Source organism: Pedobacter gandavensis, from assembly GCF_032678465.1.
Classification (GTDB): Bacteria; Bacteroidota; Bacteroidia; order Sphingobacteriales; family Sphingobacteriaceae; genus Pedobacter; species Pedobacter gandavensis_B.
Genome location: NZ_JAVTSK010000014.1, coordinates 1 through 57,671 on the forward strand (window position 1 = coordinate 1; position 57,671 = coordinate 57,671).

The window sequence follows — 57,671 nt, forward strand, 5'->3', positions numbered from 1 at the left end:
TTTTTTAATGGTCGCCCTCTTTCTGTTTTAGCCCCTTGTTAAACCTGTTTGTTTTTTGAAACGCGCTTTTTGGCAAGCCAATTGCAGTCTTCTCCCGCATCAAATTATGAAAAAATGAACAAGCATATTTTATTCCTGGCAGGATTAGCGATCATGATGGCCTCCTGTACCAGTAACCAGTCAGAGAAGAAAGTGTCAGACTCTTCTGCTATGGTCGCATTAGATACCACTTTCAGCGCAACAAACAAAGCAGCGGAACACTCCATCACTTGCTATGAATACCTAAAGAATAAAGATACTGCCACCATGCAATTGCGAATCGATGGAGAAGAACTAACCGGATTTCTAGACTATAAATTTGCAGAAAAAGACGCCAATAAAGGAACACTTGCCGGAGAGATGAAAGGCGACACGATTATCGCAGACTACACTTTTGATTCTGAAGGCCTAAGGTCTGTCAGAGAACTGGTGCTGCTTAAAAAAGATGGCAAATTATATGAAGGTTATGGACCTGTCAAAGAAGACAAAGGAAAAATGGTGTTTATTGATCGAAGCAAGCTGAAATTCGATAATCACGTGGTGTTCAGCTCCAAACCTTGTCAATAGCCTAAGTTAAATACTAAAAAACCCAATAAGTTAAACCCTGTTTTAGGATCCATCTTATTGGGTTTTATTTAAATCAGCAAATGAATCTTATGGCATTTGTGCTGAATATTAATTTACATATTTTCAAACTTTTCCCAGAAGCCATCCACAGGAAGCTTGGCGAAAATATTGACAGGTTCCTTTTTTACCGGATGGATAAACTGTAGTCGGCGGGCATGAAGGCAAATGCTGCCCTTTCTGCTTCCCCTTGGATAACCATATTTGTTATCCCCAACAATCGGACAGCCCATAGTAGAAAGCTGCACCCTGATCTGGTGCGATCTTCCTGTCAATGGATCTACCTCTATCAGGTAATAACCATTCAGTTCTCCGATCAGACGATAGCTCAATTCTGCACGCTGACTGCCTGGTACTTCAGTATTATGCGGAGTCACTACGTTCTTCTGAGGATTCTTTACCAGCCAGTGTACCAAAGTACCAGAAATCTTAGCTGGTTTATTTCTCACTACGGCCCAATATGTTTTCTTTACCTCTCTATTTTTGAAAACCGCATTCATCCGCTCCAATGCTTTACTCGTTTTCGCAAATAAAATCACGCCGCTAACCGGACGATCTAAACGATGTACCACACCTAAAAAAGCACTGTTAGGCTTATTATAGGTTTTGGCAAGGTATTTCTTTACCTGTTCATCCAGAGGCTCATCCCCTGTTTCATCCACTTGTACGATATCACCTGCACGCTTGCAAATCGCGATAAGATGATTGTCTTCATAAAGTATATCTTTTGCTGTTATTGGCATCTGTTGTTAGATAGACCTGTTAAAGGCCTGCTTATAAAAATTTAAAACTACGCTCATCTTAATATTGTTCTTTTTCATTCGGGAAATCGCTCGACTTCACATCCTTAATATAAGATTGTGCGGCGTTTAGAATACCATCGTAAAGGTTCACATATTGACGTAAGAAACGAGGTTTGAATCCTTTTGTGAGGCCAATCATATCATTTACCACTAAAACCTGTCCGTCGCAATCAGGTCCTGCACCAATTCCTATTGTAGGAATAGCTAAAGAGGCTGATACTTCTTTACCCAGTTTCGCTGGAATTTTTTCCAGTACCAATGCAAAACATCCAGCTTCCTGTAAAGCAAGCGCATCAGTTTTCAATTTTAATGCTTCGGCTTCATCTTTTGCCCTAACGGTGTAAGTGCCGAATTTATAGATAGACTGCGGAGTTAATCCCAAATGTCCCATTACAGGAATTCCAGCAGTAATAATTCTTTGTACCGATTCCACGATCTCTGTTCCACCTTCCAGCTTCACCGCATGAGCACCGGATTCTTTCATAATTCTAATGGCAGAACTCAAGGCTTCTTTAGAATTACCCTGGTAAGATCCAAAAGGAAGGTCTACCACTACTAAAGCACGTGAAGCACCTCTTACCACCGATTGCGCGTGATAGATCATTTGATCTAAAGTAATTGGTAAGGTCGTCTCATGACCGGCCATTACGTTGGAAGCTGAATCTCCAACCAATAAAACATCTAAACCAGCATCATCAAGGATGGTTGCCATAGAATAGTCGTAAGCAGTTAACATCGCGATCTTTTCGCCATTTTGCTTCATAGCTTGCAAAATATGGGTCGTGATCCGTTTTACTTCTTTATTTACAGACATCGTTTTTTATATTTTAGTTTCGGCAAAATTACTTTTTACATCCGAAATTAAACGAGTTTAATTGTTTTTGTGACAGAATCAAGGGAGCAGCAGAAGCCTCAAAATCCCCTTCACTCAAATTCTAAAAAAAATCCTTGATTTAAAACCTCAAAAATGTATCTTTGTATCCCGAAATGAAGGGGTTACTTAACAGCACATTTGTTAACTACAGAAGTGATATCAAAATCACGCATAATCCATCGTTTTTCTCTTTTTTCACCATAATTTCTCATTTTTATACACACAATGACTAACTACACCAAGTTACCTGCAATCTTGTTATTGGCTGATGGCACCGTTTACTACGGAAAAGCTGCGGGAAAAATCGGCACAACAACCGGAGAAATCTGTTTCAATACAGGAATGACTGGATATCAGGAAATTTTCACTGATCCTTCTTACTTCGGACAGATCATGGTTACCACCAATGCACATATTGGGAATTATGGAATCCACAGAGAAGAAATTGAGTCTGACAGCATCAAAATCGCTGGTTTGGTTTGTAAAAACTACAGCGTAGGCTATAGCCGTAAAGAAGCATCTGAATCAATTCAGGACTATTTTCAAGATGAAAACATTGTAGGAATTTCAGATATTGATACGCGTGCTTTGGTACGTCACATCAGAAATAAAGGTGCAATGAACGGTATCATCTCTTCTGAGATCACTGATCTTGAAGAATTGAAAGCTAAATTATCAGCTGTTCCATCTATGGACGGTCTGGAATTGTCTTCTCAGGTATCTACTAAAGAACCTTATTTCTATGGCAACCCAGATGCAACTTATAAAATTGCTGCATTAGACCTTGGAATTAAGAAGAATATCCTTCGCAACTTCGAGGCAAGAGATATGTATGTTCAGGTATTCCCAGCTAAAACCAGCTTCGAAGAAATGAACAAATGGAATGCAGACGGATACTTTATCTCTAATGGTCCTGGCGATCCATCAGCAATGCCTTATGCAATCGAAACTGTAAAACAAATTCTGGCAGCAGATAAACCACTATTCGGTATCTGTTTAGGTCACCAGTTATTGGCAGAAGCCAATGGCATTGGAACCATGAAAATGTTTAACGGACACAGAGGATTAAACCACCCGGTTAAAAACATCATCAAAAACCATTGTGAAGTAACTTCTCAGAATCATGGTTTCGGTGTGATTGCTGAAGAGGTTAAAAAATCTGATAAAGTAGAAATTACACACTTAAACCTGAACGATCAAAGCATCGAAGGTATCCGTGTGAAAGGTAAAAAAGCATTCTCTGTACAATATCACCCGGAGTCTTCTCCAGGTCCACATGACTCACGTTACTTATTTGATGATTTCCTTGAAATGATCAAAAGCGATCTGGCCTGGTAATTCAGCGCCAATTCTCTACGAAACATCATTTTACCGTTATATTCGAAGGTTTAGCAGGATTAGGTTTTCTATTCTTCTAAACCTTCTTACATTTATAGTATGGACAACACCAATGCCATCATTAGTGTAAAGAACCTTGTAAAAAAATATGAGGACTTTACCGCAGTACAAGGCATCAGCTTTGATGTATATCAAAACGAGATATTTGGACTTCTAGGTCCAAATGGAGCCGGAAAAACAACTACTTTAGAAATCATAGAAACCCTTCGTGAGAAAACTTCAGGAGAGATCCTTGTAGATGGTTATGATGTAGATAAAGAAGCCAGTAAGATCAAAAGAATCATTGGCGTACAGCTTCAGGCTGCGGGATACTATCCCAATTTAAACCTGGTTGAATTGATGGAATTGTTCTCCGGACTTTATGGGGTAGACATCAACCCAATGGAGATGCTGGAAAAGGTAAACCTGCAAGACAAGGCAAAAGCCAAATACAAAGCACTTTCCGGTGGACAAAAACAACGTTTTTCCATTGCCACTACGCTGATCAATGCACCAAAAATCATCTTTCTGGATGAACCAACTACAGGTTTGGACCCACAAGCCAGACGTAACCTCTGGGACCTGATCATTGAGATCAGAAAAAGCGGGACTACCGTAGTGCTCACCACCCACTATATGGATGAAGCGGAACAACTTTGCGACCGTGTTGCCTTTGTAGAACGTGGAGAAATTATCGCACTGGACACGCCAGACAACCTGATAGACCAATTGATCAACAGTGGTTTTGAAAGAAAAAAAGAAGTTAAAAAAGCCAATCTGGAGGATGTTTTCATCCAACTTACTGGCAAAGAATGGCGCGAAGACAATTAATAGAATCAAATGAGCAAACCTTACAATCATACTAAAGCTACCATGGCACTTGCGAAAGCAAGTTTTCGTTCAATCATGCGTAGCCCATCAGCCGTTGTGTTTACATTGGCCTTCCCATTGGTCTTTATCCTGGTATTTGGATTTTTAGGTAAAGGGGGATTAAAAGTAGAGCTGGCCATTGCACCTGGCTCTGATCTTCATAACCCGATTATTGTGGCATTGGAAGAAAATCCGGTAATACACCTGCTGAGAGACAAAGATGCCTCGGAAATAAAAAATGGCCTGGAGAAAGGAAGTATTGATGGTCTCATCAATGTCCAAAAGAACAAGGAAGAGAAACCAGCCTATAAAGCCAATGTAGAATACACCTCCGCATCTGTAGATAAAGGCAACGTCCTTAAGTCACTGATTCATAATCTGATGTACAACTTAAATGCTAAAGATATGATGCCTACCGTGGCAGAACTGAATGAAAGCACTGTTCAAGGCCGTATTTATCGTACCATCGACTTTATCCTGCCTGGACAACTTGGCTTTTCATTATTGAGTACCGGCGTTTTCGGAACTGCCTTTGTCTTTTTCAATTTACGTCAGACTTTAGTGATCAAACGTTTCTTTGCCACTCCAGTGAGAAAATCAAGTATTGTATTTGGTGAAGGAATTGCCAGAATCGGCTTTGCCTTATTAGGCGCCGTATTTATTATCCTGGTAGGTCATTTCTTTTTTCATTTTACCCTGGTACATGGCGCAGTGACCGTAATCAATATGTTATTACTCGCCATCATTGGCCTGATCGTATTTATGGGTTTTGGTTTCGTGGTTTCCGGGATCGCCAAAAGTGAGAGCACCATCCCTCCCATTTCCAATATCATTACCTTGCCACAATTCCTGTTGTCGGGTACTTTTTTCTCCATTGATGCTTTTCCAGAATGGTTGCAACCCATCAGCAGAGCATTACCGCTGACTTACCTTAACGATGCAATGAGAAAAGTTGCTTTTGAAGGTGCTGGATTATGGGATGTAAAACATCAGATCCTGATTATGATCGTTTGGGGTATCGGTATTTATGCCCTTGCAGTTAAAGTATTCAAATGGGAATAATCCATTTATAGATCGGGAAAGCCATCTACAATTGTCTTTATAACAAAGCATTTAAGCGTTCTTTTAAAAAGAGGACGCTTTTTTTATGACCTCAGCTGTCCTTATTTTCATAAATCATACAGAATTTCCGCATCACAGCAGGCATTTTCGTTCTTTAAAAAAGCCCCTGGGCAGGGCAAATACAAACAACACAACAATTTGAACATCAGCACAATAGACCACAATTAACCACATTAGGAATATTAAAAATATCTAGGTAAATTTCAGTATAAAATATCATAACCATCTAACCTTCTTAAAAATGAAAAAACTTGCTGCAGAATTTATTGGAACCTTCTGGCTGGTTCTTGGCGGTTGCGGAAGCGCTGTACTCGCCTGCAATTTCCCTGGTGCCGGAATCGGATTTCTGGGTGTTGCCCTCGCTTTCGGCCTTACCGTAGTGACCATGGCTTATGCTGTTGGTCATATCTCTGGTGCACATTTCAACCCCGCAGTATCTGTAGGATTGTGGATGGCTGGGCGTCTTGATGGCAAAGACCTTATTCCTTACATCGTTTCCCAGGTACTAGGTGGGATTCTCGCCGCGGCTGTGCTGTATGGTATTGCCACAGGCAATGGCAGCGATATTGGTAGTTTCGCGACCAATGGCTATGGGGATCATTCTCCAGGGAAGTACAGCATGACCGCAGCCCTACTTTGCGAAGTTGTAATGACCTTCATCTTTTTACTCGTTATTTTGGGTGCTACAGACGACAGAGCTCCTAAAGGTTTTGCCGGTTTGGCCATCGGATTGAGCTTAACACTCATCCACCTGATCAGTATTCCGGTTACCAATACCTCGGTAAATCCAGCAAGAAGCACCAGCCAGGCCTTATTTGTTGGTGGAGAAGCCATCGGACAACTGTGGTTGTTTTGGGTAGCCCCCATCGCCGGGGCATTACTCGCCGGATTGGTCTACAAAGCTGTTTTTGCTACTAAACCCTAATCAAAGCAGCTCATAAAGCACTATAAAAGAAGACAATAAGATTTTAAAAGTCGTAATTAAATTAATTACGACTTTTTTGTGTTTAATTTTTAACTTTGGATATCGCCATAGTAATTGTAAGTTTTACACTAAGGCTGACTAACAAAATAAAATCCAATAAAAATGAGTTTAATAATTGATGTTCGTGCCAGACAAATCCTCGATTCAAGAGGAAATCCTACTATTGAAGTAGATGTAATGACCGAAAATGGCGTTCTTGGTCGTGCTGCAGTACCTTCTGGTGCTTCAACAGGTATGCATGAAGCGGTAGAGCTTCGTGATAACGATAAGTCTGTGTATTTGGGTAAAGGTGTTTTAAAGGCCGTTGCCAATGTAAATGATAAAATCGCTGATGAATTAAGAGGTATTGATGTATTTGAACAAAATGCAATCGACAGCTTAATGATCAAACTTGATGGAACAGACAACAAAGCAAACTTAGGCGCAAATGCGATTTTAGGTGTTTCTTTAGCCGTTGCTAAAGCAGCAGCTCAGGAGAGCCGTCAGCCTTTATACCGTTATATCGGTGGTGTAAATGCAAACATCTTACCTATTCCGATGATGAACATCGTGAATGGTGGATCTCACTCTGATGCTCCGATTGCTTTCCAGGAATTTATGATCATGCCAGTAGGTGCATCTTCTTTCTCTGAAGCATTAAGATGGGGAACAGAAGTTTTCCATAACTTAAAAGCAATCTTACATGACAGAGGTCTTTCTACAGCTGTAGGTGATGAAGGTGGTTTTGCACCAACATTCGACAGTACTGAAGATGCTGTTGAAACCATCATCAAAGCGATTGAGAAAGCTGGTTACAAAGCAGGAGAGCAAATCTTCCTGGCATTTGACTGTGCAGCATCTGAGTTCTACAAAGATGGTAAATACGACTATACTAAATTTGAAGGTGAGAAAGGTGCAATCCGTTCAAGTGCTGAGCAGGCAGAATACCTTGCGCAGTTAACTGAAAAATATCCAATTATCTCTATTGAAGATGGTATGGATGAGAACGACTGGGCTGGATGGAAAATGTTAACAGACAGAGTTGGCGACCGCGTTCAGTTGGTTGGTGATGACTTGTTCGTAACTAACGTAACTCGTTTACAAGATGGTATCGATAAGAAAACTGCAAACTCTATCTTAGTAAAAGTAAACCAAATCGGTACTTTAACAGAAACAATCAATGCAGTAAGCCTGGCACAAACCAATGGCTATACTTCTGTAATGAGCCATAGAAGTGGAGAGACTGAAGATACTACGATTGCAGATTTAGCGGTAGCATTAAACTGTGGTCAGATTAAAACCGGTTCTGCTTCCCGTTCAGACAGGATTGCAAAATACAACCAATTGTTGCGTATTGAAGAAGAACTAGGTTCTGCTGCACGTTTCATTGGTAAAGACTTTAAATATTTGAAAAAATAATCAAATAGCTAAATGTTTTAAGCCGGATGTATTCAATATAATGTACTGTACATCCCCAAAAAAAGATCCGGAGATTTAAACCTCCGGATCTTTTTTTGCTTTTAGGCAAAGTCACATTATTCCTCCCCTTTAAGCAATCTTTTGAACATATGTTCGTATTTTCATAGCTTTATACTTTCATATGTTTATATATTTGTAGCATGGAACGTTTGCTGGAATTGATACGTAATAAATATTTCCTGTCTGTGGCAGCTTTCATGGTCTGGATGTTATTTTTTGACAGGAATGACATGGTGTCTCAATATGAATTCCGCTCTGAAGTTCATAAACTTCAGGAAGAAAAAGATTTCTATGAAAAGGAAACCGCCAAGGTGAAGAAAGACCTGAACGAACTGAGCACCAATCTGAATATGGCCGAAAAATTTGCACGCGAGAAATACTTCATGAAAAAAGACAATGAAGATGTTTTTGTGATTGTAAAGGAAGCACCTAAAAACTAATAGCCAAATTTAGGTAAGGTAAGTTTATATTTTACCACCACTACCCTCAATATAAAGATAAAGGCGATCACTACAATGTTGGCCATGTCATCCTCCATCTTGTAATATTTAAGGCCAAAATACAATGAACCGCCCAATATGCAGGTAGTAGCATAAATTTCCTTCCTGAAGATCAATGGGATCGTATTTAAGAGCGTATCTCTAATTACCCCACCAAAGCAACCGGTTATAGTTCCTAATGCAATACAGATCCCCGGACTAAGTCCGAAGTTAATGCCTTTCTGTATCCCAAGCATCGTAAACAGACCTAAGCCCAGTGAGTCGAATAGGAAAAGTGTGACTTTAAATTTCTTGATGTGTGTTTTAAAAAAAATGGTTGCCAATGAGGTGATCAAAATCAGCAAACAATAGTTTACATCTCTCATCCAGGCTACCGGAGTATCCCCCAGCAACATATCTCTAACAGTACCTCCACCAATGGAGGTCACAAATGCAATGATCAACACCCCAAAAGGATCAAGTCTTCTCTGCATGGCCGCAAAGGAGCCCGAAATTGCAAAAGCAACCGTACCTAATACCTCTATGGTTTCCATTGTACCAATCTGCATAAACTATAGGGATTAAATTTCGCCGTTTCTCTTTCTGAAAAACCACTCCAAGCTAAGCAATAAGATGATCATCGCAAACAACCATTTAAAATTAATCAGCTCCTCATATTTAAGGTCTTCATAACTCAGGGTTTTGATATGATCATTCTTCTCAATCTCCTCCTGGATTTTTAACAGATTTTCCGGCATATATAGCTTACCATTAGTCTGTAAGCTCATATTATTCAATAACTGGTGATTAGCAATCGTCTGCTGATACTCCGCAATCATGTTGTTGACATAGAAAGCACCATGAGACTGATATTTCTGATCACCTAAATTTGTACTGGCAATAAAAGTATAATTCCCGGCAGGTAGCATTCCCGCATCGAGTTGATAAGTAGTACCTGTTCTTGAAAATAGAAAATTATAGAGCTTCCCATCTTCATTTTTGATCTGCATACTTACCTCTGGTGTGTTGACTGACACATAACTATCATTATACAGTACCGCATTAAACAATATGTTCTCATTTTCCTCGAAGCTGCTTTTCGATGGAGCAACCTTAAACTTACGTTTGTCGTCTTTCACAGCCAGATATTGCACAGTTTTTGAAATGAGATCATTTATGACAGTACTTCCCTGGCCATCCCTGGCTTCCGACAATTTCCAGCGCCAAAGCCCCTCTCCCAGCAGGTAGCCAGATTTCCTTCCATTATCATTCACAAAAAACAATTGCGGAGCATCTGTTTTAATCTTTCCAATCCTCTGTTTTAATGCGACAGAAGCTGTCCCATTTACCAGCACCTTTCCAAACGGAGCCAGTAAAGGATCAAAATCTTCAATCACTTTAACCGAGGCCGGATCAATAGCAAAGCTGGTAAAATCAGCATTCACTATCGGAAAAGCTTCCTGAATATTACTGCCCGCTCCGTTAATACTCACTAGCTTTTGCAATGAATTGAAACGGTTAACATCTGTCTGCGCAGCAACAATATACCATACCGGCACATTCAGCTGTGATATCTTACCCATAAAAGCGGCAGCACTGCGTTGTACATCAGGTAACTGATATAAAATCATCAAACCGTAATCATTGGGTTTCAAAGCATTCAACTCTTCGCCTAACGCAACTTTTAAATCGTAATTTTTATTGCTACTCAGGGCCTGTTTAATGACCGACAGGTCTGGATGTGGACCTCCAGCGGCAATCAATACCTTCTGCCGGGCATCAATCACTTCTATAAAAATCTGTTGTGTATTATTTTTTTCAGAAATTTCAGCTGCCAGTGGACTCAACTGAATACTATACTTTTGCAATCCTAACTTTGTGGCTTTTAATTTCAGTGGAACAGTAAGCGCAAAAGCATCACTGTTAATCGCTACTGATTGCTCCTGCAACTGCTTTCCATTTTCAAATACCTTTAATTTTGCCAGTTCAGCTTTACTTTCAAAAGCCTCTATCTGAACCTCTATCGTAAAATCATTATTCAGATAAACCAGGTTATTATGGTTCACATTAACGATCTTGAGGTCTCGCTTAGGAATTGTATCTCCCAATGCAATGGTATATACAGGTGCCTTTAATTTATTTAAATCATACAAAGGGCTACCTCCGCGGTTAAAAATACCGTCTGAAGCCAGAATCACTGCACCAACGTTTCTATTCAGGTACTCGTCATTTAAGCGGTTAAAAAGCGCCGTAGCATTGCTCAGTTTACCCTGGTTACTAAAGTCAAAGTCCTTTCCTATACGATCACTAAAATGATAAACTTTGAGCTCATATTTTTCGGCAAGCTGATCTCTTAATTGCTGTAGCTCTTTTTCATATCCTACTTTATTAAAACCTGAGGCTTGCACATGGCCAACAGAGAGCGAATTATCCTGGGCGATAATGATCAGTGGTTTCTCCAGTTGGTAGCTCAGGTTTTTCAATAAGGGGAAAAACAATAATCCAGTAATCATCGCAATCACCACTGCCCTGACCGCAGCCAGAAACCATCTGAGTTTAGGCTCCAAATGCGCTGTTTTACGATAAGCGACATAAGCAAATAGCAATCCAAGTAGCAGACAGCCGATCAGCGACAGTATCGTATAAAAATTAAAAGAATTACCCATAAGTATAGGGCTAAGATGCTAAATTTTAAAAAATAAAAACAAATTATTTCCATAAAACCGGTGCAGGATAGAGATTTACTTTTTAGGCATAAAAAAGGAGTATCTGTAAGAAGGCATCAGAATTTTACCCTTTCGTGTAAAAATTTTCAGCCAGAATACCGATACTCCTTTTTAAATTCTTTAATGCGCCAAAAGCGCCTTAAAATATGCTTACAACATACCTCCGCAAACTGACAATACCTGTCCTGTTACGTAAGCACTCATATCTGAAGCTAAAAACACGCAAACATTTGCAACATCTTCCGGCTCACCAGCTCTTTTCAATGGAATTCCTTCTTCCCATCCCTTTACTACTTTTGGATCCAGGACATCTGTCATTTCAGTGCGAATGAAACCTGGAGCTACCACATTCGTACGAATGTTACGTGAACCCAACTCTTTCGCCAAAGATTTAGAGAAACCGATGATACCCGCTTTAGAAGCCGCATAATTCGCCTGTCCTGCGTTTCCTTGAACACCTACTACAGAACTCATATTGATAATTGAACCTTTACGGGCTTTCATCATCACTTTAGAAGCAGCTTTAGATACATTAAATACAGATTTAAGGTTCACATTGATGACCTCATCCCAGTTTTCTTCACTCATACGCATCAATAAACCGTCTTTTGTAATCCCTGCATTGTTCACTACGATATCCAGTGCACCGAAATCTGCAACGATGTTATTGATCAGTTGTTCTGCCTCATCAAATTTGGAAGCATCTGAGCGGTAACCTTTAACTGTGGTACCGAAGCTCTGCAGCTCTTGCTCTAATGCCTGACCCTTCTCAACAGAAGACAGGTAAGTAAAAGCAACGTTTGCACCTTGCTCTGCAAATTTCTCTGCGATCTTACGACCGATTCCTTTTGAGGCACCAGTGATCAATGCTGTTTTTCCTTCTAATAATTTCATTATAAATATGTTTGGTTAATGTTTTATACTTCGTTCCTTCTCCAATAGATCCCTGATCTCCTGTAGATTTAGAATTCTATGAAGCAAAGTTAGCAGAAAATATAATTTCTAAGCGGATACCATGTCCTTATATTCCTGTTGAAGTTCGAATAAACATTTCGCACATAGACAGCTTTCAAACTGCTCACTGATGTATTGCACTTCATTCAGGTTCAATTGTACCACGCTACACTGACATTTCGTGTAGGAATTGGCCTTACACTCTATGGGTGTACCGCAACGCTCGCATGGAATTATTTCGTGTTTGGCCATTATATGACAAAGATACGAGATCGTAGATTAAGGTGTATAAACGTTAATAAATATGACAAACACCTTATTTACAGTCAAAAAGCATGTGGATAACCCTGTGCAGAACCTGTGGGAAACACGTTGGGAACCTGTTGGTAGCCGGTGGACAAACTGTTTGTAACCTTAGGCATCCCTGTGAGTAACCTGTGAACAACTTTAGAATCCCGTGGATAAGTCTCAAATAACTGTGGAAAACAGGATCACTATCAAATCCTGATATGGGAAATATTGTGGACAAGCCTGTGTAAAACCTGTTAGTAAGCTGTGGGGAACAAGTGGAGAACCTGTTAAGAATCCATTAAAAAAAGTGGATAATGGTGTATAATCACCACCCTAATGTGTAAAACAATAGACACGACTGTGGACAATCTGTGCAGAACAGAAAAGCAGTGTGTGGATAACTCAAATTGAAAGGGAATAAAAAAGGGCTAAGTATTGAAGCTTAGCCCTGATGATTTATAAGTTTAAGCAGGAATTAACCTGAGCAGCTGATACAGCCTTCTTCCATAGAACAAACCGGCCCGTCAGTAATTTCTTCCACTACCTGATCAATATGTGCAGGAATTACCGGCTCCATATTTTTACCAGCCTGATTTTCTACTGTAAATTTAACAGCCTGAGAAGCAGCTTGCGTACGTAAATAGTACATACCTGTTTTCAATCCTTTTTTCCATGCGTAGAAGTGCATTGAAGTCAGTTTCGAAGTATTAGGCGCATTGATGAACAGGTTTAATGATTGCGACTGACAAATGTAAGCCCCTCTGTCGGCTGCCATATCAATAATACTACGCATTTTAATCTCCCAAACTGTTTTATACAATTCTTTGATATAATCCGGAATCTCAGCAATATCCTGAATCGAACCATTCGCAAGAATAATTCTGTCTTTCATTGCCGGAGTCCACAAACCTAAAGCCACAAGATCTTTCAATAAGTGTTTGTTCACCACGATGAATTCACCACTCAACACCCTTCTAGTGTAGATGTTAGAAGTATAAGGCTCGAAGCACTCATTGTTTCCTAAGATCTGAGAAGTAGAAGCAGTAGGCATTGGGGCAACCAACAGCGAGTTATAGGCGCCATTTTTAACTACGTTTTTACGTAGTGTTTCCCAATCCCAACGGTTGCTGTCTGGCGTTACATTCCAAAGGTCGAACTGGAACTTACCTTCCGACAAAGGAGATCCTTTGAAAGTCTCGTAAGGACCGTTAACAACTGCAAGGTCATGAGAAGCAGTCATTGCCGCAAAATAAATTGTTTCGAAGATTTCTTTATTCAATTGACGGGCACCTTCACTTTCAAAAGGTAAACGCATTAAGATAAAGGCATCTGCTAATCCCTGAACACCCAATCCAATTGGTCTGTGGCGCATATTAGAGTTTTTAGCCTCTTCAACAGGGTAATAGTTATAATCGATGATCTTATTCAGGTTTAAAGTTGCCTGATAAGTAACATCGTATAATTTTTGGTGGTCAAACTCACCGTTAATTACATATCTAGGTAATGCCAATGAAGCCAAATTACATACAGCAACTTCGTCTTTAGAAGTATACTCAATGATCTCTGTACACAAGTTAGAACTTTTAATAGTTCCCAGGTTCTGCTGATTAGATTTGCCGTTGGCAGCATCTTTATACAACAAATAAGGTGTACCAGTTTCAATTTGTGAATCCAGGATGGCGAACCACAATTCCTGAGCTTTAATCGTTTTACGGGCTTTACCTTCTGCTTCATAACGCTCATAAAGCGCTTCAAATTCTTCACCGAAACAATCTGCTAATCCTGGTGCTTCATGTGGGCAGAATAAACTCCATTCCCCATCTTCTTCTACACGTTTCATGAATAAATCACAAATCCATAATGCATAGAACAAATCACGCGCACGTAATTCTTCTTTACCATGGTTTTTACGCAGGTCAAGGAAACTGAATACATCTGCATGCCAAGGCTCTAAATAAATTGCAAAAGCTCCTTTACGTTTACCACCACCCTGATCTACATAACGTGCCGTATCATTGAATACTTTAAGCATGGGCACGATACCATTACTGGTACCATTTGTACCACCGATATAAGAGCCTGTAGCGCGGATATTGTGAATACTCAATCCAATACCACCTGCACTCTGAGAAATTTTAGCGGTTTGTTTTAAGGTATCATAGATACCTTCAATACTATCATCCTGCATCGTCAATAAGAAGCAGGAAGACATCTGAGGCTTTGGAGTAGCTGCATTGAATAAGGTTGGCGTAGCATGTGTAAACCAACGCTCACTCATCAGGTTATAAGTCTTGATCACACTGTCGATATCACCTTTATGAATACCTACAGAAACTCTCATGAACAAATGTTGAGGACGTTCTACGATCTGACCTTCAATTTTCAACAGGTAAGATTTTTCCAGTGTTTTAAAACCAAAATAATCGAAACCAAAATCTCTGTCATAGATAATGGTGCTATCCAGGATATCAGCATTTTCTTTAATCACCTCCCAAACGTCATCTGCAATCAGGGAAGCTGATTTTCCAGTCTTCGCATCAATATACAGGTATAGGCTCTCCATCGTTTTTGAAAACGACTTCGTGGTATTCTTATGTAAGTTAGATACCGCAATGCGGGAAGCCAGCAAAGCATAATCAGGATGTTTTGTAGTTAAAGAGGCGGCCGTTTCTGCTGCAAGGTTATCCAGTTCAGAAGTAGTTACTCCATCATATAAACCTTCAATTACCTTTTTAGCAACATCAATCGGATCTACCAATTCGACATTAAAACCATAACATAACTTCTCAATCCGAGCCGTTATCTTATCAAACCTAACCGCTTCTTTACGGCCATCTCTTTTTATTACAAACATATCTTTCAGCTTTTTAAAGGTGCTGATCGGGGCTGGTCAGGATCCCGGGGAAGGCACCGAATTTCAATTATTTATTTTAGGTTCCTATCCTGTAAAAAACAGGAAGTGTTTAAAAGTCGTCATCTAAAGAGAAAGCCGCCGCTTTATCTTCTGCTGAAGTCAGGACACCACTCTTTTGGTAATCCCCTACTCTTTTTTCAAAGAAGTTTGTTTTTCCCTGTAGAGAAATCATCTCCATGAAATCGAATGGGTTAGTCGCATTGTATATTTTGGTATAACCCAACTCCTGCAACCACCTGTCCGCAACAAACTCAATATATTGAGACATCAGTTTGGCGTTCATTCCGATCAATGCTACCGGCAAAGCATCCGTTACGAATTCTTTTTCGATTTCTACTGCATCACGGATGATTCCATGTACCTGCTCTTCAGTTAGTTTGTTTTTCAACATGCCATACAATAAGCAGGCAAATTCGCAATGCGAACCTTCGTCTCTTGAAATCAATTCATTACTGAAGGTCAGTCCTGGCATCAGACCACGTTTCTTCAACCAGAAGATTGAGCAGAAACTACCACTGAAGAAGATACCTTCTACTGCAGCGAATGCCACTAAACGCTCTGCAAAACTACCGTTCTCAATCCATCTTAATGCCCATTCTGCTTTTCTTTTCACACAAGGAACAGTATCAATGGCATGGAATAGCCTGTCTTTTTCTTCAGGATCTTTAATATAAGTATCAATCAGCAAGGCATAAGTTTCCGAATGAATGTTTTCCATCATGATCTGGAAACCATAAAAGCAACGCGCTTCCGGAAGTTGTACCTCACTCATAAAGTTTACAGCAAGGTTTTCATTTACGATGCCATCACTTGCCGAGAAGAAGGCAAGAATATGAGAAATGAAATGTCTTTCACCATCATTCAGATTGTCCCAATGCTTCTGGTCATCTGAAAGATCGATTTCTTCCGCAGTCCAGAAACTAGCTTCACTCTTTTTATACATTTCCCAGATTTCAGGATATTTAATTGGCAAAAGAACAAAACGATCTTTGTTTTCTTTTAATAATACTTCTTCTTCTTGCATAAGCATCTTTTTAATAAGGATAAATGTATAGAATAATTTAAAAGCTCAGTGAAATCCCAATCGCCAGAAAATCGATACCTGGTTTAGAAAAGATGAAAGGCAACTTTGCTTCAAACAATTTTAAACAACTAAATATTAGATCTTTAACCGGAAGTACGGACGTGATTTACTAATGAACTTTGTAATAACAAATATAAAGTATGGTGCCAGAATTTGCTTACAATAGTTGTTAACAAGCGGTCATATTTATCAACAAGGTGTTCAGAAATTGACACAGGAATTACCTTGAATTTTGGTATTCATTTCTTTTTCTCATTTTCAATCCTATGAAAACGATGTGAATAAATAAGGGGATATAAATTTTTGTAGAATTACCTCTGATTATTCCGAATACAACTGGTAGCTGATTTCTACTTTTGAATGGCCCTTGCTGTAGAAGCCTAATTTTTTTGCTGCTCCCGCAGAAAGATCGATGATGTATTTTTTGCTATGCGGACCTCTGTCGTTGACCTTTACATCTACAGTTTTACCATTGGATAGGTTTTTGACTGTAACAATTGTACCGAAGGGTAAAGATAGGTGTGCTGCGGTCATTTTATGCGCCCGGTACCTCGTTCCACTGGTGGTCCGGCGACCTTCAAATTTCCTTGCATAATAAGTTGCATAACCTGTTTTTGTGCGTACCGTTGTATCCGCTTTTATTGTTTCGTTGGGGTTGTCTACCTCGGCAGAAATGCCTGTAAAAGACAACATCAAACATAAAAATAAGCAATACTTCATATTTACAATTGTTGGTGAAAGGACAAACATAAGCAAACTCTTTCCGGAAAAACAAGAAACGCCCAGTAAGTTATCACTGAGCGTTATGTTAATTTCACCAAAAATTCGATTATTTCTTATCAGGAATAAATGCCATAGAAATGGAGTTCACACAGTTCCTTGTATTCTTGTTGGTGAAGCCTTCGCCAATAAACACATGACCAAGATGTGCTTTACAATTTGCACATACAATCTCGGTACGCATACCATCTGCATCAGGAATTCTTTCTACTGCTCCTTTAATCTCATCATCGAAACTAGGCCAACCACATTCTGATTCAAATTTATTTTCCGATCGAAACAAAGGGGCATTACATCTTCTGCAGACATAGGTTCCTTTTTCTTTGTTATTGAGCAGTTTTCCTGTTCCCGGATATTCCGTTCCCTTACGAACGATCACATCTTCTTCTTCCTTGGTTAATTTATTCCAATTCATATTCTTGCTTGTTTTAGGGGCTTGTTCTTTCTTCTCTCTTTGTGCGCAGGCCGTTAAACTAGTGATCGCTATTAAAGCGAGCAGCATAAATGTTTTGTTGATCAGGGCTTTCATTTGCATCTCTTCTATTTTATACAATATACGGCCAAAGCATGATTAAAGTTTTGCTTTAATGCCATAATACAGTCATCCTTAAATAAAAAAAGCTCCGATGAAAATTCACCAGAGCTTTTAATTTATACAAGAAGATCTTATTATTTCTTCAATAAAGCAGCCATTGCTTCACCGATTTCAGCAGGACTTTCTACTACACGGATACCACACTCAGCCATAATTTTCATTTTTGCAGCAGCAGTATCATCTTCGCCACCAACGATTGCACCAGCATGGCCCATTCTACGTCCCGGAGGCGCAGTCTGACCAGCGATGAAACCAACAACAGGTTTAGTACCATGTTCTTTGATCCAAAGCGCTGCTTCAGCTTCCATACCACCACCGATTTCACCAATCATGATGATACCTTCAGTTTCAGGATCGTTCATTAACAATTCAACCGCTTCTTTAGTAGTAGTTCCAATGATTGGATCACCACCGATACCGATTGCAGTAGTAATACCTAAACCTGCTTTTACTACCTGATCTACTGCCTCATAAGTTAAAGTACCGGATTTTGAAACCACACCTACTGAACCTTTTTTGAAGATAAAACCTGGCATGATACCGATTTTTGCCTCATCAGCAGTAATGATACCTGGACAGTTTGGACCGATTAAACGGCAATCTCTGTCAGAAATATATTCTTTTACCTGAATCATATCCTTTGTAGGGATACCTTCAGTAATACAAACAATCACTTTAATGCCTGCTTCAGCAGCTTCCATAATGGCATCTGCAGCAAAAGCTGGCGGAACAAAAATGATAGATACATTGGCACCGGCTTGATCAACCGCATCCTTTACCGTATTAAATACGGGCCTTTCCAAATGAGTCTGGCCACCTTTGCCTGGCGTTACACCACCAACAACGTTAGTTCCGTAATCTATCATTTGAGAGGCATGATAAGTACCCTCATTTCCAGTAAAACCCTGAACAATAACTTTTGAATCCTTATTTACTAAAACACTCATGTATCTAATTTTTTTTGTGCAAATCTAAGCTAATTGAAATGGATTGTCAAATTCATTACCATTTTTATTACAAAGGATTTTGATTTTTTATGCCAATCATTTTTGTTTTCTTTTGAAAGCTCAGATAAATAACAACTATAATTCAATAAAGGGCGATCCATCCTATAAAATGGCCATTATCACATTTTTTTTGTTAGTGAAGACAAATACCACTTTCTTTACAGAAAATAACAAAATCCAGCATGCAGCCCCTAAGTATTGTATTTAAAATCATCAACATAGGAAACGGGAAATTCCTCAGCACCAAAAATGAAGTGAACAACCTCATCGTAGAAGTCATTAACAGGAACCCTACGCAACCGTCCAACATCCTTAGACAATTGACGATTAAAGAATTTCAGGAAGCACCTGCTGCAAAAAAAGTACTGACCAGCAATGCATCCTTTTTCATCGATAAAATAACTGATGTAGAAATTGCCATCACTTATCTACCCAATGAAAAAGAACTTACAGAACAGTTTTACACGCAATGGAGATTCGTACAGGTTTCGGAGCCTTATAAACTCATTCAGTATTTAGATGAAAATAAAGTTGTGGTTTATAGCGAAAGAACAAAAGTGATCCATACGATTAAACTAGACAAAACGATCAGTGTGGTGGTTCATGAAGAGCAGATGCTCCCTTCCGGAAATTAAAACATATTTCTTCAAAAATCTGCCCTGAAGCCCCGATGACCTACGGAAGGCTTTATGGATCCGTGTAGGCAGTCAGCGTAGCCAACAGGGTTTGAAAGGGCAGAAGACCCTACAAAGCCCTAGCTAAGCCCTGGAAAAGCCTTACTGCAAACCCACTAACCGACACTACTCCTCTACCACAAAAGGAGGTTTTTAATTATACTTAAATCGACATGATTCCAGTGGAATTAAACTGAAGATCATAGAGGCGCTTATAATAGCCGTCCAGTTTCAATAATTCCTGATGTGTTCCTACCTCTTTAATTTCTCCTTTATCCAATACCAGAATCTGGTCTGCTTTTTGGATGGTAGACAATCGGTGGGCGATCACGATAGAAGTTCTTCCCTTCATTAAATTCTCAATGGCACGCTGGATCAGCATTTCCGTTTCCGTATCCACAGAAGATGTCGCCTCATCCAACACCAAAATCGAAGGATTATATACCAATGCACGGATAAAAGAAATCAATTGCGCTTGTCCGGCAGAAAGTGTTGCTCCCCGTTCCATCACATTATACTGATAACTACCAGGCAGTCGCTCGATAAAATCATGGGCACCCACTTTTTTTGCCGCATCAATTACCTCGTCCATACCAATATCCGGATTATTTAAAGTGATGTTATTGAAAATTGTATCCGAAAACAAAAAGACATCCTGGAGCACTGTGGCAATATTCCTCCTCAAATAGTCGAGTTTATACTCCTGAATCGGCACTCCATCAATTTTAATCGCTCCTTTTTGAATCTCGTAAAACCTATTTAAAATATTAATAGTTGAAGACTTACCAGCACCTGTTGCTCCTACCAGGGCAATGGTTTTTCCGGCTTTCACTTCAAAAGAAATATCTTTCAGCACATAATTTTCATCAATATAAGCGAACCAGACTTTTTCAAAAGAAATTGCACCCATCATCTTTACCGGAGCGTAGTTTCCTTTATCCTCGGTGACTTCATCCGTATCCAATACTTTAAACACCCGCTCTGCACCCACCATTCCCATTTGCAGGGTATTAAATTTATCGGCAAGCTCCCTGATCGGGCGAAATAACATACTTATATATAGAATAAATTCTGCGATTGTTCCAGGAGTCACATCCATGGGTTTGGCCAGGATGCTCTTAGAACCATACCAGACCAGCAAACCTAATGACATTGCTGAGATGATCTCTACAACTGGAAAAAATATAGAATAATACCAGTTAGAGCGAATATTTGCATCACGGTAACGGGCGTTAATTTGAACAAACTTTTTATACTCCTGCTGTTCTCTGGCAAAATACTGGATGATGGAAACACCGGAGATATGTTCCTGTAAATAAGTATTCAGATTGGATACCTCAGTTCTGATCTCCTGAAAAGCAGATTTGATTGCTTTCTGAAAAACTGAAGTAGCTATCATCAACAAAGGCATCGGCAGCAAGACCACAAAAGTAAGCGACCAATCTCTGTAAATCATCACCCCAATGATGACAATCACCATCAGGATATCTCCAATGATGACAATTAGTCCTTCTGAAAAAATCTCTGCAATGGTCTCCAGATCCGATACGGTACGCGTAATCAGTTGACCGATTGGGGTGTTGTCGAAATATTTTAAACGTAATTTGGTAATATGATTGAATATATTAATCCTTAAATCCCGGATCGCCGATTGGCCCAGGGTATTGGTCAGCAGCGTTTGACAAAACTGAATTCCAGCCTGAAGTACCAGGAGCACCAGCATCAGGATGGTCATTTTCAACAAACCACTGTACTCCCCTTTCATTATGTAATGATCCAGGGTATATTGAATTAAAAAGGGTCTTGCCGGTGCAATTAAAGCCAGCAATATCGTCAGGATAATTGCCCAGATAAAGATGCTGCGATAAGGTTTTACATATTGAAAAACTCTTTTCAACAAGCCAACATTTAATGCATCACCAGTTATTTTAGACATATTTAATAGCTTACATAAGGATAAACAACTTTCACCAGATACAAACCACAGGCAGGAACAGATTGTCCAGCATTACTCCTGCTCTTTTGTTCCATAATTTCCTGGAACTGATTTTTGGTAATTTCCTTCTTACCCACTCTAATTAAAGTTCCCACTACTGCCCGAACCATATTTCTTAAAAAGCGATCTGCCGAAATCGTAAATTTCAATCCCCCTTCTATTTCTTCAAAATAAGCGGCTGTCACCTTACAATTATTGGTAAAAGTCTGGGTATTGGATTTACTGAAGCAGGAAAAATCAGTGTGTTTTAAAATTAGTTCTGCAGCTTCATTCATGGCAGCCACATCCAATTCTCCTTTAAACAACCAGGAACGGTCTAATTTAAAGGGATCTTTATGGAAATGCAGGTAATAATTATAGGCCCTCTGGGTAGCATCAAAACGTGCATGCGCATCAGCATTTACTGCAAAAACCCTTTTCACTGCAATCTGATAAGGCAGCAAGGAATTGATTCCGGTAATGGACCTTTCCACATTTACAGGTTTTTCCTTAAGGATTTCCAGGTCAAAATGGGCAAAAAATTCGGTCGCATGTACTCCAGAGTCAGTACGCCCACAGCCCAATGAAGCAACTGACTGTCTGAAATAAACGGACAATGCCTTGTCCAGACATTCCTGTACAGTGAGGGCATTTGGCTGAATCTGCCAGCCATGAAATGCAGTCCCATTGTAAGACAATTCAATAAAATATCGTTGTATGTTCGGTTCCAATAGGGCAAATTTAAACTTTTGAATCAAGATATTGATTGCTTAGTATAGCCCTTTTAATATATTTGTTGAAATTATTGAAAGATATGATACAAAGAGTACAATCTATCTGGCTGCTGCTGGCGAGCCTAACTATATTACTTTTATTATTTGTTCCAATTGTGAACAGCGAGTCTAATGGTTCAGAATATTGGCTGCTTGCCACCGGTTTATATAAGAAGACAAATGGCGTTGCCGGCAAAATCGAGTATTTTAAACCTTTATTCATGAATACCGTAGCGGTAGGTATGTTATGTTTTGCCACTATTTTTACTTTTAAAAAGAGAATCGGACAAAAGCGACTGATTATTTTCGCGATGGTTTCAACGCTTTTTATAGGTTTCTGGATTTTTGATGCCGCACAAAATATCCCTGGTGGAATTGCATCGGTAAAGCCCGGCATTGGTGCATTCTTACCCCTTATCAGCCTTATTTTTTGCGCATTAGCACTTCGTGGAATCCGAAAAGATGAGCAATTATTGAGGTCAGCAGATCGGCTTAGATAATTAATTGCCTCATTTTTATTTAGTTACACATCAGTGAAATCCCAAAAATTAACCGTATCTTTGCGGCTTAATTAATATATATACATGATAAACCCATTTAAATTATTGGGGATAAGTGATGACGTTGTTAATGCTGTAAAGGATTTAGGTTTCGAAAATCCAACACCTATTCAGGAACAAAGTATTCCTGTGCTGTTAGAGGGCAATAACGACTTTGTTGGTTTGGCCCAAACTGGAACAGGAAAAACAGCCGCATTTGGCTTGCCGCTATTAGAATTGGTAGACTTTAAAAGCAATAAGCCTCAGGCATTGGTTTTATGCCCTACGAGAGAGCTTTGCCTACAGATTGCTAATGACATCAAAAATTTCTCAAAAAACATCCCTGGTGCTAGTGTAGTTGCCGTTTACGGTGGCGCTAACATTATGCAACAGTTGCGTGAGATTAGAAACGGTGTACAAATTGTTGTGGCTACACCTGGCCGTATGTTGGACATTATTGGCAGAAAAGCTATTGATTTCACAAATGTGAAATACGTAGTTTTAGATGAAGCTGATGAGATGTTGAACATGGGATTCCAGGAAGACATCAACGACATTTTGTCTACCACTCCTGACGACAAAAAAACTTGGTTATTCTCCGCTACTATGCCTCCTGAGGTTAGAAGAATAGCGAAAAACTACATGGACTCTCCAGTAGAGTTAACCATGGGTACCAAAAACACAGGTAACGTAAATATTGAGCATGAGTACTATATTGTACGTGCCAGAGATAAATACGCTGCTTTAAAACGTATCGTAGATTTTAACCCTGAGATCTTTGCGGTAGTGTTCTGTAAAACCAAAATGGATACACAGGATGTTGCTGAGCACTTGATCAAAGATGGTTACAATGCGGATGCTTTACACGGAGATTTATCTCAACAACAACGTGATAAAGTAATGCAGCGTTTCCGTGAGCGTAACATGCAATTGCTAATTGCTACTGATGTTGCGGCACGTGGTATTGATGTTCAGAACGTGACACACGTAATTAACTATTCATTACCTGACGAAATTGAAAGTTACACCCACCGCTCTGGTCGTACTGGCCGTGCTGGTAAAACAGGTGTTTCTATCTGTATCGTTAACTCTAAAGAACTTGGAAAAATCCGTCAGATTGAAAGAATCATTGGTAAACAATTTACCAAGGCTGCTTTACCTACAGGTTTTGACGTTTGTGAGAAGCAATTATTTGCTTTGGTACACAAAGTTCACAATGTAGAGGTTAACGAATCACAAATTGAGCAATACATCCCTAGAATTATGGATGAGTTTGCTGAATTGAGCAAAGAAGAAGTGATCAAACGTTTTGCATCTTTAGAGTTTAACCGCTTTTTAGAGTATTACAAAAACGCTCCTGATTTGAATTCTTCGGCTGATGATCGCGGTGAGAGAGGTGAACGTGGAGAGCGCGGTGAAAGAGGTCCAAGAAACAGTGAAGGTTACACCCGTTTATTTATCAACTTAGGTTCGGTAGATGACTTTACAAGAGGTGATTTATTATCTTTTGTATGTAACAACGGTAAAATCAGTGGAAAAAGCATTGGCAAAATCGACTTAAAAGGTGTGTATTCATTCTTTGAAGTAGAAGATGCAACTGTAGAATCTCTATTCAATAATTTCAAAGGTGTTGAATTCAACAACCGTGGCGTTAGAATTGAGAAAACTGCTGATGGTGACGGTGGCGGCGAACGTCGTCGTGGCGGATTCGGTGGCGGTGGCAGACGTGAAGGCGGAGGCTATGGCGGCGGAAGAAGCGGCGGTGATAGAAGAAGCGGTGGCGGCAGACGCGAAGGCGGAAGCGGCGGCGGTGGTTTCAGAGATTTCTCTGGAAGAAGCCGTGATGATCGTGGCGGAAATTCAGGTGGCGGCAGACGCGAAGGCGGAAGCAGCGATAGAAGACGTAGATCTTAATCACATATCATACGAAAAAGGTCGGTTCCCATATGGGAACCGACCTTTTTTTATGACTAAATTTCTCTCAACTATTCTTTTTTCTTTTCAGGCCTGTTCTTAATCTGTGATTCTTTCAGATATACCTTCGCTCCTTTTTTATTGATATAGTATTTCTTGTTCTTACCATTGATATACACATCGGAACCATCTGGTGCCATCTTTCCTTTGTAAGTCTGGTCAGCCACCTTAGAAGCCCCTTTTACAGCAACTTCAGCGGTTTTATCACCAACTTTTATGGCAGTTTTACCGATAGCCTGTCCAACTGATTCTTTCTTTTCCTGGGCTTTGGCATTAAAAGCAAATGCGGTAAAGCATGCCAATGCAAGTCCGGTCATTAAAATTTGTTTTCTCATAGCGCTATGTTATTTTTATGCTCTCATAACAAGCGGTTTAAGGAATTGTTTTTAATTGAGCTGTTCAGTTAACAAGGCCATTTCTACCTGTGGGGAATGTTGTTCATAAAGAATGGCATACACGGCCCTGCTGATCGGCATATCGACTTTGTACTTCAGGTTAATGTGGTGCATACATTTCACCGCATAGTAACCTTCGGCTACCATTGCCATTTCCAGCTGTGCTGATTTTACAGTATAGCCCTTGCCTACCATATTTCCAAAAGTACGGTTCCTGCTGAATTGAGAATAGGCGGTTACAAGTAGATCACCCAGATAAGCAGATTCTTTAATATCACGATCTATGGGATGTACTGCGTCTACAAATCTTTTGATTTCTCTGATCGCATTCGAAATCAATACGGCCTGAAAGTTATCTCCATAACCTACCCCGTGACAAATACCACTAGCCACGGCATATATATTTTTCAGTACCGCAGCATATTCCGTTCCGAAGATGTCATCAGAAACATTTGTTTTAATGTATCTATTGCGTAGTAATCTGGCAAAAACTGCAGCTAATTCCTCATCCAGGGAAGCAATCGTCAGGTAAGATAATTTTTCCAATGCCACTTCTTCTGCATGACAAGGTCCGCTGATGACCACAATATCTTTCAAAGGCACCAGATATTTTTGTTGTAAAAATTCACCGATGATCTGGTTCTCATCAGGCACAATTCCTTTAATCGCCGAAATGATTTTCTTTCCTTTTAACAATGCTGGAGTCACGTCTTTCAAGGTTTCCTTTAAAAACGCGGCAGGAACATTTAAAATGATGTATTCGGATTGTTGAATGATGTTGACAATATCATTTGAAATGTTCGCATCAGGCAGCCTGATTTCTACAGAACTCAGGTAATTTGGATTGTGCTTGTATTTTTGAAGGTGATGAATTGCTTCTTCATTGCGCATCCACCAATAGATTTCCTTTGGTGTCTCATTGTCTGAAAGCATTTTTACAATAGCAGTAGCCCAACTACCCCCACCAATCATTGCAACTTTAGGTATCATACAGTATTAAATAAAAAAACCCCGGTTATTGTTTTAACCGGGGCAATTTACTCATTTAAAAATGATTGATAAAGTTTACTTTTTATCAGGGTTGACAAACAATTGATCTTTAGTAGTTTTCTCTACTTTCATCCCATCTTTCAATTTATTCTGAATTGCTGAGTATGGTCCGGATACCACTTCTTGTCCGGCTTTAAGACCGCTTTTAATAATAATATACTGATCGTCCTGGATTCCGGTAGTCACAGCTACTTTTTTCACTGTTCCATTCTCGAAAACATAAACAAATTGCTTCACTGTTTTATCGGTCAGTTTTGCTTTTTGTTTATCTGAGTTTTCATCATTACCAGCAGCTTTATCATCCGATTTTTTAGTTTCTGTAAAGACCGACTGGATTGGAATAGCCAGGCCTTTTTCCGATTGACTTTCAATATCAACCGTTGCTGATAAACCTGGTCTGAATGGAGAAGGAAGATCCTTGGCACCACCTTTAATGTCCTGATAAGAATCAGCAAGGATTCTGATTTTCACAACGAAATTCGTTACCTGATCTACTGAAGTGGTAGTTGCTCCAATATCTTTAGATGAACTTGCAATTTCCGTTACTATTCCTTTGAATTTTTTATCTGAGAAAGCATCCACTTCAATCTTTGCACTGTCTCCTACATTTACTCTATTGATGTCGTTCTCATTTACATCTACGTTCACTTCCATGGTAGTCAGGTTCGAAATTCTCATAATTTCTGTTCCTGCCATTTGAGCTGTACCCAAAATACGATCCCCAAGTTCTACCGATAATTTTGAAATTACCCCGTTCACTGGCGCGTAAATCGTCGCTTTTGCAAGGTTGGCATTGGCCTCCTGAACATTTGCTCCTGATTGTTCCAGTTGGAATTTCGCAGCGGTATAATCTTCTTTTGATTTTGCAAGATTTGTTTTTGCAGTCAAATAAGCAGCTTTAGCCGCATCAAACTCCGAAGCTGAAATTACTTTCTTATTGAACAGTTCTACATTACGTTTATAGGTTGCTTCCGCATTGGCAAAGTTACCTTCATTTTGTTTCATCAACTGTAAAGCTGAAGCCACGCCTGCTTTTTGTGAGCTGTAAGAAGCTACTGCTCTGTCATAACCCGATTTCAATACATCCGGACGAACTTTAATTAACAACTGGCCTTTTTTAACCACATCGCCTTCTTTGACTAAAAGCTCAGTTACCTCACCGGAAACCTCAGAACTTAATTTTACTTCCGTTTCAGGCTGCACCTTTCCACTGGCAGTTACTGTTTCTGTGACTGTACGTTCCGCAACTTTCTCAATGGTTACTTTTTCAATCTTCTCACCACCAATAACGCCTGTAAGCTTTAAAGCAACGACTATAGCTATGAGTATGCCTAGTGTAATGAGTATAGGTTTTAGTTTCATCTGTATTTGTTTATATATTTATATCAATCGGGTCTTGAACGCTTAAAAAACAATTTGCTTGCCCAGGTAGTAATCAATTACTTTAGCCCTGAATATTAAATCGTATTTAGCCTGTATCATATCTATTTCTGCTTTATTCATGTTGGATTGTGAGGTACTGAAGTCTAAAGAATTCACCAATCCAACTGCATAACGTTGATCAATTACATGGAAAGCATCTTTTTGTGCCAGAAAAGTATTGGTGGTTGCAGCTAAACGGCCTTCTGCGGCTTTCAAATCGGCAACTGCCTGATAAATCACTTTATTTAGATTGTTTTTCGCCAGTTGCTCATCTGCCAGACTTTGCAAATGATTGATCTTTGCTTTTCTAACAGTTGATCTTGCCTGGAATCCGTTGAAAATTGGAATCTGCAGAGATACGCCTACATATTGACCAAAGTTATCGCGAAGCTGGTCTTTAAACAGGTATTTCTCTGTGATATTTGTGAAAACAGGTGCTCTCACGATGGCCCCAGTCCCGTCTACTTTACCAATTTCTTGCGTACCGATTAACTCTGAACCTACAGATTGTTTTCTGCCACTTGACCAGTTGGTACTTAAACCCGCACCAAAAGATAAGGTAGGGAAATAGTTTCCTCTCGCCACATCAATACTCTTTTTAGCCGCTTCAGCACGTAAACCTGCCAGTTTAATATCCGGAAAAAGTTTCAATGAAGAACCATAGATTTCTTCCGCATTTCCACTTGAAGCATCAGGTGTAGTCAGATCAGACAATGGCGATTGTACCTCATACTGTGTGGATGAAGGGACATCCATGAGTTGGGCCAAGGTAAGGTAGGAAATGCTGAGTGCATTCACTGCATTGGTTACCGTCAGATCGGCAGTCGCCAGTTGAGATTTTGCCTGAGAAAGATCTGCCAGGGTTTTATTCCCCACATCTAATAACTGTTGCTCTCTATCCAATTGTTTTTTAGCTACCAATTGTTGTTCTTTGGCAGCTTTTAAAAGGTCTTTATTATAAAGAATCTGCAAATAACCTGTTACCACCTGAAGAACCAGGTCGTTCTTGATTTTTTCTGTATTGGTTTTATCCGCATTCAGTAAAAGCATATTTTGCTTAATCTGATTTTGCTTTTGTAAACCTTGAAAAGCAACTACTCCAGCCGACACACCTGCATTTAAAGAGGAGAACTGAGAGCTGTTAAAGGCATTGGTGGATGGATCCACGCTTCGTCCAAAGTTTATATTATAGCTACTATTTCCATTTAAAGTAGGCAATAACGCGTATTTGGATTGCTTTAAATTTTCTTCTGATAAGCTTTCGCTAAATCTCGATTGCTTTACCTGAAGGTTGTTATTCAAGGTTTTATCAATCGCATCCTGAATGGTAATCACTTCCTGTGCATCGGAGCGCTGCACAAAACCTGTAATCAATGCTAACGACAAAACTAAGCTGAGCTTGGGCAAGGCATTAAAGCTGGTAAACTTTCTCATAATTTTAATTTCACAATAATAATATAAACAACTAACTGATTTTGTAAATTTTCAGGTACACCAGCTGTATTTTACTACATTTGAAAATGTATCTGGTTAAATCTCCGTTATTATTGAAATGGTATTACCCATCTCTGGTTTGGCACAAAACCCGAGCTCAAAGCGTCATTTATTTAACCTTTGACGACGGACCTATACCGGATGTTACAAGCTTCGTACTAAAAACTTTAAAAAGCTTTAATGCGAAAGCCACCTTTTTTTGTATTGGGGATAATATTCAAAAGCACCCGGCCATCTTTGACGAGTTGAAAGCGGATGGTCATGCCATCGGTAACCACACCTTCCATCATTTAAAGGGCTGGAAAACGGACGACAAGACTTACCTTGAAAATTTCCGTCAATGTCAGCAACTCACCAATACCAATTTATTTCGCCCACCATACGGCAGGATTAAAAAGTCACAGATCTCAAGTCTTCGGTCGGAGTTCCCTGAACTTCAGATCATCATGTGGGACGTACTTAGTGGCGATTTCGATACACAACTTGCTCCTGAAAAGTGCTACGAGAATGTGATTAAGCATACGCGTAATGGTGCAATCATTGTTTTTCATGATAGCCTGAAGGCCTTTGACCGTTTGAAATATACTTTACCCCGGGCCTTACAATATTTCAGTGAACAGGGCTATCAATTTGCTACTTTATAAATCCCGGATCTGATTAAGCCAAGCTCAGGCCAAGATTAAAATTAGGAATATTTCCCTGTTTATCTGCCGCTTACGAAGGGATTTCATTTTTATGCTGTTCATTATCGGACATTGTTGTTCGTAAATGAACGGTATCGCGGAAGACAAGGCTATCGCTACATTATTTAGAATATGTATAAATAATATAATGATCCCTATATGATGATCTGCACCTGTTTTTTTTCGTAAATTCGCTACAAATAATAAAAATACTTACCCTTTTAACACATATTATCAATGGCTTTTGATATAGAAATGATCAAAAAGGTGTATGCAAACTTTGGCCCCCGTGTAGAGGCGGCCCGTAAACTAGTAGGCAGACCTTTAACACTTTCAGAAAAAATTCTTTACACCCACCTTTGGGATGGTAATACAAATACTTCTTATGTAAGAGGTACTGATTATGTAGATTTTGCTCCTGACCGTGTGGCCATGCAAGATGCTACTGCACAAATGGCTTTATTGCAATTTATGCAAGCGGGAAGACCAAAAGTAGCTGTTCCATCAACAGTTCATTGCGATCACTTAATTACTGCAAAATATGGTGCTGAGGTAGATTTACCAGCAGCAAATACAGAAAGTAAAGAGGTTTTTGATTTCCTTGCTTCCGTTTCGAACAAATATGGTATTGGCTTCTGGAAACCAGGTGCAGGTATTATTCACCAGGTAGTATTGGAAAACTATGCTTTCCCAGGTGGTATGATGATCGGTACTGACTCTCACACTGTGAATGCAGGTGGTTTAGGTATGGTGGCGATTGGTGTAGGTGGTGCTGATGCATGTGATGTGATGGCAGGCTTACCATGGGAGCTTAAATTCCCTAAATTAATCGGTATCAAATTAACAGGTAAATTAAGTGGATGGGTTTCTGCGAAAGATGTCATTCTTAAAGTTGCAGGTATTCTTACCGTAAAAGGTGGAACTGGTGCAATTGTAGAATATTTTGGTGAAGGTGCCAACAGCATGAGCTGTACTGGTAAAGGAACAATTTGCAATATGGGTGCTGAAATTGGCGCAACGACCTCAACATTCGGTTACGATGAGAGCATGGAGCGTTATTTACGTGCAACCAACAGAGCAGATGTTGCAGACGCAGCAAATGAAATTAAAGAACATTTAACAGGTGATGCGGAAGTTTATGCAGAGCCGGAAAAATATTTTGACCAGATCATTGAGATCAACCTATCTGAACTTGAGCCTTATTTGAACGGCCCTTTCACTCCGGATTTGGCTACGCCAATCTCTAAAATGAAAGAAGTAGCTGCTGCAAACGGATGGCCAATGAAAATTGATGTTGGTTTGATCGGTTCTTGTACTAACTCTTCTTATGAAGATATTTCACGTGCAGTAAGTGTAGCTAAACAGGTTGCTGAAAAAGGCTTAACCTCAAAAGCGGAATACTGTATCAATCCAGGTTCTGAGCAGATCCGTTTCACGATTCAACGTGATGGTTTCTTAGACGTATTTGAGAAAATCGGTGCTAAAGTATTTACCAATGCCTGTGGTCCATGTATTGGTATGTGGGACAGGGTTGGTGCTGAAAAGCAAGAGAAAAACACCATCGTTCACTCTTTCAACAGAAACTTTGCGAAACGTGCAGATGGTAACCCGAATACTTTTGCTTTTGTAGGTTCTCCTGAACTGGTAACGGCATTGGCTATTGCAGGTGATTTGAGCTTTAATCCGCTTACAGATACCTTAACAAATGCAAATGGTGAGCAGGTAAAACTGGATGCACCTACAGGATTTGAATTGCCTCCAAGAGGTTTTGATGTGGATGATGCAGGTTATCAGGAGCCAGCTGCCGATGGTAGCGGTGTGGAAGTATTGGTTTCTCCAACTTCTCACAGGTTACAATTACTTGATCCATTTACACCTTGGGAAGGCACAGACCTTAAAGGTTTGAAATTGCTGATCAAAGCAAAAGGTAAATGTACAACGGATCATATCTCTATGGCTGGTCCATGGTTGAAATTCCGTGGTCACCTGGACAACATTTCTAACAACATGCTGATCGGTGCGGTGAACTATTTCAACGAAAAAACTGACAATGTTAAGAATGAATTGACAGGCGAATACGGTCCTGTTCCTGCAACTCAACGTGCTTATAAAGCAGCAGGTATCGGTACTATTGTTGTTGGTGATGAAAACTATGGTGAAGGATCTAGTCGTGAGCACGCGGCAATGGAGCCTCGTCATTTAGGTGTTCGTGCAGTATTGGTGAAATCTTTTGCCCGTATCCATGAAACCAACCTGAAAAAACAAGGTATGCTTGGTTTGACATTTGCAAACAAAGAAGACTATGATAAAATTCAGGAAGACGACACTATTGATATCCTTGGATTAACAACTTTCAGTCCTGATGTTCCATTAACACTGGTATTAAACCATGCTGATGGCACTAAAGAAGAGATCGTGGTTAACCATAGCTATAATGCTCAACAGATTGAGTGGTTCAAAGCAGGTGGTGCATTAAACATCATCCGTAGAGAAGCAGCAGAAAAAAACGCATAGTCGGTTTTAACTGTCCTATATAAAACGAATGGGCTGGTCATTTGAAATGACCAGCCCATTTTTTTATGTGGCTTAAGACTGTAAAAACTGCTGCCACCAATAGCCAGAATCTTTGATCGTTCGCTTTTGTGTCTTAAAGTCGTTATGAATCAAGCCAAACCTTGCATTAAAACCTTCTGCCCATTCAAAGTTATCCATGAGTGTCCAGACCATATATCCGGTAATATTTAGACCTTCATTTTTAGCTTTTAATAAAGCAGTCAGGTATTCCTGAAAGTAAGCAATCCTTTCCTGATCATGAACTGCCCCATCTACTACTTTATCGGCAAAGGCAGCACCGTTTTCTGTAATCATCAGGTTTTTAATCTTAGGATATGCGGCGAACTGTTTGATGATATTATAAAATCCGTTTCCACTAATTTCCCAACCCATTGCAGTATAAGGTACTTTACGGCTTTTTGCTTTCATTTCCCAGGCCTGTATCACTGGAATAAAGGCATTGTATTTAATGGTAAGTGGAAAGTAATTCTGAATACCGATAAAGTCGAAATCAAAACTCAGTCGCTCGGTATGGCGCCAGGTAGAGTGTTGGATAGAAAATTTCTCCATCACTTCCCAATCGGTACCTGGATAACCCATCCCTAAAGTTGGCTCAATAAAAAGACGGTTCATTAAACAATCCACACGTTGAGCCGCCTGTATATCAGATTCGCTTTGGCTGTAAGGGAGAACTTCACAGCAGGAAAAACTGGTTCCAATATTTGCATTACTGACCTCTGCTCTTAATATCCGGCCTCCGTCTGCTTGTGCAATGGCGGCATGGTGAACTGCAGAAAAGAAATTCGTTAAGCCGGTTTTTCCAGGCGCATGGATACCCAGCATATATCCCAGGGAGGTAAAGCCAAAGGGCTCATTGAGCACAATCCAGTTCTTTACTTTGTCGCCATAAGTTTTAGCACAGATAGAGACGAAAGCATTAAAGGCGCTATTGATTCCAAAGGCGGTCCAGCCGCCCTCGGCTTCCAGCGCTTCTGGCAGATCCCAATGGTATAAGGTAATATAGGGGATGATTCCTTGTCTTAAACATTCATCTATTACCTCATGGTAGAAACGAATACCTTCTTCATTGATAATTCCTTCCCCATCAGGCAGGATTCTTGGCCAGGAAATGGAAAACCGGAAGATCGAAAATCCCAGGAGCTTAATCAGCGCAATATCTGACTTATAAGAATGGTAAAAATCACAGGCAATGGCAGGAGTATGTCCTTTTTTTATCTTTCCCGAGCGATTGGCAAAAGTATCCCAGATTGAGGGGCCTTTTCCGTACCCCTCTGCTGCTCCTTCTATCTGAGCCGCAGCTGCAGCTACTCCCCAGGAAAAATCGGTTCCAAAATCTGACGCTTTAATCATAGTTTTCCTTTTACAGATCCGTAATTCAAATCAGTTTTTAAACTGAGATTCCTATTTTTTAAAAGTCCTGTTTCCCAAACTGGTTACGCTTAGCTGTTAAATAGGAATCTCGATTTCAATTAAGGCGAATATGAGGATAAGCTATTAATTTAACGTTAAGCCTATCTCCTTTAATAGTAAAGCCGCATTAAAAGTAGTACAAGGACCATGTTTCAATTTATAATCGAAGTTCATTTCTCCTCTATTGATCTGGATGTCAAAATGATAATTCCTAACTTCTTCCTGATAATCTTCCACCATTTCCGACAGTTGTAAATCGTGGGTAGCAAATAATGCAGGTGTTTTTTGTTCAATTAGCTTTTCAATGAAAACTTTTGAGCCCAGGTATTTATCACGGCTATTCGTCCCTCTTAGCATCTCATCAATCAATACCAGGGAATTAGAAGAAGTGCTGATGGCATCAAGTATCATTTTTAACCTGTTCAATTCGGCTTTAAAGGTTGAGGTCTGATCATTTAAAGAGTCTTTAATCCGCATATAGGAGAGCAGATGAAAAATAGAAACCGACATTTTACTGGCACAAACCGGTCCACCCGCAAAGGCCAGCACCATATTGATCCCTACTGTTCTAAGAAAAGTACTTTTTCCCGCCATGTTAGAGCCTGTTACAATATCTACGGTAGGTATTTCCTTTAACTGGAAATCGTTTAGCACACGCGTGCTTTCAGGGATCAGTGGATGCCCGAGTGCTATCGCTTCCAGCTGGAAGTTTTTTACTAAGACCGGATAGGACCAATCGGGTTGATTGTAAGCTAGTGTAGCATGGGAAATCAATTCTTCAAATTTACTGATCCGCACTAATCCGTCCAGTACTGGAGCTGAATATTGACTATGCCATTTGCTCAGGTACATACAGCATTTCAAATCCCATAAAAAGAATAAGTTTAAAATGGAACCGAGGATTACATTTAAACGTGCATCAAAAGCCTGAATGATTTTCGCCAATTGTTTAATCTGGGCACTTACAGGTAGTCCATCTTCCTTTTCAGTAAAGAGAGCTTTAATGTAGGCACTATTCCAGTTTACATCTTCTGTCCACTTTATCGTTCCAGAGAATGAAGTCAACAAGCTAGCACCGCCTGTAAAACCATAATAGACCTGATTGATATGCTTCAAATTTAAGAAGGTTAGTCCTGCATGGAAAACTGCATATAAGGCGAAGATTTCCCACATCGCCCCGCCAAAAATAATGGCAATGCTCAACATCACCATAGACAAATAGGGAACTATTTTTACATAAAATTTCAACCAGGTTTTATTGGTAAATTGTAATTGCTCTGGTAAATCATGCAGCAGCTTCCTTTCAATAACCCGCAGCATTTCGACCTGATGATTTTGAAGTTCTGCCCGAAAATGAAAACTCTGATCGATATGACCTGCCAATTCTTTTATCGCTTCCTGGCGTGCCAAAATAGTATCCATCTCATTTGGTCTACCCAAATTTTCTGCCAGCAGGTCCATTCCTCTTTCCGTTTTACAACGATTGGTAAAGGCATATAAAGAACCGGAACCATAAATATCCAGGTCTGAAGCGTAGGGATGTTGTTCATCCTGATAATGTTCTCCGTTGTCATAGCCATTCTTTCCAGCTCCTATTAGATTGGCTTCATTCTGAAAAACCAATAGCAACTGTCCCGCATAAGTCAACTCTTCCTGAACTACACTTTGCTTTTTTACCAACAGCATAAATAAAACAAGTGGAACAAATAGTAAAGCTGTTAACACTGGGTTAAAACCTATATTGATGATGGCAGCAATGATTAGAATCTCTACGAGGAATAGCCCTAATCGCGAAAACGAGATGTTATTAAGTTTCTTTTTAAGTCCGGAAATCCGTGTTTCCTGAATTGCAATGTTATTTTGGTAGTCCTTTAAAATACTATCTTTTGTTTTTACCATTATCTTTGGATGTTCTCTAATCGGATAAATATAGGGATTAGAACATAGAACATTCACAATGACATCAATTTTTGATAGCCGGCATTCGAAATCTGGAGCTATTGGATTTATGATGAAAAATTAGGTTAAGCGAATGAAAATCACATTATTGGTTGTAGGAAAAACCGAAGACAAATACCTGATTGAGGGGATTGAGAAATATTTGAAACGGTTAAAGCATTATATTGGCTTCAATATGGTCGTAATTCCGGAAATTAAAAACACAAAAAACCTGACCGAAGCACAACAAAAGAGTAAAGAAGCAGAACTAATTCTGAAACAGTTGAGTAATCTGGATACTGTAATCCTGATGGATGAGAAAGGAAAAAAGTATACTTCTATTCAATTTTCTAATTATTTGAATAAACAGATGATTGGTAGTGTACAACACCTGATCTTCATCATAGGAGGTCCTTATGGTTTTGACGAGAGTGTGTACCAGAGAGCTAATGGCAGCATGTCATTATCCGATATGACATTCTCACATCAGATGGTTCGTTTGTTCTTTGTAGAGCAATTGTATCGTGCTTTTAGCATTTTAAAGGGCGAACCCTATCACCATGAGTAAGTTTATCCGGATTATGGAAAATCGACCTATTCATCATCATTTATAAAAAAGGAGTTAATATGCAATTGCCTAGTGATTTTAAAAGAAAATACAAATTTAAAAGCAACCCGAGGAAAGACCGCCTAAACTATATTATTGCCATTATCATTTCGATAGTCGCATTTCTTTTGATTTGGTTTTACCTATAGTGATGAAATAGGATGTTCAGAGCTGAAGGAAATGGGGACATCTTTTCCAGGTAAACAAAAAAAATAAAAGCCGGATCTGTTAAAGATCCGGCTTTCGTATAACCTATTTCGTTCAGTATAAAGACTAAACGCCTTTTTTGCTTGTCATACTCACCTTTTTAGCTGGTTGAGTAGCTTTGCTTGGTGCTTTTGTATTAGATGGCTTTGGACTTGCTTTTAGCTTTTTCTCTGCTTTATCTTCAATTTTAACACCTTCCTGCTCTACTACTGCTTCCGGAGCCGCTTCACTGAAAAGTGGAAGCTCCTTTAGCAAATGAAACCAGGAAACTATTTTCTTCATATCAGAAGTATAAACTTTCTCCTGGTCGTGACCTGGAGCTACTTCTAAAAAGAAAGCTTTCAGTTCTTTTGCATCAGCTTTTGCATCCGGAACATTTCCTTTAGCAGCAGCAATATTTGCAAAAACATCTAATAACTTCAAATCGTCATCTTCGCCGTATACGGTAATATCTTCTAATGACGCAAGTTTAGTTGTAGTAATGTTAGCTACAATTTTCACTTTTTGAGCATCCAGACTTTCTAAAACGTATCCGCCTTTATTTTGTCCTACCAGCTTAAATAGACCTGGTCTTCCAGATACTGCAACGATTCCTCTTAAATTCATAATATTTTTTTTTTGAGAAGTAAGAACTAGTCTTCAATTACTTCTATCCCTATAATCTTATCTCCTTGTTTGATATCGTCAACAATATCAACATTTTCTATTACTTTTCCGAAACAAGTATGTACTCTGTCTAAATGTGCAGTATTGTCTCTGCTGTGACAAACAAAGAACTGTGAACCACCAGTATTTCTACCAGCATGTGCCATAGACAACACACCACGATCATGGTATTGATTTTCGCCCGTTAACTCACAATCAATTTTGTAACCCGGACCACCTGTACCAGCTAAATGTGCTTTAGAAGCATCTTTAGAGTTTGGACATCCGCCTTGAATTACGAAATTAGGAATTACCCTGTGAAAAGTAACGCCATCATAGAATCCTTCTGAAGCTAATTTCTTAAAGTTAGCAACGGTATTAGGTGCATCCTGATCATAAAACTGAACAGTCATGTTACCTTTATCTGTTTTTATTATTGCTTTGCTCATGATAATTTTTTGTAAATGCCAAATTTAGTAAATTGAAATGACTCCTGAATACTAATTACTGGTAAAAAAGCCAGTGATACTGATTATCGTCTATAAACGTTTATTCAGTACAATAATTTTATTATAGGTTCAAAAAAATTACATTCGCATATACCCTGAAAAAAGTATGTCACTAAAAAAAGTATATCTGCTATTGTGTTTCCTGTTTTTTAGCCTCGGCTTAAAGGCTTCTTCTATTCTAGTTTATATGGATGAGGACCAAAAGAATCACCTTAAAGCTTATGGGATTGCTTATTGGAGTATCCAGCAAAAAGCAGAAGTAAGTTGGTTACTGAATTATCGGGGTGGCAGTTTTCTCTTACAATATCATAAAAATATCGAGGATGAGTGTAAAACCCGTGGGGTTTCCTATCAGATTCTTGCCGATGGAAAGGTGACAGCTATCCTCAATGAGATCAGTGATCCTGAGGTAAATATGGAGATGGTAAAATTAGAGAAATCACCAAAAATTGCGGTTTACTCTCCAAAAAGTAAGCTCCCCTGGGATGATGCGGTAACGATGGTACTTAGGTATGCGGAGATTCCGTATGATGTAGTTTATGACGATGAGGTATTAAAAGATAAACTTGTTGGTTACGACTGGCTACATTTACATCATGAGGATTTTACCGGGCAATATGGGCGTTTCTGGAGTGCCTTCCGGAATGCAGGATGGTATCGGGAAGATGTTAAAATCCAGGAGGCTGCAGCTAAACGAAATGGGTTTGCTAAAGTTTCAGAGATGAAACTTGCAGTGGCTAAAAGAATAAAGGAATTTTGTGCCGGAGGTGGATTTTTATTCGCCATGTGCTCGGCAACGGATAGTTACGACATTGCACTGAGTGCTGAAGGTGTAGACATTTGTGAAAGTATGTTTGACGGGGATAGCGCAGATCCACAGGCACAATCTAAAATAGACTACAATAAGACTTTTGCGTTTAAAGATTTTAAACTGGATAACAATCCTAATAATTACGAATTTTCGGATATTGATGCCACTCAGACCAGAACTTTAATCCAGAGCAATGATTTTTTCACGCTGTTTGACTTTTCCGCAAAATGGGATCTTGTACCTACTATGCTGACACAAAATCATGAAAAGGTGATCAAAGGATTTATGGGGCAGACCACTGCTTTCCGGAAATCGTTGGTGAAGCCAAACATTACTGTTTTGGGAGAAAATAAAGGTGCGGAAGAAGTGAGGTATTTGAACGGGGAAATTGGCAAAGGACAGTTTACCTTTTACGGGGGGCACGATCCTGAGGATTATCAACATGCAGTAGGTGACCCGCCTACAGATCTGAACCTCCATCCAAATTCAGCAGGTTACCGACTGATTCTGAATAATGTATTGTTTCCTGCGGCAAAGAAAAAGCCGCAGAAAACTTAAAGAGTTGCTAGCATGAGATTGATTGCTGAGGAAAACATCCCAGTTAGTCGTAGAAACTCCAGCTTACACCAAATTTAACAAGAACACGATCCATCATTGGATAACGATTTACCGAATAGTATCCTTTTGAGAATAAACCTTGATTGGCATAATCTGTTTTCACAAACACATTTGCTTTTCTCAGGCTGGCTTTCAGCCAGACATCCACGATTGGTGTGGATTCGAAAACGGTGGGTTGTCCAACATAAAATTGTCCAGCCGGCGCCGAATATGAATAATTTTTATAAGCGGTATTGTATCGAATATCGAATCCAACGTTTGTTTTCAAGGCCTTGAAGAAGGTGTGGTCAAAAAAGAAACTCGCAAAGGCATACAATTCTGGCGTCCTCAAAATATTTGGCTCATCTGTTTTTTGGTAAACTAAGTAACTGTCCAGATTAAATTTACCGAACTTCAGTTTTTTACCTACTGTAATCTTCAGGAGATTTACTGCGTTCAGTTGTGCTGGTTCAATATTGTTTGCCAGTTCCGCATAGAAAGTACTATCGAGTGGTAGCTGTTTTGGATTAGCCGCAGTAAAGTAAAGATAATCGCTGATCCTAAAATACTCTGCACCAGCCTCAAAATTGAGTTTTTCATTAAGGTATTTAAAGGACAGATTGATGGTTTTAGTACGATTAAAATCCTTTTTCCAATTGTAATGGTTTCCGAAATAGCGGTTATAAATTTCTTCAGGAGATTTATTCTGGAAATATCCTCCCAAAACAATCCGTCCAACTGATCTACTCAAAAGGACATTACTTTTTGCTTCATAAAGAAAATCTCCAATATTTCTTCCCTGAAAGATTTGCTGAAGATCCAGATTCAAATCGATTCGGTTACTAAATCTGTAACCTGCAGAGCCCAGTAATGTAATATTTTGAAAAGTGGAGTTGTAATTATAATAGGTTGCTATTTTGTCAGGATAATATACGCCCTGATGATATTTATAGAAGTCGTGTCTAATTCCTGCATCCAACTTCAGCTCATTCTTGATGATGGAATTGCCTTTTCCACGAAGGAAAAAACTGTACATAAACTCATTTTGCACATTCATGTAGCGGGTACTGTCGTAGGTAAACGAAAGATCTGCTATCCCTGGAGGAATAGCGGTATGATCATCCAAAGAAGTTTTGTGAAAAGTATAAGCGTTGGTATTGTATTTAAAAGTATAAGCTATTTTATTCGTCGGTAGAATTTTATCTGAAATTTCCTGAGCCAGACTATCGATTCTTCCAACAAAATAGGTTTGTTTGATCATGAATGAATTTGAGCGATAAATATGTCCGGCGTCTGTCAAACGCACTCCTTCAGATAAATGGTCTAAACCAAAAGAATTGTTATTCTTTCCGTAAATGTTATCATTGTAAATAGATCCGTTTTCACGTGCTTTCAGGGTGTTAAAGATTGCGGCTACCCATAGATTGTATCGCTTATTCGGACTTTGATACCAGCTAAAAATATCCGCATTTAAATGATCTCCTCTTTGTCTTGGGTAATAACCATTGGCACCAATTCTATTGTAATTCGCTCCTATGTTCCAGTTTCTTTTGATATTCTGAGAATGGGTTACTTTGAAGATCGCTTCAGTCTCCCCTGCAGAAATAAAGTAAAGATTAGTATATGGTGTTCTGGCCTGATAATATTTGATATCGTCCTGACCAATGGCATAAAAATCCAGGGAATGAAAGCCTGCATCAAATCCAATGGTTTTTGAAGGTTCAAACAACATAGGCATTGCAGCCAGGCCCAAGTTTCCTGTACCTACAGTTGGTCTTCTAGGCTGGGCAATCATACTAAAATTTTGAAAGCCGGCAAGCGTGGTGTCTAGTGGTAAGGTTTGAATACTATCTTTTGTCAATTTCAAAGTAGTATACCTAATGAACCGGGAAGTAAAAATCACAGAATCCAGCCCTGATTCTTCTTTCTTCCTTAAGGAATCAAGTAATTTATTATCATTTACCTTCGTCTTTAGGTCCTGGGCAAACAACTGCCCAGTCCCCATAAGGAAAAAGCAAAAAACAAATAAGGCAATGCTTTTATACATTATAAAGTTGAGATTAATTGACTCAGTATTTTTGTCATTTTTGGTTCTGCAATTCTTGCAGTTTCGATGATTTCTTCCAGGCTTACCGCTTGTAGTTCTTCTGGAAATCCCTCATCCGTTAATACAGAAATGGCAAAAACCGGAATGCTCATGTGCTTTGCCACAATGACCTCTGGAACCGTGCTCATTCCAACTGCATCACCACCTATAATTCTTAAATATTTATATTCTGCTTTAGTTTCCAGGTTTGGGCCGGTCACTGCAACATATACACCCTGATGACATACAATCCCATGATCTGTTGCAATCTGTAGCGCGGTTTTAATTAAGGACCTTTGATACGGCTGACTCATATCCGGGAAGCGTGGTCCCATATCTGCATCATTTCTTCCACGCAATGGACTTTCAGGTTGTAGATTGATGTGGTCATTAATAATCATCAGATCACCTTTTTTGAAATCAGGATTTAAAGATCCTGCAGCATTGGAGACGAAAAGATGAGCAATTCCCAAAGCTTTCATCACGCGTATAGGAAAAGTAATCTGTTGCATACTATATCCTTCATAGTAATGCAATCTTCCCTGCATAGCCACCACTTTTTTTCCGTTCAAGGTACCAAAGATCAGTTTACCAGAATGGAATTCCAATGTAGAGATTGGGAAATTAGGGATATTGGAATACATCAATTGATGTGATACTTCTATCTCCCCCACCAATCCACCAAGGCCAGTACCTAAAACGATACCGATTTCTGGCTGGAAATCATTCGTTTTACGTTTTAGATATTCAACGGTTTCGTGTATGACTTGAAACATAAGCTATAATTTTTTGATCAAATATAATTTTATCTTTTGCGCTTAACCCAATTTTTACAGGCAAATAAAAGATTGGTAAATTTAACAGTAATTCTTTTAAAGTATCATCTAATAAACGTTGCGCATCCTTTTCTGTTGTGATGATGATCTTTTCCGCAGCGGGGTCATTTCTAAAATCATTTAATAGTTTATCCACATCCTGCACTGAAAAGCGATAATGGTCTGGATAATCATGGTGGAGGATATGAGAGGTAAATTGTCCTAAATACTGTAATAGCGGCTTTGGATTGGCAATTCCGGTCAATAAAAACACATTTGTATTTTTAGTAATAGACTCGCATAAACGATTTTCTCCTGAAATTAAGGGAACCAGTTCCTGATAGGACAGCGAAGAAAACAAGGCTTCCTTTTGCCATTTATCTTCAAATTTACGCAAACATTTTTCCGCATCTTTCGGATTTACAACTTCCGGAGATTTAGTAATCAGAATGGATTGAGCTCTTTTATATCCAGAGAAGCTTTCCCTCAGGTTCCCTGCCGGCAAAAGAAATTGAAAATTCAATAATTTTTCAAATTCAAATAGTAAGATATAGAAACCTGCGCGAATGGCACGATGTTGATAAGCGTCGTCCAGAATAATCAGGTCATGGTCTTTCTCCAATTGTCTGGCGCCTAATACCCGATCCTCACAAACAGCCACCGTAACCTGGGGAAATTTCCGATAGAATTGCATAGGTTCATCTCCGATGGTTTCGGCTGTAGCCTGATCATTTGCCAGAATAAAGCCTTTCGTCTTGCGACCATAACCCCTGCTTAAAATGGCGATTTTCCGGTCTGGAAAGAGACGTACCAGATATTCGGTCACAGGACTTTTTCCTGATCCGCCAACCACTAGATTTCCCACACAAATGATTGGAATATCAAAGCCTGTGGCTTTAAACAGGCCTATATCATAGAGCTTGTTTCTCACAAAAACTACAATGCCATATAGGATGGAAAAAGGAAATAACAGATAGCGTAGGTATTTTATCATACTGCGCTTCAAAAATAAGAATTATAGCGCGTAAAGCATGAAGTTTATACATATTGAGGGTTACCGGGCAACAAAATAAAAGGCTATCTTTGTACAAACAATATTTTATATCATGCTTAAAGGATTTTTTAACGTACCCACTCCGGTTAACGAGCCTATTTTAGGTTATGCGCCAGGAAGTAAAGAACGTGAACTTTTGAAGGCCGCAATTACCGAAGCCCGCTCTAAAAAAATTGACATCCCGATGTACATTAACGGAAAGGAAGTCCATACTGAAAATAAAGGAACTGCGACTCCTCCACACGACCATCAGCACATTCTTGCTGATTACAGCAAAGGAACAAAGGAACATGTAAGTCAGGCTATTGATGCTGCTTTGGCAGCAAAATCAAAATGGGAAAATTTAGCATGGGAACACCGTGCAGCGATCTTCCTGAAAGCTGCTGATCTTATCGCTGGTCCATACCGCTATAAATTAAACGCAGCAACGATGTTGGGTCAATCAAAAAATGCTTATCAAGCAGAGATTGATTCGGCTTGTGAGCTGATCGACTTCCTTCGTTTTAACGTAAGTTACATGTCGGAGATCTATAAACAACAACCTCCGGTTTCACCTAAAGGATCATGGAATAGAGTAGAGCAACGCCCATTAGAAGGTTTTGTATTTGCCTTAACACCTTTCAACTTTACGGCAATTGCAGGTAACTTACCTGCTTCAGCTGCTATGATGGGGAACGTGATTGTTTGGAAACCTGCAAATACACAGATTTATTCTGCAAATGTATTGATGCAGATTTTCAAAGAAGCTGGATTACCAGATGGTGTAATTAACCTCGTATATGTTTCAGGTCCGGAAGCAGGTGAAGTGATCTTTAACCACCCGGATTTTGCTGGTATCCACTTTACTGGATCAACTGGCGTATTCCAGGACATCTGGAAAACCATTGGAAATAACATTCATAAATTCAAAACTTATCCACGTATTGTTGGAGAAACAGGTGGTAAAGATTTTATCCTTGTTCATGGTTCGGCAGAAGCGGAATCTTCTAGCACAGCAATCATCCGTGGTGCTTTCGAATACCAGGGACAAAAATGTTCTGCGGCTTCGCGTGTATACGTAGCTAAGAGCATTTGGCCTAAAGTAAAAGAATATATGCTACGTGATCTTGCTGAATTCAAAATGGGTGGAACTGAAGATTTCGGTAACTTTATCAATGCGGTAATCGACGGAAATTCTTTCGACAAACTGGCGAAATACATTGATGAGGCTAAAAAAGATAGCAGTGTAGAAATTATTGCTGGCGGTAACTATGACAAATCTAAAGGTTACTTCATTGAGCCAACGGTATTGGTAGTTCAGGATCCTAAATATGTGACCATGTGCGAAGAACTGTTTGGTCCGGTATTGACATTATTTGTTTATGATGATGATAAATTCGACGAAATTTTAGACATCGTTGACAGTACTTCAATTTATGCCTTAACAGGTGCAGTGATTGCACAGGATCGTTATGCAATTGAAAAAGCAACGCATCGTTTGAGAAATGCGGCTGGTAACTTCTACATTAATGATAAATGTACAGGTGCAGTTGTTGGTCAGCAGCCATTTGGCGGTGCCAGAGGCTCAGGAACCAATGATAAAGCAGGTTCAATGATCAATCTTTTACGTTGGGTTTCTCCACGTACGATCAAAGAAACTTTTGATCCACCTAAAGATTTCCGTTACCCATTCTTGTCTAACGACTAATACTCGTAATAAGGAGGTGGTTAACATTCCTGAAATAAAAAAGCGGAGGTTCCATTCAGGGCCTCCGCTTTTTACTTAAAGATGGTTGCTCAACACAACCTTTTATCTCATCTTTAATTATTTGGCTTTATCAATTCCATCCATTCTAAAAACGGAATTCAAAGTACTATTGTTCTCACAAGTAACTCCCAGATCTGAAATAAATCCGTTCTCCAGACTATATGCCCAGCCATGTAAGCTTAGCTTCTTACCATTAGCCCACCTATTTTGAACAATAGAGGTTTTGGTCAGGTTAAAAACACCTTCAATGACATTCAGCTCCACTAATCTTTCACTTCTCTTCTTTTTGTCAGTGATCATATCCAGTTCATGGTAATGCAATCTGTAAGTATCTTTAATGTTTCTCAACCAATTATCGATAATTCCATATTGTTTATTACCCATTGCAGCATCTACACCGCCACAACCATAATGACCACAAACGATTACGTGTTCTACTTCTAAAACGTTAACCGCATAATCCAGTACACTTAACATATTCATGTCAGTATGCACCACCACATTCGCAATGTTACGGTGTACAAAGATATCACCAGGATTGGTATTGGTAATCTGGTTCGCAGGAACACGACTATCTGAACAACCGATCCATAAAATTGGTGGTTTTTGTCCTGCTGATAAACGTTCGAAAAATTTAGGGTCTTCTGATAAAGTGGCTGCCACCCAGTCTTTGTTCCCTTGTAATAAACCTTCGTATGTAATTTGATTTCTATCTTGTTGTTCTAATTTTGCGCACATAATAATTAATTGTTAATTTCTTCTATAATTTTACTGTCCAGTTTTGGCACAGTATATTGTTTTTTAATGTTCTCTAATACCACTATCGTTCCTTTTGTATAAGCATTGTGCTTAAAATTGAAAATCGTTTCCAATACATCGGGATCAATATACCTGGAGTTCGTTCCATCGATAATGACATTTGTTTCTTTGGGGATATTGTTCAGCATCACCTGAATGGCGGCTTTGTTTAAAAATGAAACTTCTTCAGCCAATTTAATGCGAAGATTTTTCTTGTTCCCTTCTTCCTGAATCTTGTAAAAGAATGGGTTACGCATATTCGTACGTAGCAAGTAGAAAATAGAGAATAGCATCCCTACAGCCACACCTTTTAACAGGTCGGTTAATAACACGGCTATAATCGTGACTACAAACGGTACAAACTGGTCCCAGCCTTTATGGTACATATGTTGGAATAAAGCAATACGTGTTAATTTATAACCAGTTACCAATAAGATCGCTGCCAAACAGGCTAAAGGAATCATATTGATGACACCCGGTATAAATAAGAAGGACAAAAGTAACCATACTCCATGAAAAATCGCAGACATTTTTGTTCTTCCACCTGCATTCACATTTGCAGAACTCCTTACAATTACGGAAGTTAAAGGTAAACCTCCCAACATACCGCTGGCCATATTGCCGGCACCTTGTGCTATTAATTCCCTATTAGTTGGAGAAACTCTCTTAACCGGGTCAATTTTATCGACAGCTTCAATACTTAATAAAGTTTCCAAACTTGCTACTACTGCTATTGTTGCAGCAACCACCCATACTTTACTATCGGAAATCGCGGAAAAATCTGGCATCGTTAGTAAACCTGTCAATTCAGACCATCCGTTAACTACCGGAATTTCTACCATTTGACCTGCATTCAATGCATACCCAGTTCCCTGGAAAGCAATACTTAATATAATCCCCAGAACTACTACCACAAGTGGTGCCGGAATTACATTTACTTTTTTCAACTTTGGCCAGATCAATAATACTGCAATAGACAATCCGCTAATCACAATTGCAGCTAATGTAAAATGACTAAAAGCATTCCCAATAGCAGAAAAAGTATTTTGATCGTCTCCCTGAAAAAAGCTCTGATCACCAAAAAAGTCTGAATCTACCCCTAAAGCATGAGGAAGTTGTTTCAAGATTAAGGTTACCCCAATCGCTGCTAACATTCCTTCAATTACACTGGATGGGAAATAGTTTCCAATCATTCCGCCTTTTAATAATCCAAGGATCATCTGCATGACTCCAGCCAGTACTACGGCCAGTAAGAAGGTCTGATAAGCACCTAGTTGGCTAATTGCGCCAAGCACAATTGCTGTCAGTCCTGCTGCCGGACCACTTACACTCAATTGCGAACCACTGATAGTTGCAACTACAATACCGCCCACGATACCGGTTACCAAACCGGCAAATAACGGTGCCCCTGAGGCCAGGGCTATCCCTAAACATAAAGGTAAAGCCACCAAAAACACGACGATACTGGATGGCAAATCACGCTTTAAGTTATTTTTTAAGATATACTTCTTCACTTCCAATCTTGAAAAGATTGAGCTTCCATTTTGCATAAAACAATGTTTTAATTCTTGTAAACTAATTTAAAAAATTGCACAGCTATCCCTATAACGGATTAACTATGCGAATAAATTAGCAATGGTTGGGAGGAGGCGTCGGTACAGAGGGATGGAAAGGATCAACATGCCTCTTAAAATGATCGATATAACTGTTACTAATGCCAAAATGACTCAAAACAGCATTGAAATCCATTGTATAATGGTTATCAATCATTTTATAATCTAATAAGTTTACTTTGGCTTTACCACTATCTCCGTCGGCGCTATGCTCAACTTCGATCTGCATGATCACGAGCTGAATGCTTTCCTTTTGGATATCACTAAAAAATACGGGCGCACCAGAAATCATCATCTTGACACAAAAAATGCCTAGAAAAGTAAAGATGATTAAAAGACGGTATTTCCGTAGTGACATTCTGATAATTTAATTCATGGTTAACTTTTCAAAAATAGCTCCAAAAAAGGCGAACTAACAAATTGTCATGTAAAAAAAATGTAATTTAGTTCGTATTCCGCTCAAAAACAAGAGATTAAATTTAAAAAACTGGGGGTTCCATCGAAAAACGAAGCATTAACCGTAATTTAGCCTGCTTAAAATCCTCTAATTTTATTCATGAGAAAATTAATATTATTCATTTTCATGCTTGTTCCTTTCATGGTCCTGGCACAAAGCAATAACGCCCCCTCTTCCTATGCCCCACACGAAATAAACATCACAGGGTATCTTCAAACACAGTTCCAATGGGCGGAATCTGCTGGAATCAGTTCTTTTTCCGGAGGAGATTTTACAAAAAATTCTGACTCCAGATTTATGATCCGAAGGGGTCGTTTGAAAATCGATCGCGCCGATAAATACTCTAGTATTGTGTTTCAGATTGACGCTACCCAAAACGGCGTACAATTAATGGATGCTTTTATTCAGTTTCACCAGGAAAAAACCAAAGAATTACTTTTCACTGCAGGTTTATTTAACCGGCCATTTGGTCACTCTATCGTTTATTCTTCAGGATACAGAGACTTCCCGGAACGTGCAAGAGTTTTCCAAACATTGATGCCTAGAGAGCGTGACCTTGGTGCCATGATCACTTTTAAGCCTGACTACAAACCATTAAGTTTCTTAACTGCGGATATTGCAGTGATTAATGGTGCAGGTTTAACCGCCAGGGATTATGATTCGAAAAAAGACATTGTAGCAAACTTAGGTTTCAAATTTGACAGTCTTTCGAATAAAAAATTACATTTAGGCTTTGGTGCTTCCTACTACAAAGGTTATGTGCGTAGTGACACAGAAACATTTTTTGTCAGAAATGGCAATGGTTATATCAAGGATACCAAACCAAGTCATGTGAATGACTATGCCAACCGGGATTATTATGGTGCAAATCTCCAATTGCAATACGACAATTCTTTTGGTACCACCTCATTTAAAGCTGAATATGTAGCAGGAAAACAACCTGGTGTTGCTGGTTCTGATAAGATTACAGGCCCTGCCGCCAGTATGAGTTTCTCTGCTCAGCCAACTACAGACCTTTACCTTCGTGATTTCAATGGTTATTATTTCTGGTTAACGCAACGGATCGGAAAATCTAAATTCAACGCTTTGCTTGCTTATGATGTTTATGACCCCAATATCCATGTGTCAGAAAGAGAAATTGGCGCTCCAAATACCAATACCACATCTGGAGATATTAAGTTTAGTACCTTGGGTTATGGCCTTACTTATATGATGAATGGACGCTTAAAATTAACCTTATATAATGAACATGTAGTTAATGATGATACACAATTGCCCCTTTACACCAAAGACCTTAAAGATGACGTATTTACCGCCAGATTACAGTATCGTTGGTAATTAGATTCTTTTTTAATTAATATTGCTATTTTACAAAATCATTATAGCAGAAACCAATCTCAGTTAAATGATGACCTTAAAATCTACATACAACTGAGATTCTGCGTTTTAGGGCAAATCAAAAGACAATCAACCATACGATAACCAAAAATATTCTAATGAAAACCAAAATAGATTTACTTCAGGATAAAGTTAAACAGGCCCATAAAGGTGGTGGTGCAGCAAGAATAGAAAGCCAGCATAAAAAAGGTAAACTTACTGCAAGAGAAAGAATTCATTTCTTAATGGATGAAAACTCTTTTGAAGAAATCGGTATGATGGTCACCCATAGAAGTACAGATTTTGGAATGGAAAAGGAAATATATCTGGGAGATGGTGTGGTAACAGGTTATGGAAATATCAATGGTCGCCTGGTTTATGTATTTTCACAGGATTTTACTGTTTTTGGTGGCTCACTTTCAGAAACCCATGCTGAGAAGATTTGCAAAATCATGGATATGGCCCTGAAAAATGGTGCTCCTGTTATTGGATTAAATGATAGTGGCGGGGCAAGAATTCAGGAAGGTGTCGTTTCTCTTGGCGGATATGCGGATATTTTTTACAGAAACGTACAAGCTTCGGGAGTAATCCCCCAGCTATCTGCGATCATGGGCCCATGTGCTGGTGGAGCTGTTTACTCCCCTGCAATTACTGATTTCATTTTAATGGTCGAAAATACCTCTTACATGTTTGTAACCGGACCAAATGTGGTAAAAACGGTCACACATGAGTTGGTGACTTCTGAAGAACTAGGCGGTGCCAGCACCCATGCTACCAAATCTGGTGTCACACATTTTGCTTGTGCAAATGAGCTCGATGCCATTAATCACGTAAAAAGATTACTGAGTTATATGCCTCAGAATTGTGAAGAGATACCTGCTTCCCTTCCTTATGAAGCGACAAATGAGGAGCGTGTTTCTTTAAATACCCTGATGCCTGTCAACGCAAATCAACCTTATGATGTCAGGTCTGTCATAGAAGAAGTGGCAGATTCCAGCAGCTTTTTAGAAGTCCATAGAGAATATGCAGAAAATATAGTGGTTGGTTTTGCCCGTCTGGCTGGAAGAAGTATTGGTATTGTTGCCAATCAACCTGCTTATCTTGCTGGTGTATTAGACAATCATGCTTCGACTAAGGCAGCACGCTTTGTTCGTTTTTGCGATTGTTTCAACATTCCTCTACTGGTATTTGAAGATGTACCGGGTTTCCTTCCAGGCACCGATCAGGAATGGAATGGCATAATTAATAACGGTGCAAAATTGTTATATGCATTTAGTGAAGCTACCGTACCCCGTATAACTGTGATTACCAGAAAGGCCTACGGCGGTGCTTACGATGTCATGAACTCCAAACATATTGGTGCAGATATGAACTATGCATGGCCTACTGCCGAGATCGCAGTAATGGGAGCTAAAGGAGCTGCAGAGATCATTTTCAAGAAAGAAATTGCTACTGCAGAAAACCCTGAAGAAAAATGGCTGGAAAAAGAAAAGCTATATTCTGAGACTTTTGCCAATCCTTATCGGGCTGCAGAACGTGGTTTTGTGGATGAGGTAATCGAACCTGCGCAAACGAGAATTAAATTAATCAAAGCATTTAAAATGCTGGAAAATAAAGTGGTCAATGCTCCACGTAGAAAACACGGAAATATTCCTTTATAAGTCATGAAACTGAGTCGCACAGATGTAATGCTCATGGCCTTTTGTACCGGGCTTATTGTAGCAAACATTTATTATTGTCAGCCGCTGGTGATCTTGATCGCCCAGGAATTTAAGGTTTCGGAGAGCCATGCTGGCATGGTCACTTACCTTACACAGGCAGGTTACGCACTAGGATTATTTTTAGTAGTCCCACTTGGTGACATGTTTGAGCGCAGAAAACAGATCTTAATCATCACAGGAATGGCTGTCGCATCCTTATTCCTCGCGGCCATTTCTCACAGTTTTTTACTGCTCCAAATCGCTAGTGTATTGATCGGTGCTAGCTCTGTCGTACCACAATTGATCTTACCCATGGCTGCTAACCTGAGCTCCGATGAAAAACGTGGAGAAACCATAGGTATCATTACCAGTGGTTTGCTGATAGGAATTCTTGCTTCCAGATCAATCAGTGGGAGTATCGCCTTTTTATGGGGATGGAGAACCATGTATTTTATCGCCGCTGGCATATGTACTTTATTGATGATACTCATGGCAAAACGTTTTCCCTTAAGCCGACCTTCTTTTAAAGGAACTTATACTGAATTAATGGCTTCAATGTGGCACTATATCAAAACAGAGCCTATATTGAGAGAGGCTGCAATGATCAATTTTTTGGCCTTTGGTGTCCTCAGTGCATTCTGGACTACAATGGTCCTTTTTCTCGCCAACCCACCCTTTAACTTCCAAACCCTACAAATTGGCTTATTCGGAATTGCCGGCGCGGCTGGCGCCCTGGCCGCTCCATTGGTAGGTAAATTGAGTACTGGCAGTAATCCACGTAAAAACATATTAATCGGACTAATTTTACAGGCCCTGAGCATTGCAGCATTTTACTATACTGGTGGTCAGCTTTACTTATTTATCATCGGAATTATTTTAATCGATATTGGCCAACAGGCCATTCATGTCACCAATCAAACCAGAATCTATGCTTTAATACCGGAAGCACGAAACCGTCTTAATACAGTATTTATGTCGGTAAGTTTTGTAGGGGCTGCCGTAGGATCTGCACTAGGATTATGGCTTTGGGATAGTGGACAATGGCCTTTATTCTGCTTTGGATCCTTTGCCATCATCCTGCTTAACATTTCCATTTATAAGTTTTACAACAATAAATTTGAACGCTAAGCCCTCATGAAAGAAATTCATATCGAGCAAATCAGACCGGATCTGACCTGGCGAATCAGACATACCGCTATGTATCCCAATCAACCTTATGATACTGTAAAACTGGAAAATGATCAGAATGGATTACATTTTGGTTTATTTGCGGATGATCAGCTGGTTTCTGTGGTTTCACTCTTTAATGAAGCCAGGATTTATCAATTTAGAAAGTTTGCTACAGTTCCTGAATTTCAGGGAAAGGGCTACGGCAGTTTGCTATTACAGCATCTCATTAGTTTTGTTAGTGTTTTGGGTGCTACGATACTATGGTGTAATGCCCGCAGTACTGCAATCCCATTTTATTCGAAATTTGGATTTGCAGAAACTCAAGAACGATTTAACAAAACCGGCTTAGAATTTGTCATCATGCAGTTACAACTCAACAATTAACTTGTTGCTTAGCCCCTAGTTTATATATTTGTTCGGCTAAAGCACTATACCGCTTAATATACGTTTTAAAGAAACATCAAATGACAAAAAAGAAAGACGATAAACAGAAACACGTTTCTGTAGTTACTAAAAAGTCACTCCAATTTTTTGAAGAATATATCAATAATCCATCTCCAACAGGTTTTGAATATCCTGGTCAGAAGTTATGGTTAGACTATCTAAAGCCTTATATTGATGAGAGTTTTATCGATAACTATGGTACTGCGGTTGGTGTAATTAATCCCCAAGCAGAATACAGAGTAGTAATTGAAGCACATGCTGATGAAATTTCCTGGTTTGTAAATTACATTACTCCTGAAGGTTTAATCTACGTTATTCGTAATGGTGGATCTGACCACCAGATTGCTCCATCAAAAAGAGTAAATATCCATACTGATAAAGGAATGGTTAAAGCAGTATTCGGATGGCCTGCGATTCATACGAGAAGTGGCGAAAAAGAAGAAGCTCCGGCATTAAAAAACATCTTCCTTGATTGCGGATGTACTTCTAAAGATGAAGTTGAAGTCTTGGGTATCCATGTAGGTTGTGTGATCACTTACGAAGACGAATTCATGGTGTTAAATGATCGTTACTATGTGGGAAGGGCTCTAGACAACAGAGCTGGCGGATTTATGATTGCGGAAGTTGCTCGCTTATTAAAAGAGAACAAACAAAAACTTCCTTTCGCTTTATATATTGTGAATTCAGTGCAAGAAGAAATTGGCTTACGTGGTGCGGAAATGATTGCTGACAGAATTAAACCTCATGTAGCCATTGTTACTGACGTTACACATGATACCAGCACACCAATGATCAATAAAATTACACAGGGTGATTTAGCTTGTGGTAGGGGACCGGTAGTTTCATACGCTCCTGCGGTACAAACCAACTTGAATAAATTATTGATCAAAACTGCTGAGAAAAATAACATTCCATTCCAACGTCAGGCTTCTTCTAGGTCTACTGGTACAGATACGGATGCATTTGCATATTCTAATGGTGGTGTTCCATCTGCTTTAATCTCTCTGCCACTACGTTATATGCACACTACAGTAGAAATGATTCATAAAGAAGACGTAGATAATGTCATCAGCTTGATTTACCACTCTTTATTGAACATCGAAAAAGATCACGATTTTAAATATTCCAAATAAATTCAAATTCTTCTGAACGAATTTAAAAGGGTGTCTGCTGAAACAGACACCCTTTTGTTTTAATTTAATTTCCTATTTTTAGAAAAGTAAGATGGGCATATCTAGCTCAAAACCCTATAATTTTCTATCCATGACTGATCAAACGCAAAGTTTTATAGAAAAAGTTAAAGCAGCATATCCCCCTAAAGGTTCCTTTATTTATTTGGGAGCTGGCATCCTAGATGGTGAGGTGCTGGCAGATGCGGAAGTAAATCTCTATTTACACATGATGAACCGACATGGTCTTGTTGCTGGTGCCACTGGTACCGGAAAAACCAGGACCTTACAACTCCTGGCAGAGCAACTTTCTGATGCGGGTGTTCCTGTTTTTATGTTGGATGTAAAAGGAGATCTTTCTGGATTATATCAAGCCGGAGAAAGCAATCCAAAAGTCGAGGAAAGAGCAAAAATGCTAAATAAACCTTTCGTTCCAACCGGCTACCCCATAGAACCTTATTCACTTTCTGGGAAATTAGGTGCACAGATGAGGGCTACCATCCTGGAATTTGGTCCTACATTACTCGCAAAAATTTTGGAACTAAATGATACCCAAACCGGGGTCTTATCAGTGATTTTTAAATATGCGGATGATCACAAACTACCACTTATTGACCTGAAGGATTTTAAAAAACTGATCTCCTATCTATCAGATGGTCCCGGAAAAGATGAAATAAAGGCAGATTATGGCAGTATCTCCTCAGCCACGACCGGAACTATTCTGAGAAAGATCATCACCATAGAACAACAAGGTCTTAATGCAATGTTTGGAGAACCATCCTTTGAAATTGAGGACCTCCTGGTCAGAACAGGTGGAAAAGGAACAATTTCTCTTTTAAACATCTCAGATGTACAAAATCAGCCAAAATTATATTCCACTTTCCTACTCAGTTTACTAGCCGAATTATTTTATACCCTTCCTGAAGTAGGTGATCTAGATCAACCGAAATTAGTATTCTTTATTGATGAGGCTCATTTACTATTTAAAGACTCTTCCAAAGTCTTTTTAGAACAGATTGAAACCATCATCAGACTCATTAGATCTAAAGGCGTAGGCGTCTTCTTTTGCACGCAATCTCCAAGTGATATTCCTGAAAGCGTCCTTTCCCAATTAGGAAACCGAATTCAGCATGCATTGCGCGTATTTACACCTAATGATGCAGATGCCTTAAAGAAAACCGTAAACACCTACCCCACTTCTAACTTTTATAAAATTGATAAAATACTAACCTCTCTAGGTACAGGACAGGCACTCATTACCGTATTAAATGAAAAAGGAATTCCAACTGAAGTAACTGCTACTATGCTTACTCCTCCAAAAGCCATTATGGGGCCATTAAATATTGAGAATTATAAAGTATTAGTCCAATCCAGTGTAATGAATAAAAAGTATGGAACCAGTATTGATCCGGAAAGCGCTTATGAAATCCTAACTGAACGAATCAATAAACAGCTGAGTACTGATTCGACAACAGCTGAAAATACCCCGACGGGCACTAAAAAACAAGAAAAAAGTCTCATAGAACAAGTAATGGGTGCAACCATCACGCGGCAAATTGGCAAGGAAATTGTTAGGGGGCTGTTCGGAATGTTAACCGGCAAAAAAACACGAAATATAGGGGGTAAAGGAATCTTTGGATTCTAATTCCATAGAATTCTACCTATAATTCGGGATATTAATGCTTAAAATGCAAAAAACACCCATTATTTTACCTTGAATAGAAACATATTAATTATTTTAGTCCCATGAAACCAACCTTATTAATCTTAGCAGCTGGGATGGCAAGTCGCTACGGCAGCATGAAACAAATTGACGGGTTCGGCCCGAACAACGAAACTATTATTGATTATTCTATATATGATGCTATAAAAGCCGGATTCGGTAAAGTTGTATTTATTATTAAAGAAGAGTTTCTTGAGGATTTCAAAGAAATTTTCGAAGCAAAATTAAACGGTAAAATCGAGACAGATTACGTTTTCCAAAACTTCAACATTAAACAATTCGGAGTAGATATCGAAATTGAGAGATCAAAACCATGGGGAACTGCACATGCAATTCTTGCTGGTAGAACTGCAATTAATGAACCTTTCTGTGTCATAAATGCAGATGATTTCTATGGCTTAGATGCTTACCAAAAAATGGTTAAGTTTTTAACAACAGAAGTTAGCGATAGCAATTATTCAATGATCGGTTATGAAATCGGCAAAACTTTATCAGAATATGGATCTGTTTCCAGAGGTGTTTGTCAGGTAAACGAAAATGGTATCCTTGAAGAAGTTGTAGAACGTACAAAGGTATTAAAGAACGGTGACGCCATTGTTTTCGAAGAAGGCGATACTCAGTACCCATTAACACCAGATACACGCGTATCGATGAACTTCTGGGGCTTTACGCCTGCAGTATTCAAAATTACAGAAGAACTATTCAGAGATTTTGCTGTACAAAATAAAGAAAACCCTAAATCAGAGTTTTTCATTCCATTAGTAGCTGAATACCTGGTAAAATCTAGAATTGCTGATTTCAAAGTAATTCCTACAGATAGTCAGTGGTTTGGTGTAACTTACAAAGAAGATAAACCAATTGTACAAGCAAGCATTGACCAATTGATCAAAGACGGTGCATATCCATCAAATCTTTGGAACTAAATACTGGTAACGTTAAACAAGAAAGGGATCCATAATGTGGATCCCTTTCTTGTTTATAAGCAAATTCGGGGCTTATCCGACCAGATAATTATGGCAATTATCTTAAAAGTGACCTGCATAAAAAAAAGGTGCTCTGAAAGAACAGAACACCTTTTTATTTAAATGAGCTTAACGCTTATTTTTTATCGTCTTTAACTTCTTCGAAATCTACATCAGTAACGTCGTCACCACCTGCAGGCTGAGCATCTGAAGCACCAGCAGCACCTTCTGGTTGAGCACCATCCTGACCTGCTTTGTACATTTCTTCAGAAGCTGCATTCCATGCATTCTGTAATTCTTCCTGAGCTGCATCGATATCAGCGAAGTTTCTAGCTGCATGCGCATCTTTTAGTTTTTGCAAACCTGCTTCGATTGGCGCTTTTTTATCAGCTGAAATTTTCTCACCGAATTCTTTCAATTGTTTTTCAGTAGAGAAGATTAAAGCATCTGCACCGTTGATTTTATCGGCTTCTTCTTTAGCGATTCTATCCGCATCTGCATTTTGTTCTGCTTCTTCTCTCATCCTTTTGATTTCTTCTTCAGTTAAGCCAGAAGAAGCTTCAATACGGATTTTTTGCTCTTTACCAGTAGCTTTATCTTTAGCACTTACATGTAAGATACCGTTTGCATCGATATCAAATGCAACCTCAATTTGAGGAACACCACGTGGCGCTGGTGGAATACCATCTAAGATAAAACGACCAATTGTACGGTTTTGAGCAGCCATTGGACGCTCACCTTGCAAGATATGAATCTCTACTGAAGGCTGGTTATCAGCTGCTGTAGAGAAAGTTTCTGCTTTCTTAGAAGGAATAGTTGTATTGGCTTCAATTAATTTAGTCATTACACCACCCATAGTCTCAATACCTAATGAAAGAGGAGTAACATCTAATAACAATACATCTTTAACTTCACCTGTCAATACACCACCTTGGATTGCAGCACCGATAGCTACCACTTCATCAGGATTAACACCTTTTGAAGGATCTTTACCAAAGAAAGCTTTAACTGCATCCTGAATTGCAGGAATACGAGTTGAACCACCAACTAAGATAATCTCATCGATATCGCTAGTTTTCAAACCTGCATTTTTCAGTGCTGATTTACATGGGTCAATAGTACGTTTGATCAAATCAGCAGCCAATTGCTCAAATTTAGCACGGCTTAAGTTTCTAACCAAGTGTTTAGGACCAGTTGCATCAGCAGTGATGTAAGGTAAGTTGATCTCAGTAGAAGTTGTGCTTGACAATTCAATTTTAGCTTTCTCAGCTGCTTCTTTCAAACGTTGTAAAGCCAT

The 57,671-nt window shown here is 39.2% G+C and carries 50 protein-coding genes (1 of these 50 running past the window's edge); 22 read left to right on the plus strand and 28 right to left on the minus strand.

Features of this window, described 5'->3' with window-relative positions; translation table 11 throughout:
- Positions 1 to 114 precede the first annotated feature (114 nt).
- Positions 115 to 606: a hypothetical protein gene (locus tag R2Q94_RS20195; protein ID WP_316823298.1), complete on the plus strand. Its 492-nt coding sequence runs from the start codon at positions 115 to 117 to the stop codon at positions 604 to 606.
- Positions 607 to 719: 113 nt separating this feature from the next.
- Here R2Q94_RS20195 and R2Q94_RS20200 read toward each other — a convergent pair whose 3' ends face one another.
- Complete coding sequence (locus R2Q94_RS20200; RefSeq protein ID WP_316823299.1) at positions 720 to 1,406, minus strand: RluA family pseudouridine synthase; 687 nt, start codon at positions 1,404 to 1,406, stop codon at positions 720 to 722.
- A 58-nt stretch (positions 1,407 to 1,464) separates the two neighbouring features.
- The gene (gene panB, locus R2Q94_RS20205) at positions 1,465 to 2,280 is read right to left on the minus strand and encodes a 3-methyl-2-oxobutanoate hydroxymethyltransferase (protein WP_316823300.1); all 816 of its coding nucleotides are present in this window, start codon (positions 2,278 to 2,280) and stop codon (positions 1,465 to 1,467) included.
- A 285-nt stretch (positions 2,281 to 2,565) separates the two neighbouring features.
- Here panB and carA point away from each other — a divergent pair, with 285 nt between their 5' ends.
- From carA to R2Q94_RS20235, 6 genes are all read left to right on the plus strand, one after another.
- Positions 2,566 to 3,678 (plus strand): glutamine-hydrolyzing carbamoyl-phosphate synthase small subunit, encoded by a 1,113-nt coding sequence (gene carA / locus R2Q94_RS20210; protein WP_316823301.1) that lies wholly within the window; start codon positions 2,566 to 2,568, stop codon positions 3,676 to 3,678.
- A gap of 99 nt (positions 3,679 to 3,777) precedes the next feature.
- Positions 3,778 to 4,548, plus strand: a complete 771-nt coding sequence (locus R2Q94_RS20215) for an ABC transporter ATP-binding protein (RefSeq protein WP_316823302.1) — start codon at positions 3,778 to 3,780, stop codon at positions 4,546 to 4,548.
- Between the two features lie 9 nt (positions 4,549 to 4,557).
- Positions 4,558 to 5,649 carry an ABC transporter permease gene (locus tag R2Q94_RS20220; protein WP_316823303.1) on the plus strand — a complete coding sequence of 364 codons (1,092 nt, stop codon included), beginning with the start codon at positions 4,558 to 4,560 and terminating at the stop codon, positions 5,647 to 5,649.
- A 301-nt stretch (positions 5,650 to 5,950) separates the two neighbouring features.
- Entirely contained in the window at positions 5,951 to 6,634 is a 684-nt protein-coding gene (aqpZ, locus tag R2Q94_RS20225) for an aquaporin Z (RefSeq protein ID WP_316823304.1), read from the plus strand.
- Positions 6,635 to 6,796: 162 nt separating this feature from the next.
- The gene (gene eno / locus R2Q94_RS20230; protein WP_316823305.1) at positions 6,797 to 8,092 is read left to right on the plus strand and encodes a phosphopyruvate hydratase; all 1,296 of its coding nucleotides are present in this window, start codon (positions 6,797 to 6,799) and stop codon (positions 8,090 to 8,092) included.
- A 200-nt stretch (positions 8,093 to 8,292) separates the two neighbouring features.
- On the plus strand, positions 8,293 to 8,592 hold the full coding sequence (locus R2Q94_RS20235; RefSeq protein ID WP_316823306.1) for an FtsB family cell division protein: 300 nt from the start codon (positions 8,293 to 8,295) through the stop codon (positions 8,590 to 8,592).
- On the opposite strand, the gene R2Q94_RS20240 is transcribed toward R2Q94_RS20235, so the two are convergent.
- The 9 genes from R2Q94_RS20240 to sucD all read right to left on the minus strand — a co-directional run bounded on the left by R2Q94_RS20240 (position 8,589) and on the right by sucD (position 18,922).
- Positions 8,589 to 9,200, minus strand: coding sequence for a trimeric intracellular cation channel family protein (locus R2Q94_RS20240; protein WP_316823307.1), 612 nt, complete (start codon positions 9,198 to 9,200; stop codon positions 8,589 to 8,591). The two genes, R2Q94_RS20235 and R2Q94_RS20240, sit on opposite strands and share 4 nt — an antisense overlap.
- A gap of 12 nt (positions 9,201 to 9,212) precedes the next feature.
- Positions 9,213 to 11,297, minus strand: a complete 2,085-nt coding sequence (locus tag R2Q94_RS20245; protein ID WP_316823308.1) for a hypothetical protein — start codon at positions 11,295 to 11,297, stop codon at positions 9,213 to 9,215.
- A gap of 210 nt (positions 11,298 to 11,507) precedes the next feature.
- Complete coding sequence (gene fabG, locus R2Q94_RS20250) at positions 11,508 to 12,251, minus strand: 3-oxoacyl-[acyl-carrier-protein] reductase (protein ID WP_316823309.1); 744 nt, start codon at positions 12,249 to 12,251, stop codon at positions 11,508 to 11,510.
- Positions 12,252 to 12,359: 108 nt separating this feature from the next.
- A complete protein-coding gene (locus tag R2Q94_RS20255; RefSeq protein WP_316823310.1) occupies positions 12,360 to 12,563 on the minus strand; it encodes a cysteine-rich CWC family protein in 204 nt (67 codons plus the stop codon).
- A gap of 514 nt (positions 12,564 to 13,077) precedes the next feature.
- Positions 13,078 to 15,456: a ribonucleoside-diphosphate reductase subunit alpha gene (locus R2Q94_RS20260; RefSeq protein ID WP_316823311.1), complete on the minus strand. Its 2,379-nt coding sequence runs from the start codon at positions 15,454 to 15,456 to the stop codon at positions 13,078 to 13,080.
- Between the two features lie 109 nt (positions 15,457 to 15,565).
- Positions 15,566 to 16,540, minus strand: coding sequence for a ribonucleoside-diphosphate reductase small subunit (locus tag R2Q94_RS20265; protein WP_316823312.1), 975 nt, complete (start codon positions 16,538 to 16,540; stop codon positions 15,566 to 15,568).
- Positions 16,541 to 16,921: 381 nt separating this feature from the next.
- Positions 16,922 to 17,320 (minus strand): septal ring lytic transglycosylase RlpA family protein, encoded by a 399-nt coding sequence (locus R2Q94_RS20270; RefSeq protein WP_316823313.1) that lies wholly within the window; start codon positions 17,318 to 17,320, stop codon positions 16,922 to 16,924.
- A 109-nt stretch (positions 17,321 to 17,429) separates the two neighbouring features.
- Positions 17,430 to 17,909 (minus strand): methionine-R-sulfoxide reductase, encoded by a 480-nt coding sequence (locus tag R2Q94_RS20275; protein WP_316823407.1) that lies wholly within the window; start codon positions 17,907 to 17,909, stop codon positions 17,430 to 17,432.
- Between the two features lie 140 nt (positions 17,910 to 18,049).
- Positions 18,050 to 18,922, minus strand: coding sequence for a succinate--CoA ligase subunit alpha (sucD, locus tag R2Q94_RS20280; protein ID WP_316823314.1), 873 nt, complete (start codon positions 18,920 to 18,922; stop codon positions 18,050 to 18,052).
- Positions 18,923 to 19,164: 242 nt separating this feature from the next.
- On the opposite strand from sucD, the gene R2Q94_RS20285 reads away from it, so the two are divergent.
- Positions 19,165 to 19,617 (plus strand): hypothetical protein, encoded by a 453-nt coding sequence (locus tag R2Q94_RS20285; RefSeq protein WP_316823315.1) that lies wholly within the window; start codon positions 19,165 to 19,167, stop codon positions 19,615 to 19,617.
- Positions 19,618 to 19,819: 202 nt separating this feature from the next.
- Here the strand turns inward: R2Q94_RS20285 and R2Q94_RS20290 are convergent, their stop codons facing one another.
- Both R2Q94_RS20290 and truA read right to left on the minus strand, forming a co-directional pair.
- Positions 19,820 to 21,592, minus strand: a complete 1,773-nt coding sequence (locus tag R2Q94_RS20290; protein ID WP_316823316.1) for an ABC transporter ATP-binding protein — start codon at positions 21,590 to 21,592, stop codon at positions 19,820 to 19,822.
- Positions 21,593 to 21,594: 2 nt separating this feature from the next.
- On the minus strand, positions 21,595 to 22,362 hold the full coding sequence (gene truA / locus R2Q94_RS20295; protein WP_316823317.1) for a tRNA pseudouridine(38-40) synthase TruA: 768 nt from the start codon (positions 22,360 to 22,362) through the stop codon (positions 21,595 to 21,597).
- An 83-nt stretch (positions 22,363 to 22,445) separates the two neighbouring features.
- Here truA and R2Q94_RS20300 point away from each other — a divergent pair, with 83 nt between their 5' ends.
- Positions 22,446 to 22,904, plus strand: coding sequence for a DUF4293 domain-containing protein (locus R2Q94_RS20300; protein WP_316823318.1), 459 nt, complete (start codon positions 22,446 to 22,448; stop codon positions 22,902 to 22,904).
- A gap of 84 nt (positions 22,905 to 22,988) precedes the next feature.
- On the plus strand, positions 22,989 to 24,857 hold the full coding sequence (locus tag R2Q94_RS20305) for a DEAD/DEAH box helicase (protein ID WP_316823319.1): 1,869 nt from the start codon (positions 22,989 to 22,991) through the stop codon (positions 24,855 to 24,857).
- A gap of 71 nt (positions 24,858 to 24,928) precedes the next feature.
- Here the strand turns inward: R2Q94_RS20305 and R2Q94_RS20310 are convergent, their stop codons facing one another.
- The 4 genes from R2Q94_RS20310 to R2Q94_RS20325 all read right to left on the minus strand — a co-directional run bounded on the left by R2Q94_RS20310 (position 24,929) and on the right by R2Q94_RS20325 (position 29,218).
- Complete coding sequence (locus R2Q94_RS20310; protein ID WP_316823320.1) at positions 24,929 to 25,252, minus strand: hypothetical protein; 324 nt, start codon at positions 25,250 to 25,252, stop codon at positions 24,929 to 24,931.
- Between the two features lie 51 nt (positions 25,253 to 25,303).
- Positions 25,304 to 26,302: an NAD(P)H-dependent glycerol-3-phosphate dehydrogenase gene (locus R2Q94_RS20315; protein WP_316823321.1), complete on the minus strand. Its 999-nt coding sequence runs from the start codon at positions 26,300 to 26,302 to the stop codon at positions 25,304 to 25,306.
- Positions 26,303 to 26,377: 75 nt separating this feature from the next.
- Positions 26,378 to 27,724, minus strand: coding sequence for an efflux RND transporter periplasmic adaptor subunit (locus R2Q94_RS20320; RefSeq protein WP_316823322.1), 1,347 nt, complete (start codon positions 27,722 to 27,724; stop codon positions 26,378 to 26,380).
- Positions 27,725 to 27,766: 42 nt separating this feature from the next.
- Entirely contained in the window at positions 27,767 to 29,218 is a 1,452-nt protein-coding gene (locus R2Q94_RS20325) for a TolC family protein (protein WP_316823323.1), read from the minus strand.
- Positions 29,219 to 29,304: 86 nt separating this feature from the next.
- On the opposite strand from R2Q94_RS20325, the gene R2Q94_RS20330 reads away from it, so the two are divergent.
- Together R2Q94_RS20330 and R2Q94_RS20335 are read left to right on the plus strand one after the other, a co-directional pair.
- Positions 29,305 to 29,922, plus strand: a complete 618-nt coding sequence (locus R2Q94_RS20330; RefSeq protein ID WP_316823324.1) for a polysaccharide deacetylase family protein — start codon at positions 29,305 to 29,307, stop codon at positions 29,920 to 29,922.
- Between the two features lie 276 nt (positions 29,923 to 30,198).
- Positions 30,199 to 32,475 carry an aconitate hydratase gene (locus R2Q94_RS20335; protein WP_316823325.1) on the plus strand — a complete coding sequence of 759 codons (2,277 nt, stop codon included), beginning with the start codon at positions 30,199 to 30,201 and terminating at the stop codon, positions 32,473 to 32,475.
- A gap of 72 nt (positions 32,476 to 32,547) precedes the next feature.
- Here R2Q94_RS20335 and R2Q94_RS20340 read toward each other — a convergent pair whose 3' ends face one another.
- Both R2Q94_RS20340 and R2Q94_RS20345 read right to left on the minus strand, forming a co-directional pair.
- Complete coding sequence (locus R2Q94_RS20340; RefSeq protein WP_316823326.1) at positions 32,548 to 33,885, minus strand: GH1 family beta-glucosidase; 1,338 nt, start codon at positions 33,883 to 33,885, stop codon at positions 32,548 to 32,550.
- Between the two features lie 144 nt (positions 33,886 to 34,029).
- On the minus strand, positions 34,030 to 35,844 hold the full coding sequence (locus R2Q94_RS20345; RefSeq protein ID WP_316823327.1) for a MutS-related protein: 1,815 nt from the start codon (positions 35,842 to 35,844) through the stop codon (positions 34,030 to 34,032).
- 133 nt (positions 35,845 to 35,977) lie between these two features.
- On the opposite strand from R2Q94_RS20345, the gene rlmH reads away from it, so the two are divergent.
- Entirely contained in the window at positions 35,978 to 36,451 is a 474-nt protein-coding gene (rlmH, locus tag R2Q94_RS20350) for a 23S rRNA (pseudouridine(1915)-N(3))-methyltransferase RlmH (protein ID WP_316823328.1), read from the plus strand.
- Between the two features lie 312 nt (positions 36,452 to 36,763).
- Here rlmH and R2Q94_RS20355 read toward each other — a convergent pair whose 3' ends face one another.
- A complete protein-coding gene (locus tag R2Q94_RS20355; protein WP_316823329.1) occupies positions 36,764 to 37,303 on the minus strand; it encodes a DUF5606 domain-containing protein in 540 nt (179 codons plus the stop codon).
- 26 nt (positions 37,304 to 37,329) lie between these two features.
- Positions 37,330 to 37,791: a peptidylprolyl isomerase gene (locus tag R2Q94_RS20360; protein ID WP_316823330.1), complete on the minus strand. Its 462-nt coding sequence runs from the start codon at positions 37,789 to 37,791 to the stop codon at positions 37,330 to 37,332.
- Between the two features lie 166 nt (positions 37,792 to 37,957).
- Here R2Q94_RS20360 and R2Q94_RS20365 point away from each other — a divergent pair, with 166 nt between their 5' ends.
- Complete coding sequence (locus R2Q94_RS20365) at positions 37,958 to 39,220, plus strand: asparagine synthetase B (RefSeq protein WP_316823331.1); 1,263 nt, start codon at positions 37,958 to 37,960, stop codon at positions 39,218 to 39,220.
- A 43-nt stretch (positions 39,221 to 39,263) separates the two neighbouring features.
- Here the strand turns inward: R2Q94_RS20365 and R2Q94_RS20370 are convergent, their stop codons facing one another.
- The 3 genes from R2Q94_RS20370 to lpxK are packed head-to-tail and all read right to left on the minus strand — an operon-like array spanning position 39,264 to position 43,154.
- Entirely contained in the window at positions 39,264 to 41,306 is a 2,043-nt protein-coding gene (locus R2Q94_RS20370; protein WP_316823332.1) for a putative porin, read from the minus strand.
- Positions 41,306 to 42,121 carry a purine-nucleoside phosphorylase gene (locus R2Q94_RS20375; RefSeq protein WP_316823333.1) on the minus strand — a complete coding sequence of 272 codons (816 nt, stop codon included), beginning with the start codon at positions 42,119 to 42,121 and terminating at the stop codon, positions 41,306 to 41,308. Before R2Q94_RS20375 ends, R2Q94_RS20370 begins: the two co-directional genes overlap by 1 nt.
- Positions 42,093 to 43,154 carry a tetraacyldisaccharide 4'-kinase gene (gene lpxK / locus R2Q94_RS20380; protein ID WP_316823334.1) on the minus strand — a complete coding sequence of 354 codons (1,062 nt, stop codon included), beginning with the start codon at positions 43,152 to 43,154 and terminating at the stop codon, positions 42,093 to 42,095. Before lpxK ends, R2Q94_RS20375 begins: the two co-directional genes overlap by 29 nt.
- 112 nt (positions 43,155 to 43,266) lie before the next feature.
- On the opposite strand from lpxK, the gene pruA reads away from it, so the two are divergent.
- Positions 43,267 to 44,901 carry an L-glutamate gamma-semialdehyde dehydrogenase gene (pruA, locus tag R2Q94_RS20385; protein ID WP_316823335.1) on the plus strand — a complete coding sequence of 545 codons (1,635 nt, stop codon included), beginning with the start codon at positions 43,267 to 43,269 and terminating at the stop codon, positions 44,899 to 44,901.
- A gap of 117 nt (positions 44,902 to 45,018) precedes the next feature.
- Here pruA and can read toward each other — a convergent pair whose 3' ends face one another.
- The 3 genes from can to R2Q94_RS20400 all read right to left on the minus strand — a co-directional run bounded on the left by can (position 45,019) and on the right by R2Q94_RS20400 (position 47,730).
- Positions 45,019 to 45,699 (minus strand): carbonate dehydratase, encoded by a 681-nt coding sequence (gene can / locus R2Q94_RS20390; RefSeq protein ID WP_316823336.1) that lies wholly within the window; start codon positions 45,697 to 45,699, stop codon positions 45,019 to 45,021.
- 5 nt (positions 45,700 to 45,704) lie between these two features.
- Positions 45,705 to 47,309 (minus strand): SulP family inorganic anion transporter, encoded by a 1,605-nt coding sequence (locus R2Q94_RS20395; RefSeq protein ID WP_316823337.1) that lies wholly within the window; start codon positions 47,307 to 47,309, stop codon positions 45,705 to 45,707.
- Positions 47,310 to 47,388: 79 nt separating this feature from the next.
- Positions 47,389 to 47,730, minus strand: a complete 342-nt coding sequence (locus R2Q94_RS20400) for a hypothetical protein (RefSeq protein WP_316823338.1) — start codon at positions 47,728 to 47,730, stop codon at positions 47,389 to 47,391.
- Positions 47,731 to 47,928: 198 nt separating this feature from the next.
- Between R2Q94_RS20400 and R2Q94_RS20405 the strand changes: the two genes are divergently transcribed.
- From R2Q94_RS20405 to R2Q94_RS20435, 7 genes are all read left to right on the plus strand, one after another.
- Positions 47,929 to 49,167 carry a porin gene (locus tag R2Q94_RS20405; RefSeq protein WP_316823339.1) on the plus strand — a complete coding sequence of 413 codons (1,239 nt, stop codon included), beginning with the start codon at positions 47,929 to 47,931 and terminating at the stop codon, positions 49,165 to 49,167.
- A 158-nt stretch (positions 49,168 to 49,325) separates the two neighbouring features.
- Positions 49,326 to 50,867 (plus strand): acyl-CoA carboxylase subunit beta, encoded by a 1,542-nt coding sequence (locus R2Q94_RS20410; RefSeq protein WP_316823340.1) that lies wholly within the window; start codon positions 49,326 to 49,328, stop codon positions 50,865 to 50,867.
- Between the two features lie 3 nt (positions 50,868 to 50,870).
- The gene (locus R2Q94_RS20415; protein ID WP_316823341.1) at positions 50,871 to 52,034 is read left to right on the plus strand and encodes an MFS transporter; all 1,164 of its coding nucleotides are present in this window, start codon (positions 50,871 to 50,873) and stop codon (positions 52,032 to 52,034) included.
- Positions 52,035 to 52,040: 6 nt separating this feature from the next.
- Complete coding sequence (locus R2Q94_RS20420; RefSeq protein WP_316823342.1) at positions 52,041 to 52,460, plus strand: GNAT family N-acetyltransferase; 420 nt, start codon at positions 52,041 to 52,043, stop codon at positions 52,458 to 52,460.
- Between the two features lie 80 nt (positions 52,461 to 52,540).
- A complete protein-coding gene (locus tag R2Q94_RS20425) occupies positions 52,541 to 53,653 on the plus strand; it encodes a M42 family metallopeptidase (RefSeq protein WP_316823343.1) in 1,113 nt (370 codons plus the stop codon).
- Between the two features lie 130 nt (positions 53,654 to 53,783).
- Positions 53,784 to 55,334 carry a helicase HerA-like domain-containing protein gene (locus tag R2Q94_RS20430; protein WP_316823344.1) on the plus strand — a complete coding sequence of 517 codons (1,551 nt, stop codon included), beginning with the start codon at positions 53,784 to 53,786 and terminating at the stop codon, positions 55,332 to 55,334.
- 101 nt (positions 55,335 to 55,435) lie between these two features.
- Positions 55,436 to 56,335: an NDP-sugar synthase gene (locus tag R2Q94_RS20435; RefSeq protein ID WP_316823345.1), complete on the plus strand. Its 900-nt coding sequence runs from the start codon at positions 55,436 to 55,438 to the stop codon at positions 56,333 to 56,335.
- A gap of 175 nt (positions 56,336 to 56,510) precedes the next feature.
- Here the strand turns inward: R2Q94_RS20435 and dnaK are convergent, their stop codons facing one another.
- Positions 56,511 to 57,671: the 3' portion of a molecular chaperone DnaK gene (gene dnaK, locus R2Q94_RS20440; RefSeq protein ID WP_316823346.1), read on the minus strand. It continues 750 nt past the right edge of the window; 1,161 of the gene's 1,911 nt are visible here — the last part of the coding sequence; its start codon lies off the right edge, out of view — the gene reads right to left on this strand; its stop codon occupies positions 56,511 to 56,513.

Coding starts and splice junctions, on each gene's coding strand:
- R2Q94_RS20195 (WP_316823298.1), top strand. CDS start 115: ATGAACAAGCATATTTTATTCCTGGCAGGATTAGCGATCATGATGGCC.
- R2Q94_RS20200 (WP_316823299.1), bottom strand. CDS start 1,406: ATGCCAATAACAGCAAAAGATATACTTTATGAAGACAATCATCTTATC.
- panB (WP_316823300.1), bottom strand. CDS start 2,280: ATGTCTGTAAATAAAGAAGTAAAACGGATCACGACCCATATTTTGCAA.
- carA (WP_316823301.1), top strand. CDS start 2,566: ATGACTAACTACACCAAGTTACCTGCAATCTTGTTATTGGCTGATGGC.
- R2Q94_RS20215 (WP_316823302.1), top strand. CDS start 3,778: ATGGACAACACCAATGCCATCATTAGTGTAAAGAACCTTGTAAAAAAA.
- R2Q94_RS20220 (WP_316823303.1), top strand. CDS start 4,558: ATGAGCAAACCTTACAATCATACTAAAGCTACCATGGCACTTGCGAAA.
- aqpZ (WP_316823304.1), top strand. CDS start 5,951: ATGAAAAAACTTGCTGCAGAATTTATTGGAACCTTCTGGCTGGTTCTT.
- eno (WP_316823305.1), top strand. CDS start 6,797: ATGAGTTTAATAATTGATGTTCGTGCCAGACAAATCCTCGATTCAAGA.
- R2Q94_RS20235 (WP_316823306.1), top strand. CDS start 8,293: ATGGAACGTTTGCTGGAATTGATACGTAATAAATATTTCCTGTCTGTG.
- R2Q94_RS20240 (WP_316823307.1), bottom strand. CDS start 9,200: ATGCAGATTGGTACAATGGAAACCATAGAGGTATTAGGTACGGTTGCT.
- R2Q94_RS20245 (WP_316823308.1), bottom strand. CDS start 11,297: ATGGGTAATTCTTTTAATTTTTATACGATACTGTCGCTGATCGGCTGT.
- fabG (WP_316823309.1), bottom strand. CDS start 12,251: ATGAAATTATTAGAAGGAAAAACAGCATTGATCACTGGTGCCTCAAAA.
- R2Q94_RS20255 (WP_316823310.1), bottom strand. CDS start 12,563: ATGGCCAAACACGAAATAATTCCATGCGAGCGTTGCGGTACACCCATA.
- R2Q94_RS20260 (WP_316823311.1), bottom strand. CDS start 15,456: ATGTTTGTAATAAAAAGAGATGGCCGTAAAGAAGCGGTTAGGTTTGAT.
- R2Q94_RS20265 (WP_316823312.1), bottom strand. CDS start 16,540: ATGCAAGAAGAAGAAGTATTATTAAAAGAAAACAAAGATCGTTTTGTT.
- R2Q94_RS20270 (WP_316823313.1), bottom strand. CDS start 17,320: ATGAAGTATTGCTTATTTTTATGTTTGATGTTGTCTTTTACAGGCATT.
- R2Q94_RS20275 (WP_316823407.1), bottom strand. CDS start 17,909: ATGAAAGCCCTGATCAACAAAACATTTATGCTGCTCGCTTTAATAGCG.
- sucD (WP_316823314.1), bottom strand. CDS start 18,922: ATGAGTGTTTTAGTAAATAAGGATTCAAAAGTTATTGTTCAGGGTTTT.
- R2Q94_RS20285 (WP_316823315.1), top strand. CDS start 19,165: ATGCAGCCCCTAAGTATTGTATTTAAAATCATCAACATAGGAAACGGG.
- R2Q94_RS20290 (WP_316823316.1), bottom strand. CDS start 21,592: ATGTCTAAAATAACTGGTGATGCATTAAATGTTGGCTTGTTGAAAAGA.
- R2Q94_RS20300 (WP_316823318.1), top strand. CDS start 22,446: ATGATACAAAGAGTACAATCTATCTGGCTGCTGCTGGCGAGCCTAACT.
- R2Q94_RS20305 (WP_316823319.1), top strand. CDS start 22,989: ATGATAAACCCATTTAAATTATTGGGGATAAGTGATGACGTTGTTAAT.
- R2Q94_RS20310 (WP_316823320.1), bottom strand. CDS start 25,252: ATGAGAAAACAAATTTTAATGACCGGACTTGCATTGGCATGCTTTACC.
- R2Q94_RS20315 (WP_316823321.1), bottom strand. CDS start 26,302: ATGATACCTAAAGTTGCAATGATTGGTGGGGGTAGTTGGGCTACTGCT.
- R2Q94_RS20320 (WP_316823322.1), bottom strand. CDS start 27,724: ATGAAACTAAAACCTATACTCATTACACTAGGCATACTCATAGCTATA.
- R2Q94_RS20325 (WP_316823323.1), bottom strand. CDS start 29,218: ATGAGAAAGTTTACCAGCTTTAATGCCTTGCCCAAGCTCAGCTTAGTT.
- R2Q94_RS20330 (WP_316823324.1), top strand. CDS start 29,305: ATGTATCTGGTTAAATCTCCGTTATTATTGAAATGGTATTACCCATCT.
- R2Q94_RS20335 (WP_316823325.1), top strand. CDS start 30,199: ATGGCTTTTGATATAGAAATGATCAAAAAGGTGTATGCAAACTTTGGC.
- R2Q94_RS20340 (WP_316823326.1), bottom strand. CDS start 33,885: ATGATTAAAGCGTCAGATTTTGGAACCGATTTTTCCTGGGGAGTAGCT.
- R2Q94_RS20345 (WP_316823327.1), bottom strand. CDS start 35,844: ATGGTAAAAACAAAAGATAGTATTTTAAAGGACTACCAAAATAACATT.
- rlmH (WP_316823328.1), top strand. CDS start 35,978: ATGAAAATCACATTATTGGTTGTAGGAAAAACCGAAGACAAATACCTG.
- R2Q94_RS20355 (WP_316823329.1), bottom strand. CDS start 37,303: ATGAATTTAAGAGGAATCGTTGCAGTATCTGGAAGACCAGGTCTATTT.
- R2Q94_RS20360 (WP_316823330.1), bottom strand. CDS start 37,791: ATGAGCAAAGCAATAATAAAAACAGATAAAGGTAACATGACTGTTCAG.
- R2Q94_RS20365 (WP_316823331.1), top strand. CDS start 37,958: ATGTCACTAAAAAAAGTATATCTGCTATTGTGTTTCCTGTTTTTTAGC.
- R2Q94_RS20370 (WP_316823332.1), bottom strand. CDS start 41,306: ATGTATAAAAGCATTGCCTTATTTGTTTTTTGCTTTTTCCTTATGGGG.
- R2Q94_RS20375 (WP_316823333.1), bottom strand. CDS start 42,121: ATGTTTCAAGTCATACACGAAACCGTTGAATATCTAAAACGTAAAACG.
- lpxK (WP_316823334.1), bottom strand. CDS start 43,154: ATGATAAAATACCTACGCTATCTGTTATTTCCTTTTTCCATCCTATAT.
- pruA (WP_316823335.1), top strand. CDS start 43,267: ATGCTTAAAGGATTTTTTAACGTACCCACTCCGGTTAACGAGCCTATT.
- can (WP_316823336.1), bottom strand. CDS start 45,699: ATGTGCGCAAAATTAGAACAACAAGATAGAAATCAAATTACATACGAA.
- R2Q94_RS20395 (WP_316823337.1), bottom strand. CDS start 47,309: ATGCAAAATGGAAGCTCAATCTTTTCAAGATTGGAAGTGAAGAAGTAT.
- R2Q94_RS20400 (WP_316823338.1), bottom strand. CDS start 47,730: ATGTCACTACGGAAATACCGTCTTTTAATCATCTTTACTTTTCTAGGC.
- R2Q94_RS20405 (WP_316823339.1), top strand. CDS start 47,929: ATGAGAAAATTAATATTATTCATTTTCATGCTTGTTCCTTTCATGGTC.
- R2Q94_RS20410 (WP_316823340.1), top strand. CDS start 49,326: ATGAAAACCAAAATAGATTTACTTCAGGATAAAGTTAAACAGGCCCAT.
- R2Q94_RS20415 (WP_316823341.1), top strand. CDS start 50,871: ATGAAACTGAGTCGCACAGATGTAATGCTCATGGCCTTTTGTACCGGG.
- R2Q94_RS20420 (WP_316823342.1), top strand. CDS start 52,041: ATGAAAGAAATTCATATCGAGCAAATCAGACCGGATCTGACCTGGCGA.
- R2Q94_RS20425 (WP_316823343.1), top strand. CDS start 52,541: ATGACAAAAAAGAAAGACGATAAACAGAAACACGTTTCTGTAGTTACT.
- R2Q94_RS20430 (WP_316823344.1), top strand. CDS start 53,784: ATGACTGATCAAACGCAAAGTTTTATAGAAAAAGTTAAAGCAGCATAT.
- R2Q94_RS20435 (WP_316823345.1), top strand. CDS start 55,436: ATGAAACCAACCTTATTAATCTTAGCAGCTGGGATGGCAAGTCGCTAC.